Below are 57183 nucleotides of genomic sequence, written 5' to 3' on the forward strand. Positions count from 1 at the left end.
CGCCATATCACAAATCCAAGCATTAAACCGCCAAGATGCAATTATTTTATTGGAGAATGATTTACCTGACACATATAACGAATAAGAAGGTATCGTTTCAGAAGAAAGATATGATATAAGTCAAAAATCTCCTGTTTATTTTAAAAATACAAAATGCATCTTCAGCAAATATAGTATAAATGGAAGTCCCAGATAACTTTAAATACTAATTTGCAAGGTGCATTTACCTGACATTACAAATAGAACGTATCTTTCCGTCTTTACTCGATTTGATATCTTTACACTTCTCCCCCTATTCATATCCGATTTAAAACAAAATAAGATTTCATTCAATGAAAATGATATAATACACATAACAGACTGTTCTTGATGAGGTGTAATATGAAACATTCGAATGATAAAGAATGGGATATTATAGATGAGGATTTGTACGAAGAGTTAGATCCAGAAGAAATGTATGAGCTAGTGCAAGAGGAACGCCAAAAGCTGAAAGAAAACGAGAACAAAGAAGCAGAGCAGAAAAAAAAGCCACTTGTTCCAAAATGGGGGATATGGTTGATTGCAATAGCAATGTTTATTCAAGTCATTGCAATCCTTCCACAAACTTTTTCGATCCCAGCTATTGAGTTTATTCAAACATCTGCACGCTTAATGCAGGACGAAACGGTACAACAATATCGGGAAGCAGTTGTTGTTATTGAGGGAGAGGATAACAAAGGAACTGGTTTTTCGATATCGGATGATGGTTATATCATCACTAACTATCATGTAATAGAGGACCAGCCAAGGATCACTGTCGCTTTTCAGGAAGAAGGTTTGTATAATGGTGAAGTAATAGAAACCTATCCAGAAATAGACCTTGCTCTATTGGACATAGAGGCGGAAAATCTCCCCTACTTGGAACTAAGTGAGCAAAATGGTGAAGATCTGCTGGAAAAGGTTCTATTTATCGGTAATCCGCTACGTTTTAATGGTATTGCCAATGAAGGGGACTTAATAGGAAAGACACAACTGTCTACTTGGGAGAGGCCAGTCTATATGTTAGATGCACCAGTTTATCGGGGGAATAGTGGTAGTCCGGTATTAGATGAGCAAGGGGAAGTCATTGCAGTTGTTTTTGCAACTCAAAAGAATGAGGAACACGGCCGAGTAGGATTAGCCGTTCCAATAGAATATATGAATATTAATCAATAATTCGTTTAGACTCTCAGTTTTACTGGGAGTTTGTTTATTATAGGACAAACCCCACGGAAAGAGAAGTGGGCATTCGGAGTGATGGTCAAGCAGTTGAAATAATTTCATAATGGCTGTCAGAGGAATCATAAATCTTTAGCAGTTAGTGATAAAAACGGAACGGTTTTTTCTCACCTTGGAAAAAAGATATTGATCCCCGCTATTTTAAAGAGATAGGTTCAAATGGACTAGTTAATGTGATGAAATTTCTGTGTATATTTTATCATAATAAGTAAATGTATCTATTTTTTGAAAATAAAATTTAATGAATTGTAATTGAATCATGGTAGATAGAAACAAAATTTTCTTTTATTCTGGATAAAGTGACAAAATAAACTGGTGAAAATATACTTAATTTTTATAGATAACAGACAAAAAATCATAAATACAATACGAATTTATAAAGGACTGGTGGTGCCGAATATGATAGAAAGCCAGTTAATCGATAAAGAATATAGATTAGAAGACCAAATTGAATTAATACAGCGAGGTGATGAGCATTTACGAAATGATATAATCGAAGCATATCAACCGTTTATTGCAAAATGCGTTTCCGATGTATGCAAAAGATATATCAAAAAACAAAATGATGAGTTTAGTGTCGGGATGATTGCTTTTAATGAAGCAATAGAAATGTATTCAAGGGAGAAAGGTTCTTCATTTCTTGCATTTGCTCAAGTGATTATTAAACGCAAAGTAATTGACTATATCCGGAAAGAACAGCGACAATATATGTATCCGGCATTAAATATGAATGACGAAGATGAATTGGAAGAAAGTCCGTTACAAATATCTGAAGCCAAAAAAATATTTGAACTGGAAGAAGAATCCTGGAATCGCAAGCAAGAAATTCTCGAATTATCAGAACATCTAAAGAAGTATAAAATTTCGTTCAAAGAACTTACCGAAATATCACCGAAACACCAAGATGCGCGTGAATCGGCAGTGTATGCTGCGAAACAATTAATAAATGACCAAGATTTAAAAGAATATGTACTTCGTAAAAAAAGAGTACCGATTAAACAATTATTAAAGCTTGTACCTGTCAGCAAAAAAACATTGGAGAGAAATCGAAAGTATATATTAACGGTCTTTATTATCCTTACAGGTGATTATGTTTATTTAAGAGAATACCTTGAGGGGGTAGATCTGTGAAAAAAGGAATAATTGTGGAACATAAATCACGGTATACAATCGTGATGGACAAAGATGGTGTGTTCCACAAAGCAATACCAATGAAGGAAAAAGATATTGGTATGGAAACCTTGTATCAACAAAAACAATCCATCTGGCAATCATTTTTTCTGTTTTTTAAAGGACCAATAAAGTGGCAACTTGTTCCTATGGTGTTAATATGTTTACTGTTGATAAGCCCATTGTACATATGGGTAGCAGATGAAAAGGCTTATGCAGTAGTTAGTATTGATATCAATCCAAGCATGAATATTACGATTGACGAAAATTATCATGTGTTGGACGTTGAACCGATGAATGAGGATGCTGAGCAATTGATGGATAATTTGGAGGTAAAAAATCGTACCATAACATCTTTAACAGATGAAATTCTTAACATAATAACAATGGACAGAGAAGAGCCAGAGGCTGATCGTCCGGTTTTAATGGCCGTAAGCTATATTGATGAAGAAAAACAGGACCATCATTTTGAAGATGAATTAGGTAGTTATTATCAACATCTAGGATACCAAGTAGCCATTTATGAAGTTTCAGAAGAACTTAGAACACAATCTGAACTAGAACATGTATCAATGAACGAATTAACAGCACAGTCGTTAGAGGTAAGTGGAGGATCAGATGTCAAGCAAGTAGCAACTGAAAATGATACGCCTAAAACTTCCTTAAATACTGAGGAAAGAGAACTAATTGAAAATTTTTATAATCATAATAAGCAAGACCAAGAGGAAGAGGCTACTCAAGAAGAGATCGAAATTGATGAAACGGAACATGAAGAGAATGAAGAAGACATAGAGGAAACTAATGAAGGCGAATCGAAAAAAGAGACAAACGATCCTGTGATTTTACCTGCTAATGCAAGTGAACGTGCTAAAGAACAAATCTCAACGAATAATGGCAAAAAGAAAGATAATAACGGTAAAAAAGTGAGTGAAAAAAACAAAGCAAAGAAAAACGATAATGGTAAAGGGCAAAAGTCTAAATCAAAGTCAAAAGGAAAAAAGCAGAATCATAATAAACAGCATGACAAAAGTCATAGAGATAAAAAATCAAAAGGCAAACAGGATAACAGATTGAATAAATCAAAAATTAATCATAACAACAAATCAAATAAAAAAGATAAATCGCATCCTGGTAAAGGCCATAACAAATAAGCTTGAACTGTCATCGTTATTAGAGGTGACAGTTTTTATATTGGTTTAACTTCCACCTACTTGTAAACAAGAAGGCTTGTCACCATTAAAACTTGGCGACAAGCCTTTTTACATAATCGAACAAGCTCCGCGAATTAGGAGTGTCTCTTGGTTCGACGATTTTCTACTGTGAAGTAAGGCTCATTTGGCTGACTAATGCATGGTCAATATATTGCATTAGTTGTTCATGAGAAGTGATCAGGTATTCCTGTGAGCTTGGGTAGTGATAAGCATGTAAAAATTGTTCAATTTTTTTTGACAGCAAGTCATCATTAGTACGGACCATTAACACAAGCAAATCATCCCATTGCCCCCATAACGTATAATATAATGCTTTATCGTAGTCGATATTCAACAGATAATCCCCCTTTTTTTATATTGGTTGTATTCATTTTAGTTGGGGAATCATTAATTAGTGTGTGCGGTTTACAATGAAAAAGTCTAAAGAACTGTTGGTGTCGTTACCAAATATTAATTAACATAAGTCATTTTGTTTCTATCCATACTATTGATGATCATAAAAAAGGAGGGAAACAGATGAAGTTATCAAAGCCTGCTTTAGCGCTGACTTTCGCTACAACCTTAACAACTCTTGTAGCATGCGGCGGAAATGAATATGGCCAAGAAAATGGAGAATATAATGGTAATCCAGCACAACCGATAGGATACAACCAAACATCTAATGATCCAGCTAATGATCGAGCTAATAATAGAAATCAAACGACAGATCCAGCCCGCGGTCAAGATAATATTAACCGTAATACACGTGCAAATGAGAACAACCAATTCATGTTTGATGGCAGAACGAATCGAGATGCCGACAATATGACTAACTCCAGACGTGATGGTACTAACTATGATATAGCAGATGAAGCTGCAGAAAAAATTCAGTCTCAGGTTCAGGAAATTGACCGTGTTTATGTATTAACAACAGATAATAATGCCTATGTAGCGGCATCTTGGGATAAACGAACAAATAATGATAATCCTAACCGAAAGAATGACGAATTAACGGAAGAAACAAGAGAAGATATTACAAAAGCAGTAAAATCTGTTAACAATGATATTGACAATGTCTATATTTCAACGAACCCAGATTTCTTTGACTTAGCAGATGAGTATGCTAATGATGTAAACAGAGGCGAGCCAGTAGAAGGATTTTTCAGACGTATTGGAAATATGATCGAAAGAGTTTTCCCGAATAATGAAGAATAATTAAGGATGAGCAAGTATCTGCGGATACTTGCTCTTTTTTTCTTGTAAAGAAAGTATAAAATTTGCCCAGATGTCTAACTCCGAACGCCCGAAAACTAGTCGACTTCACGAACCGCCCTACGATAAGTCATCATCGGTTCGTAAACTTACTGTGATTCCTTTATCTCAGTTGATTCGCTCCAGTCGAAACGGTCGCCTTCGCTATTCTTTTTCTACAACGAATAACAGAAAAAGGATATTGGGTTTTATAAAACTTATTAGTAATTTCCTATGCCATACCTTGCACTTTCACAGGGATGACAACTCAAACTGCCAGATCTGACAAATGTTGTAGCACATGTATAAAGCGAAGGCCGCCCCCTTCCACTCCTGTGGGAATCGTTTGACCTGAAGATCCACTTTTTTGAGCGGTTTTGGCTTGAAAAAGTTAGCTGAAGGGCAAACCCCACAGAAAGAGAAGGGGCAGCCGGAGCGGTGATCAAGCTGTTCAAATATTTCCTCACTCATTACTACTAAATTAATAAAGGACCGGCGGGGTTAGCCGGTTTCATCCGTGTCGTATTTTTGCATATTAAGGCTATTTATGCTATATTAGTGTCAATTCCGATAAAACAGAGTAAAATAGTATGGATTAACATAGATGGAGGAGTTTACCATGGGGAGAGAGTTTTTGGAAGTGTTTGAAGAGTGGGCTTCTACGTATGATGAGGCAGTTACGGGTCACGACCCTCAGTATAGAGATGTATTCGAAGGATATGATACAATATTAAAGGAAGTTGCTCAGCTAGCAGAAGGAACGGTAATGGAATTCGGTGTTGGCACGGGTAATTTAACAGAAAAAGTGTTAGCGAAAGGATTACCTGTGATTGGTGTTGAACCATCTGATCCGATGAGGGAGTTAGCGAAAGAAAAATTACCTCAATTAGATTTATACGAAGGTGATTTTCTTGAGTTTCCATTACCAAGTAAGCCGGTGAATACGATTATTAGTACGTATGCTTTTCACCATTTAACGAAAGCTGAGAAGAACAAGGCGGTTGCTAAATTTTATTCCTTGCTAGCTAATGGTGGGCGCGTTGTATTTGCTGACACGGTTTATGAAAATGAACAGGCAGAACAACAAATTAAACAAGAAGCACATGAGTTAGGCTATCACGATTTACTGGAGGATTTAAACAGAGAATACTATCCTCAATTAGAGGAAATTCGAGAGCTGTTTGAACAAAATGGATTTCATTTTGAAGCGAAACAACGAAATAAGTTTGTCTGGTTATTTGTAGCTGAAAAATTCGAAGAGGAGTGATGGAAAGATGACTAAAAAAATGAATGTTGAAAGTTTTAATTTAGATCATACGAAAGTAAAAGCACCATATGTACGCCTTGTAGGGGTTACTACAGGACAAAATGGAGATAAAGTGTACAAATATGATATTCGCTTTTGTCAGCCAAATAAGGACCATATGGATATGGCAGGATTGCACTCAATTGAACACTTAATGGCAGAAAATATTCGCAACCATATGGACAATGTGTTGGATATCAGTCCAATGGGCTGCCAAACTGGTTTTTATCTCGCTATTCTAAACAATGACAGTTTTGAGGATGTTGTAGAAGCGTTAGAGAAAACATTGCAAGATGTATTAGAAGCAACAGAAGTACCAGCATGTAATGAAGTCCAATGTGGCTGGGCAGCTAACCACAGCTTAGAAGGGGCAAAAGACATTGCTAAGAACATGTTAGCTGGAAAAGATGAATGGCACATCGTGTTTGCTGAATAAAAGAGGGATTAAGATTGGCACTTTATAAAAATATACAACAATTGATCGGCGGTACACCGTTAATGGAGTTATCGAATTTCGAACTCCCAGACGGTGTACGACTTTTTGCGAAGTTAGAATTCTTTAATCCTGGCGGCAGTATTAAAGATCGCTTAGGAATCAATTTGATCGAAACAGCATTGGAATCTGGTGAGTTGCAACCAGGTGGAACGATTATCGAACCTACTGCTGGTAATACAGGGATCGGAATTGCTTTAGCTGCAGTTAATAGAGGATTTCGCGTTATTTTTGTTGTTCCTGAACACTTTAGTCAGGAAAAGCAAGTATTAATGCAAGCTTTAGGAGCAGAAATTATCCACACACCTAAAGATGAGGGGATGCGTGGAGCAATCGAGAAAACAAAACAGCTGCTTTCAGAAATCCCGAACAGTTATGCCGCGCAACAATTTGAAAATCCAGCAAATCCTGAAACGTATTACAAGACAATAGCACCTGAAATTGAACAAGACTTAAATGGTGAGGTTTCAATTTTTGTTGCAGGTGCAGGAACAGGTGGCACCTTTATGGGAGCTGCTCGATATTTTAAAGATCAAAATCCAGAAACAAAAACAGTAATTGTGGAACCTGAAGGATCGATTATTGCTGGAGGCGAAGCAGGAGCACATCGAACGGAAGGAATCGGTATGGAATTTTTACCAGACTATATGGATCGTGCATTATTCGATGCAATCCATACCATTGATGATGCTGATGCGTTTGATATGGTAAAGCAACTGGCAGAAAAAGAAGGCTTGCTAGTAGGGAGCTCATCAGGAGCAGCAATGGTTGCCGCCTTACGAGAAGCGAAAAAAGCAGAACCTGGCAGCAACATTGTTACCATTTTTCCTGATAGTAGTGAGCGATATTTAAGTAAAGATATTTATCAATGATGATAGCCGTCCGAAGTTTTTCAAAGAAGAAGGATAACGGACGCTGACACCCGAATCCGCTTGGACGTATCACAATTATATGTTTGATTCGTAGGAGGTATAGTGATGAAACGTAAAACAAAAATGGTACATGGTGGTATCACAGGAGATGAAAGAACTGGTGCTGTATCTGTACCGATTTATCAAGTAAGTACGTATAGACAACCTGAAGCTGGAAAACACACTGGTTATGAATATTCCAGAACAGGTAATCCGACACGACATGCATTAGAAACAGTTACTGCAGAGCTAGAGAATGGTCATGCAGGCTTTGCTTTTGCATCAGGAATGGCAGCAATTACAACTGTGATGATGTTACTAAAAGCTGGTGATCATGTCGTATTAACAGACGATGTATATGGTGGAACCTATCGTTTAACAACAAAAGTGTTGAATCGTATTGAATTGGGACACACTTTTGTTGATACAAGTGATATCGAAGCGGTAGAAGCAGCGATTAAGCCCAATACTAAAATGCTATATATTGAAACACCAACTAACCCGCTGTTGAAAGTAACCGACCTGAAAAAAATGAAAGAACTTGCTGATAAGTATAACCTTTTATTAGTGGTTGATAATACATTCGCGACACCTTATTTGCAAAATCCATTAGACTTCGGTGCAGATATTGTCTTACACAGTGCAACGAAATATATCGGTGGACACAGTGATGTGGTTTCAGGGCTTGTTGCTGTAAAGGACGAACAACTAGCAGAAGAAATTCACTTTGTTCAAAACTCTGTTGGTGCTGTTTTAGGTCCACAGGATTCATGGTTATTAATGCGCGGTATCAAAACATTAGGATTGCGAATGGAAGCAATCGAGAAAAATGCAAACAAAATTGCTGCTTATCTTGACCAACATCCAAATGTCGAGAAAGTATATTACCCTGGTTTAGCATCACATGCAGGGCATGATGTTGCTAAACAACAGGCAGAAGGATTCGGAGGTATGATCGCATTTGATGTTGGAAGTGGCGAAAAAGCGGATCAAGTATTGAGTAGAGCTGATTATTTCACCTTAGCGGAAAGTCTTGGTGCAGTAGAAAGTTTAATTTCGATTCCAGCACGCATGACACATGCTTCAATTCCAAAAGATCGTCGTGAACAATTAGGCATTACTGACGGATTAATTCGGCTATCCATCGGAATTGAGGATGTCGATGATTTAATAGAAGACTTAGCAAAAGGTTTAGACTAACAATAAAAACACTTATCTCTTGTTTCAAGAGATAAGTGTTTTTATAAATTGCTTCATAACGAGGACTCCCAAGTTAATCTTGGCTGAGCGCGGACATTTGTTCCACTATTTGTGACAAAAAGACCATTTTTAAGGTGGTCGCGGACATCTATTCCGCTATTCATCGGAAATAGTGCTAATAGAAGCCAAAATGAAGCAAATAAGGGATTCAATGTCCGCAACCATGGAAAAATAGGTGATTTTCAGTCAAATAACGAACTAAATGTCCGCTCAATCACAGTATGTATCTAATGCTATTCTGTTATAATCTCATATCCTTGTTGTTGCAACATTTGCACCGATCTTTGCAGGCTAATAAAATCGCTAGCTCCATCTTCCATCATTGCTCCTGTTAATTCCGCAATGTCATCAGGATTAGCTGTTTCAAAGTCTACTTTTGTCGTCTCGACGATTTGCTCCTCTTGATAATCAATGCTATGTGATAAACCTTCTATGTCTTGATACTGAGCCACACCTTCTTCGAACATAGCCTCCGCTTCCTCTTTATCAGCTATTTCTAATAGATCATAAGGAATAATACTATCTGCAGTTTGTTCGATAACTCGGTCCCCTTCAGCTTTATAAGCAATTTTAGAGACCATGCCTTCTTGTTCAAGTTGCAGCGTTACATTGTTTTCACCATCGGGATCAATATCTAAATCAAAAGAAGCTGTATCATTATCAGTTTCTATATTATCTTCATTTAAGTCCTCGATATCCGCTTCTTCCTCTGTAGCAGTATCCTCTTCAACTACTTCCTCATCAGTGTTTTCAGTTGTTTCAGTACTGTCATTCTCGGTACCCTCTTCGTTACTATCAACATCATCAGAATTACAAGCAACTAGCGTAATGCTGATAAGTAATGTAAGACAAAACATCATCCATTTTTTCAATCCATATCTTCCTTTCTTTTGAAATTTAGTAAAATGTTAGGTGCATAAACACAATGATAAATTAATTATCCTTTTTTAGCAACAATTACCATATTAATCCTCTCTCTTTTTTTTTACGTTAAACTTTTTTAATGAATGATTCCCCAATTCCATGTTAAACTATGGAAAGGTAGAAGGGAAAGGAATGTGATCAATATGAAAGAAGTAATGGAGTATCTTGAGAAATATAAGGAGCAACATTTAGAAGAGCTTCAACATTTTTTACATATACCAAGTGTCAGCACAGATTCAACTCATAAAGAAGATGTCAAAACAGCAGCCAAGTTTGTAGCCGACTATTTAAAGAACGCAGGCTTTGAAACCGTCGAAGTTCAAGAAACAAAAGGTCATCCACTTGTATATGCTGAATGGATGAATGCTGGAGAGGACGCACCAACTGTTTTATTTTATGGTCATTATGATGTGCAGCCACCAGATCCACTTGATCAGTGGGAAAGTGATCCTTTTGAGCCTGAAGTTAGAGATGGAAGGATCTATGCTCGTGGTGCCAGTGATGACAAAGGGCAAGTGTTTATGCACCTTGTAGTCTTGAAAGCATTTCTAGAAACGAAAGGCTCATTGCCAATCAATGTCAAAGTTTGTGTAGAGGGAGAAGAAGAGATCGGAAGTGCCAATCTTTATGATATTCTACATGAACAAAAAGAAAAATTTCAAGCTGATTTCGCGGTCATTTCTGATTCAGGAATGGTTGCTAAGGATCAACCAACCATTCTATATGGATTAAAAGGTTTCACTGGATTGGAATTTACTTTGAAAGGACCTGACAATGATCTGCATTCAGGTCTATACGGTGGTGCGGTAAAAAATCCCGCAATAGCAATGGCGCAGTTGTTAGCTACGATGAAAAATGAAGAAGAAGTTGTCCAAGTTGCTCATTTTTATGATCAGGTTGAACCTTTATCCGATGAGGAACGTACGTTAATTAAAGATGCCCCAAGTGAGGATTACGAAGAGTCTACTGGAGTGAAAGAAACTGTTTCGGAAAAAGGCTATACGGCAAAAGAGCACACGATGGCCAGACCGACTTTAGAAATCAATGGTTTATATAGTGGCTATCAAGGAGAGGGAACCAAAACGATTATTCCGTCAACTGCTACCGCTAAACTAACATGTCGTTTAGTACCGGGACAGGATCCGAAAGAAATTCAGGATTTATTAGTAAAGCATTTGGAGCAACATGTCCCAAAAGGTGTAGAGTTAACCATTAAACGGGAACCATTATCAGCAAAAGCATATAAAGTGGATCCTGGACATCCGCTAATTACGAAAGCAGCGGAAAGCTTTAAAGAAACTTTTGAAAAAGAAGCAGTATATGTTAGAATGGGTGGCTCTATCCCAGTTGTAGAATGGATTGACTCGATTTATCAAATTCCTGTCGTATTACTGGGATTCGGAACGCCGGATGATCGCTTACATTCACCAAATGAAAGCTTTCCAGTTGCCCATTTCGATAAAGGAATGAAGACGATTGTCCATTATTGGGAGAAAGTTAAATATCTTAAACAATAAAGTGAGACTATGATCAGTGATGGTCTTACAGTGATAAACTATGGTGTTTGTGAATCTTTCATCATAGGTAATGGAGGATAACTTAACATGTCAATCTTGTGGATTGTTTTATTACTGATCATCGTTATGGTGAGCCATCAATTCTATACACGTTATGTACCGATTAAAGGGATACCGTGTGTGGAGATAGATAAGAAGCGAAATCGGGAGAAATTAATGGTAGATATTCGTGACTATCAAGAGGCAGACAATGATAAAGTAGCAGAAGCGGTTGTAATTCCAATTCCATACCTAAGAAGACATTTTCACGAAATTCCTTCTAGGTCAGTTCATATTGTTGCTTCCAACCATGTCGAAAAGAATTTAGCAATTCGTTTTTTGAAACAAAAAGGGTTTGAAATAACAGGATATACTCTTACGAAATGTAGATGTAAGAAAAAGATAGGGAAACTAGCATAATTAGGAAAATAAACTTTACTTATTGTTTGAAAATAAGTAAGGTTTATTTTTTTGTCTAAAAGCCGTGTTCGATATATGATACAATAGTCTTGAATACATCGTTGGAACAGGGAGAGGAGATATAATGTTGAATCGGGCTAGTATATTAGTCGTGGATGATGACGCTGATATCCGACATTTGATTGGGATATATTTACAAGAAGCGGGGATGCAGTATAAAGAAGCAAAGAGTGGAACAGAAGCTTTAATCTTACTAGAAAATGAATCATTCGATTTGATCATTCTTGATTTTATGATGGATGATGCAGATGGATTACATGTATTGAACTTTCTTCATGCACACCAAATAGAGACACCTATTATTGTATTAAGTGCTCTTACAGAAATTAAAGGAAAAATAGAAAACTTAGGATTAGTTGCAGATGATTACGTTGCTAAGCCATTTATTCCGAATAAGCTTATCGCTCGTGTTATCGCAATCCTTCGAGGATCACAAAATCCTTCAACCATTGTATCGTTGAACCGTATTGAATGTGGACCGATTATTTTAAATGAGCGTTCACGATCCGTTGAGAAACATAAAATAAAATATAGCTTATCTCAAACGGAATGTGATTTACTATCTATGTTTATGCGCCATCCTGGACAAATTTTTACGAAAGATGAAATGTATACTTTGGTATGGAAGCATGACATTTTTGATACAAATAAGCTAGATACTCATATTCAATCTTTACGAAATAAAATAGAAGATGATCCAAAATCGCCTCAGCATATTAAAACAATTCGCGGGATTGGTTATCGTTTTGAAGGTGAATAGCTAATGAAACTGTCTTCCAAGCTATGGATTTATTTTATTATTAGTAGTATTACAGCAGTGATACTATTTATCAGTGTTAGTCTTCTTATAGGTAAAGTTAGTCGAACAGGATACACCAATGAAACATTAGAGACACTTGCAAATCAAGTAATTAGCGAAATCACACTTGCCGACAGGATTACTCCATCTTCTCTTGTTAAAACAATGGACGAATATCATTCTGATCATCCTTCAGTCCAATTTGAGTGGCTTAACACAGAGGGAATGATCCTATACTCCTCCAGCGATCGAACACAGCCTTATAGTTTTTCTGCATACAGTGATCTATTTATTAATGAACCATTCAACCTATGGATTCCAGAACATGATGTTAATTTGATTTATCGAACACAAATAAATGATCTTTCCTATTATTTGCATTTACAAGTCCCAAGTGAAGCAATGAATGATAAAGCTGTTTATTTTTATGTCCGTGAATGGTCTGCTTTTTTCACTCTTATTGTCCCATTTCTTGCTTTCATCATAACGCCTTATTTTTTTACTTATTTTTTCTTTTTTAAATTACGCAAGCGCTTAAAAAAATTGAATGAGGGATTATCTAAAACGACTCTTGACCAACAGATAGAAATTGATGATCAATCGATGGATGAAATTGGACAATTGAGTCAACATTTCAATATAATGTCCAGACGGATTCATGAGCAAGTCACTAAGATTCAAGAGCAAGAAGAAAAACGAAAAGCGTTAATTTCAAATCTATCTCATGATCTACGAACACCTTTGACGAATATACTTGGTTATGCTGATTCCATTCAAAACGGACTGTACAAAGATGAAAATGAGCTTAAGGGACATGCTAAGGTAATTGTTCGTCGCTCGCAATACATGGAGAAATTGATTAATACATTATTTGAAGTTTCTCAATCCGATTTGCATGGTATTCTACCACAGAAAGAATCTTGCAATGTACCAAGTATGTTACGAAAAATTTTGACTGAATATCTACCAGTTCTTGAAGCGAAACATATCCATATGGACATTGAAATTCCCGACGGTTCAAATAGCATTATGATAGATCCTCATTTAATTGAAAGAGTAATACGTAATTTGTTAGATAATGCGATTAAGCATGGTGAGAGCGGCAATTATATCAGAGTAAATTATATGGAGGATGATAATCAAGTAAAGGTTGCTATCATAGATCATGGAAAAGGAATTCCTCCTGAACAAATCCCTTTTTTATTTGACCGTTTCTATCAAGGTAGCCAAAACAGAAACAAAGAAAGCTTTGGATTGGGATTATCTATTGCCAAGGAATTTACAGATGCACATAACGGTGATATTACCGTTCATAGTATTCCCAATAGAGAAACATGTTTTACATTAATTTTGCCTAAATGAACAAATAAAAGCTTCCACAAATTAGAAAATAAACCTTACTTAAGTATGGATGGTAACAGATATTGCTGGGCAAACGAATTTACTTGCATTAAATGCCGCAATTGAGGCTGCCCGTGCTAAAGAAAATGACGAATAACAGATAGCGCACCAAATCTCATAATGGGTGTCCTATTTTCGCACACCTCTCATATATTATAGTGGAGGTGTTTTGTTTGAAAGCAGAAGAGAAAAAGAAATTGGAAAAAGCAATTCACGAAATCACCGAGATTGCAGAAGGATTTGGCTTAGATTTTTTTCCGATGCGCTATGAGATTTGTCCACCAGAAATACTATATACATTTGGTGCGTATGGAATGCCAACCAGATTTTCGCACTGGAGTTTCGGGAAACAATTTCACCGGATGAAACTGCAATACGATCTTGGATTAAGTAGAATATACGAATTGGTGATCAATTCGAACCCATGTTATGCTTTTTTATTGCATTCCAATAGTTTGATTCAAAATAAATTGATTGTTGCTCATGTATTAGCACATTGTGACTTTTTTAAAAATAATGTACGGTTTCAAAATACGAAGCGTGATATGGTAGAAAGTATGGCTGCTACTGCTGAACGTGTGGCAAAATACGAGAAACAATATGGGATTAAGGAAGTCGAAAAATTTCTTGATGCAGTACTCTCGATTCAGGAGCATATCGATCCTACCTTGTTAAAAGCACAATTAGATTGGCAAAAAAATGAGGAAGAAGAAATACCAAAGCCTAGAAGAACAGAGTATGATGATTTATGGAATCTAGACCAGTCTTCTTCAAATTCGGGGCAGGCAACTAAAAAGAAAAAGGCTTTCCCGCCTCACCCGGAAAAAGATATTTTATTATTTATTGAAGAGCATAGTAGAGAATTAGAAGATTGGCAGCGTGATATTCTAACCATGATGCGGGAGGAAATGCTATATTTTTGGCCGCAATTAGAGACGAAAATTATGAATGAGGGCTGGGCGACATACTGGCATCAACGAATTGTAAGAGAGTTAGATTTAACAAGTGATGAAACAGTGGAGTTTGCCTCTCTCAATGCCGGTGTTGTTCAACCATCAACAACACAGATTAATCCTTATTACCTCGGCGTAAAAATGTTTGAAGATATCGAAGAACGGTACAACAACCCTTCTGAAGAAATGAAACAGTTTGGCGTAGAACCCGGTTCAGGAAGGGAGAAAATATTTGAAGTGCGCGAAATCGAATCAGATATCTCGTTTATGCGCAATTATTTAACAAAAGATCTGGTGGAGAAGGAAGATCTATATCTTTTTCAAAAACAAGGACCAGAATATAAAATAGTTGATAAAAATTGGGAAGAAGTACGCGATCAGTTGATTTCTACTAGGTTAAACGGAGGATTTCCTTATTTGACAGTTGTTGATGGTGATTATATGCGAAACGGAGAATTATATATTCGCCATCATTATGAAGGTGTAGAGCTTGATGTCCGTTACTTAGAGAAAACATTACCATATATTTATCAATTATGGGGAAGAGACGTCCATCTTGAAACCATAATGGAAGATAAAGAATGTTTATTTTCTTGTAATGGTACAAAGGTGATGAAAAAATTCATCTCATAAAAGCAGGAATTAAAAGAGGTCATGTAGAAATATAGAATCAGTATTAATACTGGTTCTTTTTTTGCTTTTAAGAAAAAAGTATATAAACATTGGTATCACAACTCAAGTTTTAAGAAGCAAGAATAGCTATATATATGGAGTTGCCATTTTGAAAGCTAGCTATAGTGCAAGGCAACCGCAGCGGTTGTTACGCCTTTTATTCATGTCACAATAACTACTTTGAACAGGACCAGGTGGGCTTTCAAGGTTTTTCTTATCATATAAGGAAGAGGTGAGGAAAAATGAATATTGTGGAAAAAGATGCAATGTCAGTTATAGGGATTACTGTTGCTCGAGATTGGCAAGGGTTGATCCGTGATATGCCGGTAAAGTGGGAAGAATTTAAAAGTAGATTAACGGAAATAAAGCAAAGAAAAACGGACATCATGATGGATGTAAGTCTGGAGAAACTTGAACAGACCTATACTCAATGTATCTGTGTAGAAGTAGAACAAGGTGCTGAAGTACCTGAAGGAATGGAGAAAATGGTGATTCCTTCAGCTAGTTATTTACATCACAAGCACGAGGGCAGTTTAGTTTCGATCGCACAGACCTTTGGTGACATGTATCAATATGGTAAAGAACATGAATTAGCCTTAGAAGAGATGAAAATAGATATTGGTTATACCATTCAAGGTACAGAAACATCACATGATTTGTATATTAAAATAAATGGAATCGCCTAATTTTAATATGGACAAATTACCTAACCTCGTGTCTAACATATAGTGTTAGTGATAGGAGGTTAAACATTATGGAACAATATTATCCATCTCATTCATATATGTATGACCAATATGGGAATGTGTATGCAGACTATGGTCAGTATCCTCAACGAGGCTATCCTGGTACAGGACAAGGAGAAGGTCCTTCTGCTCCACCACCATTTGCCCCACCAAATATTGGACAGGGGCCACAAGGTATGCCACCAACAGGACCACCACCGGCACAAATACCACAGCAAACACAACAACTAGGTGACGGACCACAATTGTATGCAGTTGATCCCGGTTCAATGAGAGGCTGTCTATATCGATATACGTATGTTTGGCTGAGTCGCTATAACTCATTCTGGTTTTATCCAACGTATATCGGCAGACGTTCAGTTGCTGGTTACCGCTGGACAGGATTTAACTGGATATACTTCGGAATTGATACAGAAAGAATTCAATCCTTTACATGTGTGTAAATACAACACAATTAACACATGCGTTTCAAGCGCATGTGTTATTGCCTTTTTTAATGATGGGTCGCATGATCAATGGATTGCTGCAATATTTTCATCACATGTTCATCGTCCTGAGAATAATAAATGGTCTTACCATCACGTCTGTATTTTACTAGACGTAAATTTTTTAAAAAACGTAATTGATGGGAGACATTTGATTGATTAAGGTCTAGTTGTTGTGCAATACTCGAGACCGACAATTCCTGATTAAATAACAAATGTAAGATACGGATTCTAGTCGGATCAGCCAGTGCTTTAAAAGTTTGTGATACTAAAAAAAGTGTTTCTTCATCTAATGATTGATAGTTTTCATCTGACATACATAATCCCTCCTGTAATCAATTGCAATTGTTTTCATCATGCTCCATTTCTGCATGCCGACCTTCTATTTGGATGGTTGTATGATGAATCTTAAAGTGATCATGTAATACTTGGGCAGCTTTTTTTAATAGCAGATCTCGATCGATATTTTCCTCTACCACCATATGACAGCTTAACGCAGGAAAATCTGATGTGATCGTCCAGACGTGTAAATCATGTATATTAATGACGCCGTCTAATTGGACTAACTTATTTTCAATTTCCTCATAAGATAGATAATTAGGGGTACCTTCCATTAAAATATGAAAAGAATCACGAGTTATCCGAAAGCCACTAATTAATATTAGAGCAGCAACAATTATACTTGCAATCGGATCTGCCATATTCCAATTAAAAAACATAATCAAGAGTCCGGCAATAATCGCTCCAACAGACCCTAGTAAATCGCCGAATACATGTAACAATGCACTGCGCATATTTAAGTTATCCTTCGTATCACCACCAGTCATTAATATAAAGGCAACACTAATATTAACGATTAGACCTATTATCGCAATCCAAAGCATCATCGGACTTACATTAGGCGGTTCGAGAAAACGGTGATATGCTTCATAAAAAATGTAAATAGAAATCGCTAGAAGTGTGACACCATTAATAAATGCTGCCAAAATTTCAAATCGTTTATAACCGTATGTTTTCTGAGCATTAGCAGCTTTTTCGCTTAACTTAAATGCAAATAAACTCAATCCTAATGCAAAAGCATCGCTTAACATATGTCCAGCGTCAGACAATAATGCTAGGCTATTGGTTAAAAAACCACCGATTACTTCGACTACCATAAATGTCGTAATAAATATAAAACTGATCAATAATGCCTTTTTGTTATTAGTATGATGATGATGATGACCATGACCATGTCCGTGATGATGTCCCATACAATATCCTCCTCAATATAATACATGAACATATATTCATATTATAAATTGTATCAAGAAAATGTGCAAGAAAACCTCAAGTGTCCAGAAAAAAAGTGACCGGAATAATCCGATCACTAAAAAGGTAAATATAGTAATAGGGTGCCACCAATTAAGCAAATTATAACTACTACCCTGGTAACTTCCAAAATGCAAATAAACTAAAAAGGATGGCAGAAAGATAGCAGCTGTTGCAAGTGTTCACCTAGAATTCCACCGATGACTGTACAAAGGTAAAGAGTGGACCAGGTCAGTACAGAAATATATCGACAAGAATGAATTTGTAAAGTTATTGTTAAAGAGTGAAACGCTAAAAAAGCAAGGGATTGTTAAAATTGAATAATAATGATCATCACAGCTAAGATAATAATAACACTGCTGATAAATATAAGAGCGTAGGTTTTCGATGTATGGGCAACTTGAATTTCGCTCCAATTTACCGGTTCAATGCCACTCGTCCAAAAAACAACGATAGCTGAGAAAAGAATAGCACTTATATTGACCATTAAGAGAATCAATGGAGTTAATGCTTGTTGAAATTCTAGGGCTCCCAGCATCATACCTAATACGACAGCAGGTGGTAATAACGCAACAGATACCATTACTCCAACAAGTGCTTCTGATACCCTTTTTGCAAATGACATCGCACCTGCAGTACCTGCGGCAAGCGCTACAACAATATCCATTAATTCAATGTTTGTCCTCGCCAAAAATTCATCACTATTAACTGGCAAAGGAAATATTAATCCGAAAACAATTGCAATTCCAACTGGAATCGCTAAACCGTATAAACAAGTTAGAATCGATTTTTTCATTAAATTATAGTCACCTAAAGTTGCAGCAAAAGCAAGTGCGGTAAACGGACCAATTAATGGTGCGATTACCATGGCTCCAATAACAATAGCCGGACTATCCTTTACAATCCCAGCTGTAGCAACCACTGAAGATAATAGCAGCATCCACAGATAATTGATACTAGATGTACTGGATGATTGCACGACATTGTATAATTCATGGCGACTGGCACGGGTAATTTCTTTTTGCTTTTCTTCAGGATCTTCTGTTTCGTCTTCTTCCTCGTCAATCTCAATTCTTGGTACATAAGTCGAAATATTATAGAGTAGTGCTCGTATATTTTCTTGGCCACGGTCATTTACTTCAAGGAAATCTAAAATCTCTTCTGCATATTTTTTCTCGATTAATATTTTGACTAACTGTTCTTCTTCTGATATTTTCGTATACCATTTTTCGATGACATGGTATTCCTCGACTTCTTCTAGAAATCGTTCAAATCGATGGGCAGGGATATAGACTTCGATCAGTTGAAGTTCCATGATGCTCGTCCTTTCCATTATGAGTGTGTAAACCAATCTTAAGGCATGAGGCGGACATTTGGTACGTTAAAGGGTAAAATAATGTCCATTTTCTGATATCCATCTCTATTAACCAAGCCTCATTCTATCTTCTACTTGATTAATCATTTCGTATTTCTCCTTTTGGAAAACGTAAGGTGATCGTTGTTCCTTTATTTAATTCACTATCTACATGAATGTCTCCATCATGCATTTCGACGAGGTTTTTTACGATGGCTAATCCTAATCCGGTTCCGCCATTTGCTCGGGAGCGGGATTTATCTACACGGTAAAAGCGCTCAAACAGATAAGGTATGTCCTCTTCTTTAATCCCAATACCTGTATCTTTCACCTGCATGATGACGTCATTACGTTCCTCTGTTACTGCTAATGTAATATTACCTTTTTCTGTGTAGCGAACGGCATTTTCGACTAAATTGGTTAACACTTGATCAAGTCTATTTTTATCTGCGAATAAAAAGATGGTACTATCGGGAATGTCAAGATGTAAGGATAGTCCCTTTTCAGAAGCTCTGAATTGTGAGCGTCTTATCATTTCTTCTGCTAATTTATTCATATTGATATCTTCTTTATTTAAATCAATTTTTCCTTCTTCAATTTTGGATAAGTCTGTGAGGTCGTCCATTAAATTACTAATATGATCCGTTTCATTTTCGATAATTTCGAGGAATTCATCCCGTTCTTCTTTACTTTGATACATCTCGTTGCGAACGGCGTTAGCATATCCTTTTACATAAGTTAACGGTGTCTTCAATTCATGTGTAATATTCGAGAAAAATTCATTGCGATTTGTCTGATAGCGCTCCAATGTTTCGGATAAATGGTTGATGGCATGTGCCAAAGACCCAATTTCGTCATTCGCTTTATAATCTACACGTAAAGAGAAATTCTTTTTTTCTGCTATTTGTTTGGCGACTTTCTCCATTGCGATTAATGGTGCACCTAACTTTTTCGAAATAAAGAAGGTGAATCCGATTGCTAAGACAACTGCTCCGAGACTTGCCAATATCACAAAAAAGATAATATTATGAATTGAATTACTAATAAGTCCGAATGAAGAGAATAAAACGACACTCCCTTGGATATTATCCTGGTTCGTGATCGGCTGGGCTACTTTTAAATAAGTTGTACTGTTAAACGTGTAATCTTCTACAATAGTTTCCCCGGCCTTTAGCTGTTTAATTTGTGGATTTGCGAGTACTTCATCGGTAATATCATCGTGCCAGTTAGTTTGCAAAACTGTTTCTCCATTTTGGTCGAGAATCACCGCACTTGTATCGGTCATATCAGCGAGGTGTTCCAATAGTTGAAGATTTTCTGGATCATCGATACTGTTTACTTGTGTGGCATATTTTTCTGACAGCTGTACAAGCTGTTGTTCGGTCTCATTCATCGAGTAGTTTAAAATAAGTTGTAAAATAATATACCCAAGTGGAATTAAAATAATAAGTTGTAAAAATAAGATGGTCGCTCCAAGCTTGAAAACAACACTATTAAGTTTCATCGTGATCCTCCCGGTTAAATTTGTAACCAACACCCCAAACCGTTTCTATCGGTTGATCGGAAATGCCAGCTTTCTTCAATTTATCTCTAACATAACGTACATGTGAATCGACTGTTCGAATATCGACAACCTCATCTAATCCCCAGATCAAATCCAATAGTTGTTCCCGGGTGTATACCCGATTGGGATGAGCTGCCATTAAATAAAGCAAATCAAATTCCTTAGGGCTATATTTAACATCTTTCCCATTAACCGTAACAGTGTGGGAAACAGGATCTATCTTTAATTCTTTGAAATGGATAATTTTTGTCTGTACTTCTTCTTTTTGAAAATGCCTGAGTTGCACATGAATCCTCGCTAACAACTCTTCCGGTTCGAAAGGCTTAACTACATAATCGTCTGCTCCAATTGTTAGACCTTCTACTTTTTGAGAGGTTTCATTTAATGCGGTAAGTAAGATGATTGGTACATCTGATTTAAGTTTTTTCATTTGTTTACATGCTTCTATACCGTCTAATTCAGGCATCATAATATCTAACAAGACAAGGTCAACCTCATTATGTTTTAACGTATCGATTGCCTCATTGCCATTTTTCGCTTCTATCAGTTTAAAATTTTTTCTTAAATATAAGGTTAACATCGATCTCATTTGTTGTTCATCATCGACAATTAATATCGTCTTCATAGTTATCCCTCTCAAATTTCAATTTTGTCTCTATTCAAATAGTATAGAAAAATTCGCTATTAGTAAACTGGATGATGCTATCACGGTGCTCATCGTCTCACTTTATTTTGAACAAATTATGACATTTATAGCTTCATCATACTTTCATCACATTTAGCTGTCAAAATGTAAAACAGATGTAATTTTACTTATCAAACAAAAGGGTATGTAAAGTAATAGAAATGTTTTTTAGACGAAAGGAGAAACACCATGAATGCAATGAAGAAGCTCATATATGCTCTCACTTTATTGTTAATTCCTGTTTTGCTTGCAGGCTGTGACTCAAAACTAATCGTATTTGATCCTAAAGGGCCGATTGCAAGAAGCTTAACAGATTTAATTGTGTATTCGATTATCTTAATGTTAGTCATAGTAGTCGTTGTTTTTGTGTTATTTGGCTACATTGTCTGGAAATACCGAGCTCGCAAAGACGATGGTGATTTCGAACCAGAAGAAGAAAAAGGAAACCATCTTCTTGAAATAACCTGGTTTACGATCCCAGTACTAATCGTTATAGCCTTAATGATCCCAACAACGAAGACCATCTATGAGGTTGAGGATGTTCCGCAAGGCTATGAAGAGGAAGAGCCGCTTGTTATCCATGTAACATCAGCGGATTGGAAATGGATATTCAGTTATCCAGATCAAGATATCGAGACAGTAAACTACATTAATATTCCGGAAGATCATCCTGTTCAATTTAAAATGACTTCAGCCGGTACCATGCAATCGTTCTGGGTTCCAGAGCTTGCAGGTCAAAAGTACACAATGGCTAATATGCAAACAAAACTTTACATGGTAGCAGATCAGCCAGGTTCTTATTACGGTAGAAATACTAACTTTAATGGTAGAGGTTATGCCCATATGGAATTTGAAGTTCAAGCACAAACTAGAGAAGACTTTAATAAATGGGTAAATGATGTAAAAAATACAGCAAATGAATTAACAGAGGATACCTATAGTCAAATATTAGAGCCTGGTCTACTAGGACGAATGACTTTCAATGGTACTCACTTAGATTGGATTGATCATGCACATGGTGGTTCTGAACAATATATTGATCCGGAAAAATATCAGATTCCACATGGGGAACATGATGATATTTATCAAGAAATAGACGAGAATCGAGAAGGCGATAGCACGGAGCAAGATACAGAAGATCATGAACACAATCACGAAGAATTGGAAGACAGTGAGTCTGAAACAACAGATCACTCACATCATTAATAAGAGGTGGTGAACGACATGTCATTAGATGAATTTTTTGTTACTGGTGATCCTTTAATTTTGGCATCACAAATCGCAATTGGTCTGACAATGGTTGGTCTAATTGCTTTAATTACGTATTTAAAAAGATGGAAATGGTTGTGGAACGAATGGTTTACAACCGTTGATCATAAAAAAATCGGGATTATGTATATTTTAGCTGGAGTGCTCATGTTCTTCAGAGGTGGTGTGGATGGTCTTTTAATGAAGGCACAAACATCTAGACCAGAGTTAGATATATTGAATGCACAGCATTATGATGAAATATTTACAACACATGGTGTCATCATGATTCTGTTTATGGCGATGCCAATGTTGATTGGTATTATGAACGTCGTTGTTCCGTTACAAATTGGAGCACGCGATGTGGCATTTCCGAAACTAAATGCATTCAGTTTTTGGACTTTCTTTGCAGGTGCGATGTTATTTAACCTTTCATTTGTTATTGGTGGTTCACCTGATGCAGGCTGGACATCTTACTTCCCATTAGCAGGGAAAGAATTCACACCTGGCGTTGGAAATAACTATTATGCCGTTTCCTTGCAAATTGCCGGTATTGGTACATTAGCAACAGGTATTAACTTTATTGTAACGATAATGAAAATGCGTGCACCAGGTTTGTCATGGATGAAGCTACCAATATTTACGTGGTCTACGTTTATCACGTCGATTATTATTGTGGCAGCATTCCCAATCCTAACAATTGCATTACTGTTCATGACATTAGATCGATTATTTGGTACACACTTTTTTACAGTTGCAGCTGGCGGAGATCCGATGTTATGGTTGAACCTGTTCTGGCTATGGGGACATCCGGAGGTATATATCGTGGTATTACCAGCATTTGGTATGTTCTCAGAAGTCATTGCAACTTTCTCAAGAAAGAATTTGTATGGATATAAATCTATGGTTTATGCCGTAGCAGGTATTGCTTTCCTAAGTATGCTAGTGTGGGTACACCACTTCTATACAATGGGGAACAGTCCCGCGGTAAACTCAATCTTCTCACTTACAACGATGATGATTGCGATACCTACGGGTGTGAAGATATTTAACTGGTTATTTACAATGAGGAAAGGTCGAATTGAATTTTCTACTGCCATGTTATGGTCATTAGCATTTATTCCATGTTTCACTATTGGTGGGGTAACTGGCGTTATGCTAGCTATGGCAGCAGCGGATTACCAATATCATAATACGATGTTCTTAGTGGCACACTTCCACTATGTATTGATTCCAGGAGTAGTATTCGCGGTATTTGCGGCACTATACTACTGGTGGCCAAAAATGTTCGGCTTCAAGCTTAACGAAAAAATCGGTAAATGGCATTTCTGGTTATTTGTAATTGGCTTCAATATGACATTTATGCCAATGTTCTTTGTCGGACTAGACGGTATGTCTCGCCGTATGTACACTTATGCAGAAAGTACTGGTTGGGGCGCATGGCTAGGTTTCTCAGCGGTTGGTTCACTAGTGATGGCAGCAGGATTTGCCGCATTATGCTACAACATCTACTGGAGTTTCCGCTATGCTTCCAGAGATGTAGGAAACGATCCATGGAATGCTCGTACACTAGAGTGGGCAACAGCTTCTCCAGCACCACATTATAATTTTGCAGTTGTTCCACAAGTAGAACAATTAGATGACTTCTGGTACAAGAAGAAAAAAGGTGACACAGGTTTGAAGAAAGCAGACTTAAAACCTGTTCATATGCCAAGTAATTCATGGACACCAATCGTTTTAGCGGCAGCATTTGGTGTAGTTGGATTTTTCCTAGTCTTTGAATGGTTTACGTTGGCAATTGTCGCTTCGATTGGTATTGTGATTGGTTTGATTGCTAATAGCTTCGATTATGATGATGGATATCATATACCAGTTGAAGAGCTAGAAGAGGAAGAAAGAGAGTGGAGAGGTGATTTACAATGACATCCCATACAACACCGTTAGAATATCAATCAGAACAAACTCAAATGAATATTTTAGGTTTTTGGGTCTTCCTTGGTGCTGAAATTGTCCTTTTCTCCACATTGTTTGCTTCTTATTTCGTATTGGAGCATAACACAGCTGGCGGACCAGCGGGTCAAGACATCTTTATACTGAAAGATGTCTTGATCGAAACCTTTATTTTGTTAACAAGTAGTTTCACAAGTGGATTAGCAATTCATTCGATGCGTAATCATGATAAAAAAGGATTACTAATTTGGATGATCGTAACTTTACTACTTGGAGCAGGCTTCCTATACATGGAGATTAATGAGTTTATTCATTATGTTCATGAAGGTGCAACGATTCAAACAAGCGGATTTACTGCTGCGTTTTTCACATTATTAGGTACTCACGGGGCACACGTAACCTTCGGGATTATTTGGATTAGTTTATTACTAGTACAGCTTGTTCGTCGAGGCATTACAGTAAAAACATCCAGTAAGTTATTTATTGCAAGTTTATACTGGCACTTTTTAGACGTTGTGTGGATCTTCATTTTCACATTTGTCTACTTGAAAGGAATGGTGATGTAAATGAGTGCAAAAAATCATGGGTTTCCATGGAATCTGTTAGTTGGTTTCATTCTGTCGATTGCACTAACATTACTAGCCGTTTTTGTAGCATTTTACACCGATTTCTCCAGCCATGTGATTTTATGGGTTATCGGAGTAATGGCGCTATTTCAGGCGATCATTCAACTCTTTATGTTTATGCACGTGACAGAAGGGAAAGAAGGGATCATTAATGTCGTCAATATGGTAAACAGTATCATCTTGGCATTAATTATCGTTTTTGGTTCTATTTGGGTGTTAACATCCGGACACGCATCCTTACATTAAACAATAATCAGGGCTGCCTAAACCACTACGGTTCAGTGCAGCCCTTTTTTAGTAAGAGTTGATAGTAAATCGCAAAAGTTGATAATAAACTCCTTGAAGTTGATAGTAAATTATCAGGGACAACTATAAACTTATCAAACGTTATCTAAAGATGAGATGATCGACTTTTCCAATCCATTCATTGCTTGGATCAGCATGAATCGTTTGCCAACCCAATTCAACGGCAGGGCTCAAGTTTTCTTTTTTATTATCAACAAAAACAATCTGTCGATCGGGGTCTAATTGGTCATTGCAAATATTATAGATTCCAGGGTTTGGCTTAGCTACACCAACATCTGCAGAAACAGTGATACTAGTTAAAAAAGGATGAAGCCGATCTATAACAGGTTGGAGCCATTCTGAACGGTGATTACTTAAAATATGTATATCGCTTACAGTACTCCATTTGTCGACATGCTGAATCCCTTCTAGTTCGACTAGGCTTTTCTGCATAACTATTTGCAAATATTCCAGGTTGATTTTGGGAAAAGTATAGCTGAGCCATTGCCAAAAATCACGCTCGGAAATTTCACCTTGCCATAGCTTTTCACGAATTTCTGTTTTATAAATGGCTCGGATTTTATCATAAGGAAGACCTGCCTGATTAACGAGTTCCTCCCAAAAGAGATCCAAATCGGTAGCAAGGACACCGCCAACATCTAATACAAGTTGAAATTTATTCAAGATGATATCTTTTCCTTTCTTTCATATGATGTGATAAGCATAAGACATTCTATTTATTAGGGAAAAAAGAACTTTTATAGCACTTTTACTAGCAACACCTATTATTACTTTTGCCCATGTAAAATGGTTTGCGGAAGTCGAGGCGGGAAAAGTTCCGTTTGAGCAAATAGCAGTTACTTGAACTATTTTATCACAAGTAATGGATCTTTTTTGAAAATATCGTATGCAAAAGCTAGAAGATTTTCCTAATGGTATTCGCAAATATTCTGAGATATGGTACAGCAATTGCATTCATTATTCAATTAGTATAAGGAATAATGTCTGCTCCCGAGTTTGAAATAACAGCTTTCTGGTAAATAATAATAATGAGGATTATCATTGTCTCCGTGTTAATCCCTCTTCGTATCAGTACGAAAGTGCCGCCTTTAGCACTGTTTATTATGGTATGACAGAAATTATCGGTCATGCCATGATTCACATTGTATTGATTATCTTTACTATTGAAGGAGTCTCATTTTATGATCCACCGATTCGTATACATAAGACAATAGTAGATCAATTTGTTTTTGTGTAGTTAAACTTTATTTTTGTGGTGTTAGCTACTTTTATCTTAATTTATTACTGTTTTGCGTAATTTGTCGATTTACTTGACTACTGATATCAAGTAAAATAGACGCTAATACGATTGCACACATTGTGCAGGAAAAGGGGCGAGTGTCTTGAAGAAAATAGCATGGATTACGGACAGCTCATGTGGTTTAGATAGAGAATATGCGGAACAACATGATATTTTTATTATTCCTTTAAATGTAATCATCAACGGTAAAACATATAAAGAAGAAGTGGATTTAACGAAAGAAGAGTTTTATCAAATGTTAAAAGAGCACGGTGATGATGCAAAAACTAGTCAACCAGCCTATGGTGATTTCATTACCTTATATGAACGATTAAAAGAGGAGTATGATTTTGGTATTGCAATTCATGCTTCTAGTCAACTTACTGGGACATATCAAAGCTCAATTTCTGCATCAGAAATGGTCGGCTTTGATGTGGAAGTAATTGATTCGAAAATTGGCGATTTTGCGTTAGGCAAAATGATTGAAAATGGTGTGCAAATGGAAAGGGATGGTTATAGTGTAACTGAAATTGTCCAACAATTGAGATCATACCCAGCGTTTGCCCAGATGTACCTAATGCCACAAAGCTTTGACCAACTAAGGAAAAGTGGTAGAGTAAGTGCGGCACAATCCATCTTTGCGTCATTATTAAACATTCACTTAATACTTGGTTTCGATGATGGAAAAGTTGTTGTCAAAGATAAAGTACGGATCAAAAAGCGAGCGAAACGCAAAATGTTTCAACTATTGGATGATGCAATGGAAAAATATCATTTAAAAGAAATTTGTATACTACACGCAGGTGTCAAAGACCAAGCGCATAAATGGAAAGATGAAATCGAAAAGCTACATGCAGAACTAAAAGTTAACATTCAAACCCTCGTTCCAGTAGCAGGTGTCCACACCGGTCACGGTACCATGTGTTTGGCATGGCTAAGGGATTAAACTATGAGCGTTAAATAGCTGCAGTTTATCCATAAACTGCGAAGTAATGTAGAGGCATCTGTTCCGGGGAAAAACGACTATATCCCCGGAACAGCAAAGGATATCCACGGAAGCGCTGATCTGTTCCAAGGAAAAAGCTTTCCCTTCCAAGGAAAAGGTCTTCTCTTCCGGGGATAAACGATTATATCCTTGGAAGAGGAGAAGATATCCCCGGAACAGCAAAGGATATCCACGGAAGCGTCATTCTTTTCCCCGGAACAGAAGTCCTGCCGATCTTGCAACTATGCTAGTTCGCAGTTTGTATCTACTCTGTATTAAGCAAGGTGGAAAGATCAGGTTTTTCTTATTGGAAAAACTTGATTTTTGCGTTAAAGTAGTATTATTAGAAAAAAGTCAGAATGTTTAGATAGAGAGGACGAGCAACAATGGGACAAGGATTTGATACGGAATCTGTGCACGTAACAATGAAAAGAAAAGAAAGTGTACCAACAAAAGTAACACCCATTCATCAAACATCAGCTTTCACCTTTGAAAACTTAGAAGATATTGAAAATTTCTATAAGGGTGAACGAGAATATCTGTATACGAGAGTAGGAAACCCCAATACAGATGAACTAGGTCATGCTGTAGCAAAACTGGAGGCAGCACCAGCAGGGATCGCTTCTTCTTCAGGACTGTCAGCAATCATGGTTGGAATTCTTTCAATTGCAAAAGCAGGAGATCATATTTTAGCGTCAGAAGACTTATATGGTGGTACGTATGAATTGTTAGCGAATGAACTAACCGCATTTGGTATTGAAGTAAGTTTTGTCTCCTTCGAAAATGATCTAGAACAGGATATTCGAGAAAATACAGTATTACTATATACCGAATCGATCACCAATCCGCTGTTACGAGTTGAAAATATAGAAAAGGTAGTCGAAACTGCTAAGAAGCATAACTTGAAGACAATGATAGATAACACATTTGCCACTCCTTATTTAGTACAACCATATCCATTGGGAGTTAATCTTGTCGTACATAGTGCAACCAAATATCTAGGTGGACATAGTGATATTACAGCGGGTGTGTTAGCTGGTGACGAAGATTTGATTGCAAAAGCCAAAACAAAAATGGTCAATTTAGGCTCGAATTTAAGTCCTTTTGAAGCATGGTTAACAGTTAGAGGCCTCAAAACATTAAGTGTTCGTATGGAGCGTCATGTAAAAAATGCAGCCAAATTAGCAGAAGCATTAGCTGAACATCCCGCTGTAGATAAAGTCTATTACCCGGAATATGTCTCTGAAAAAGGTAATGGAGCTATTGTGACGATTGATATTACGAACAATGCGGATATTGCAGCCTTTTTTGAGTCATTAGATTGGATCAAAATTGTGGCTACATTAGCGGGGGTAGAAACAACGGTATCCTATCCGATCGGTACTTCTCACCGTAACTTGCCAGAGTCATCTCAACAAGCACTAGGAATAACAAAGGGCTTAATCAGAATTTCGGTTGGAATTGAAGATGCAGCAGATATTATTTCTACAATGAAACAAGCTTTAGATCAATCAAAAAAATGAGGTGATCCCATGAAATATGCCGTTATAACAGGTACGTCAAAAGGTCTTGGTGCATCGGTAGCAAAACAGTTGATGGAGGCTTCTGTTCATGTAATTGGACTTGCCAGAGGAAAAAATCAAGAATTGGAGAATGCTGATTTGCCAGGCAGCTATAAGCATTATCAAGTCGACTTATCTGATATCGAACAAACAGAAGCAACGTTTCAAAACATCATTTCCTTTTTGAAGGGGCAGTTAGTGGAATCATTGCAATTAGTGCAGAATGCAGCATTAGTCTCGCCGATTGAACAAGCAGGGAAACAAGACATTGCACAGTTAACTGCCCATGTCCATGTCAATTTATTAGCGCCAATGGTAGTGACTAATTTATGGTTGGATGCCTGGCGTGACACAGACTTATCATTGGTTATAGCTAATGTAACTTCAGGGGCAGCCAATCGATCTGTATACGGCTGGAACGCGTATGGAAGCACAAAAGCAGGATTAGATCGTTACACGAATACAGTAGCATTGGAGCAAGAAATGTTAGGTACTGGTCATAAAGTTTTTTTATTTGATCCAAGTATTATGGACACTGATATGCAAGGTGAAATCCGCTCTGCAGATCCAAGCCAGTTTGTAGATGTTGATCAATTTAAAAATTATAAAGCAGAAAATAAACTCCGTGATACAGATGTAGTTGCAAAAGTATTAGTCGACCGATTATTAAATGAAGCATCGATACAAAACGGGGAGTATTACAGTGTAAAAAATATTTTTAAGTAGGTTATCACCCATTTTCCGTCATAACACTGACCATTTTCTTTCCTCTTACATAGTTTATAAGTGTAAGTATTATAAGGAGGGATATAGATGGGTGCACAACAATATGGTTATGGCTCAGGTTTTGCGCTAATCGTCGTGTTGTTTATTCTCTTAATCATCATTGGTGCTTCTTGGGGATACGGCGCGTACTAATTTAACAAGAGAATAGGCTTTCTCAACAGCTAGCCTGACAAAACATGACCCGTTTCATTACAAGAATGAAGCGGGTTTTAAATATGTTGTAAGCTTGTCTATCATTAAATTACTGAGTATTTTCTTACACAACTTTTCAGCAAAATATGATAAACTTTATAGAGACGAAATTTGGCAAAGGGATTTAGAAAGGAAGTTTTAAATGATCACTAGAAAAAGTAAACGTGAAATAGAAATGATGCACGAAGCTGGTAAATTACTGGCACGTTGTCATAAAGAAATTGCAAAGCGAATTAAACCAGGTGTAACAACGAAAGACATCGATGCATTTGTAGACTCCTTTTTGGCTGAACATGGCGCAACTCCAGAACAAAAAGGATACAATGGTTATCCATATGCAACTTGTGCTTCTATAAATGATGAAATTTGCCATGGCTTTCCACGTGATGAAAAGCTAGTCAATGGTGATATTGTGACGATCGATATGGTTGTCAACCTCAATGGTGGTTTGGCAGATTCTGCATGGACATATGTAGTTGGTGAACCAGATGAAAAAACAAAGAATTTATTAGAAGTAACCAAAACTTCCCTATATAAAGGTATTGAACAAGCAATGCCAGGAAATCGAATCGGTGATATTGGTCATGCTATTCAACAATATGCGGAAGCAGAAGGCTATTCAGTAGTTCGTGAGTTTACAGGGCATGGAATTGGACCGACGATTCATGAAGATCCACAAATTCCGCATTTTGGTTTGGCTGGCAAAGGACCGCGTCTTAAAGAAGGTATGGTTATTACTATCGAGCCAATGATTAATGAAGGTGTATGGCAAAGTAAAATGGATGATAACAATTGGACTGCACGTACGGTCGATGGGGAACGTTCCGCACAGTTTGAACACACATTAGTAATTGCTAAGGAAGGGCCAATTATTTTAACAGATCAAGACAATATCGAAGAATAAGCTAAAGGGGAAATAGTTGTAATGGGCCTAGGGGAGAAACAGGTAATTAAGATGCAGATAAGAGATGGGTTCATTGCCGGATCACCAATTGTTGTAGGCTATTTACCGATAGCAATTGCTTACGGTGTTTTAGCGAAGCAGGCTGGGATGACATTAATGGAGCTTACTGGTATGAGTCTCCTTGTATATGCTGGTGCAGCTCAGTTTATGGGCGCAGGTATGATAGGTCTTGGTGTCAGTGCTCTGGAGATTATCATTGCGACGTTCGTTTTAAACTTCCGTCATTTTGTCATGAGCCTATCTTTTATTAATCAAATTAAGCAGTATGCAATGAAGTGGAAATTTGGTTTATCATTGGGCTTAACCGATGAAACCTTTTCCGTTTCATCTATTTATAAAAAACAGGGAAATCAGGCATATGGATACTTTTTCTATGGAACGATTATGCTGACTTCCTATCTATCTTGGGTTTTGGGCTCGTTCCTTGGTGGCGTGCTCGGGGACATCATTCCTCAAAACTTAAGTCAGAGTATGGGTGTTGCGCTATATGCAATGTTTATTGGATTACTGATTCCTTCGATACGAAAATATAAACGGATTGCAGTTATAAGTATTGCTGCAATGTTAATCAACTATATAGTAAGCCCATACATAGGAGATGGCTGGGGGATTGTAGTTGGTACTGTCCTAGGTGCAAGTATCGGTATTTTCTTATTAGAGGAGGAGAAATTATGATGATTTGGGTCATTATTATTGGAATGGCGCTTGTCACAGTGATTCCCCGAATAATCCCAGCTTTTATCGTTGATTTCATTCAATTTCCCGATTGGGTGAATAAGTGGTTACAAGCCATTCCATATGCAGCATTAGGTGCACTGATATTTCCGGGAATTATGACAGTCGTGCCAGACCAGCCATTTATTGGTGTCGTTGCAGGAATAGTGGCAATTTTGCTAGCTTGGCTCCGAATTCATGTTATTTTAGTTGTATTAAGTGCGATTTTAACAGTGTTTCTTTTAACCATTTAAATGTTAGGGTGTTAACACATGTATCAAATTAGAAAAGCACGTATCGAAGACGCGCAAGCTATTGGGGAGGTTCATGTACATAGTTGGAAAGCAACTTATCAGAATTTGATTAATGAACAAGATTTATCCAATACAACAGTTGAACATCGACAAATCTATTGGGAAACCATACTGAAGTTGCCGCGACAGCAACAACCAGTGACAGTGATTGAGGAAGAGGGAGAAATTGTCGGGTTTATTTCAGGAGGCAAGGAAAGAACTGATCGTTTTGGTTATGATGGGGAAATTTTTGCAATTTATTTATTACCATCCCATCAAAGAAAAGGTCTAGGAAAACGTTTGTTAAAAGCTTTCTCGGAAGAAATGAAAGAATTAGGTTACCAGTCATTATTAATTTGGGTATTAACAAACAATCCTACTCATCAGTTCTACTTACAATTTGGAGCGGAGAAAATCGAGCAAGAGCAAACAACGATTGGTCATGGCACATATCAGGAAACAGCATACGGTTTTGTGAATATTGACTCTCTCTTAGATAAATTAATTGCAAAAGGACTGTAACCTAATTTGGATACAGTCCTTTTGGTTGTCTAGGGAATTATAAAATTTGATCATGTGGATAAAGTTGCGTTCACTGACCCACGTCCACGACGCCCCCCAGAAATCAGGCGACTTCATGCGTGCTCTAACAGAAATAGCATAATAACCCTTATAAGTGATGTCTTAAGTCATTATTGTTCGTCTTCGTATGGTTCAATATGAATGTGGGCATGTGGTACGTCATGCTTTTCTTTTAATTTTTCCTCGATATGATCTGTGATATCGTGACTTTCTTCCACGGTCATATGTGGATCTACATAAATAGTTGCTTCAATCAGGGCTTGGTTACCATGCAATCTTCCTTTAACATCTTTAATCTCTAATACATCAGGATGGTCATGGATACTTTTTTTGATTTGATCTAATTCTTTTGGTTGAAACCCATCTGTTAGTGTGTGTGTAGCTTCTCTAAAAATATCCCAGGCTGTTTTACAAATAATCAAACCTACAATTGCTCCGGCCAACGGGTCAAGCCAGTATATTTGAAATTGTGCCCCGATAATCCCTACAAATGCCCCAATACTTACAAGTGCGTCGGATTTGTTATCTTGAGCAGCTGCTTGAAGTGCGCTGCTGTTAATTTTTTTTCCTAAGCGTAAATTATATAGATATACTATAAACATAACAATTGCTGCCCCTAAAGCCGTCCAAGCGGTTAACATATCTGGTTGTGAAAAATCGCCAGCAATAATGGATTGAACTGTATCAAATAGTACTTGGATACCAACCATCATCATAATGAAGGCAGCTATGAGTGAGGCAATCATTTCTGCGCGGAAGTGGCCGTAGTGATGGTCTTCATCTGGTGGTTTCCGAGAAATTTTCAAACCGATTAATACTGCTATGGATGCCACAACGTCAGTGGCGTTATTTAAACCATCAGCACGCAAAGCGGAGGAATTACCAATTGTGGCTATGACTAATTTAACAGTGGCTAGCAGAATATATGTGATAATACTAAGCCATGCCCCTTTTTCTCCTTCTTTATATTTATGATATTGATCCATAAGCGTCCTCCGATGTTTCTAATAGTAAGATAAGCTTATCAAATGAAAGTGTTTTACGTCTACTTTTAGTGTTTCCTAATCACTAAAAATTTTGCTAAAAAGGGATTACCATACGTTTAAGATAACCATTTTCAGGGAATATGTTTAATAACCATTAACAAAATGATTTTTTCGTCATAAAATGGTATACAAGTAGAGCTTAGAAAGGGAGGCGTGCTTCATGAAAAAACATAAGGTGAGTTATCAATTGAAAGTGTTCCATATGAACTCTAAATCGGTACTTAGAGCTAGAAGAGAGATTCCGTATGAAATTCGTTTAGCGTCACAGCTTGTATTGGACGATCTTTGTTTTACTTGGAATAAGGCACGCTTAGAAGAAGAAATAAACCAATCTATTGATGATAACAATAAAGAAACATTCAAAAAATTGAGTGAAACATATAACAGTTATATCTGGGAATCATAAGCATTTACCTCGTTCGTTAAATCGACGAGGTTTTTATTTTAATATAGGAAAGTATAAATTTTGCGCAGATGTCTAGCTCCGAGCACCCAGAAACTAGGCGACTTCACGAATTGCCCTACGATAAGTCATCATCGGTTCGTAAACTCACCGTGATTCCTTTATCTCAGTTAATTCTGAAGTCGCTACGTTTCTAATCGGGCGCTCTGCACTTTTCTTATACATAATTTATATACTGCGTTGCATTGCTGACAAACCGTATCAACAGAATACTTTGTTGGGAACAAGTGCACCATCTATTCAAACAAAAAATTACTTTCTTAGTGTTTTCTAAGCCGTTGTTCAAACCCCGCGGGGAGATATCCCCGGAAGCGCCGCCTTCCCTTCCGAGGATATAGGCAAATATCCAGGGAAGAGAAGCAATGCGCCGTTTCTGTTCCGAGGATCATTCAAACAGAGCTTTCATTACTATCTACTACATCTTTTAACAGGATGTTAATTCTTTCCTACTATATGGATTCTGTATAAAATATGTTATAGTAATAAGAGTGTAGATTGTTTAGTTGTCACATGGAAAGGGTTATAAAAATGAAAAAAGCAGCAATTTTTATCTTGCTAATAACTTTCTTGATTGGATGTCAACAAGAAAACTTTTTAGCACAACAGATAGAAAAAAGAGATACTCAACAAGATTATAAGGAAGAACCGGAATCTTTTGTCCAAGTGGAAGAAGAAGATAAAGAACAAGCAGAACAAGTAAATGAAGAAGAGCAGGAAAATGAGCAGACCGAAGAAAAAAAAGATGATACACTGACAGTTGTCGATAATCCTGACAGTGTATCACTTGTTGTCAATAAACAGCGGAAATTGCCAGACGGTTACGAACCGGATGACTTAGTGGAGGCGAATGTTCCTTACTATGCAGCAGAAGGAGATCCGAAGCGTTTAATCCGACAAGTAGCAGCAGGTGCACTGGAGGATCTTTTTGCAGCCGCAAAGGAAGATGGCTTAGAACTAGTAGCTGTATCCGGCTATCGCTCCTATGACCGCCAGAAACAAATATATGAAAATAATGTTGAAACAAAAGGTCAAGATCATGCAGATAAATTCTCAGCGAAACCTGGAACTAGCGAGCATCAGACCGGTTTGGCAATGGATGTTGCCTCAGCAGCATTAGTGGCTGTTCTGGAACAAAGTTTTATTGAAACAGAGGAAGGGCAATGGCTGGAAGATCATGCCCATGAACATGGTTTTATCATTCGCTATCCAGAAGGAAAAGAAGCAATTACTGGATACAGTTACGAACCATGGCATTTACGTTACGTAGGAAAAGAAACTGCGACAGAAATTTATCAAGCACAAGTAACATTAGAAGAATTCTTTGGACTTTATCCTTAAACCAAGAAGCTAAAGCTTCTTGGTTTTTATCGTATTATTTTGAAGATATTCTTTATGAAGCAGTAATAAAAGAACACTTTCTTGTTTGGCAAGAAGTGAAGTAGCCAGTCGAACTTGTGCTTTTTTTCATAGGACAAGAAAGTATAAAATTTGCGGAGATGTCTAGCTCCGAGCGCCCAGAAACTAGGCGACTTCACGAATCGCCCTACGATAAGTCATCATCGGTTCGTAAACTCACCGTGATTCCTTTATCTCAGTTGATGCGCTCCAGTCGCTCCAGTCGCTACGTTTCTAAACGGGCGCTCTGCGCTTTTCTTAGAAAGTCGACGCAAGCACAGAAAATTAGGCAATTTCACGAATCGCTCAATCATCGCTTATTGCGGTCCCTAAAATATCGGGAAAACTTCTTATTCTACTTGTTAGATTTCCCTCTAATTTCATTTTTACCGGGAAATCCTTTAATTTTAAAAGGGTGATTTCCTGGTGAATGTAGCTTTACCGGGAAAACTTACAGTTACATGCAACGGTTTTCCTAGTATTAGATACGTTAACATAAAAATGCAGATATAGGCTAAAAACAGACTGGGTGATTTCATCTTATTCACCAAAAATACTAACCTCACATAACCTATAGTAGCAAGCTCATTATGGGGTGATTTGGTGAAGCTGATGACAGGAATGCTTGTGACACGATATTCTTATAAACATGATATCGTTTTTCGTATCAAAAATATAAATGATGATAAGGTATTACTACACGGAGAAGATTTACGTCTAGAAGCAGATGCACCTGTTGATGATCTTCGTATTTTACCAGAAGAAGATATTAGAAAAAGACAGGATGAAATAAAAGAAAAAGAAGAGTATTCATATCGTCTTTTTCGTCAAGATTATCAGCTAATGAAAGAAAAAAAAGATTATGAGCATAAAAAAATAGAGCCACGTAATATTCAACGATTTCAATTACCAGTAAAAGTACTACACATTGATGGTGATCGACTTTATTTAAAGAAATGCATTGAATTATATCAGCGACTAGGATTGCAAGTGCATGGTGTGTATGTGCAAGAAAAAGAATTACCCATTGAAATGGAAGACCTAGTTAAAAAAGTGCAGCCAGATATTATCGTTATTACCGGACATGATGCTTATTCAGAATCAAAGGGCAGTAAAAAAGATATGTCCGCATACCGCAACACACGATTTTTTGTTGAAGCTGTACGTCAAGCGAGAGAATGGTCTCCCAATTTGGATCAATTGATTATTTTTGCAGGGGCATGTCAATCACACTTTGAATCGCTTATTCGCGCAGGGGCTAATTTTGCAAGCTCACCAGATCGCGTCAATATTCATGCGTTAGATCCCGTCTATGTTGTAGCAAAAGTAGCCTACACACCTTTTATGGATAAAGTGAATGTTTATGATGTGTTAAAAAACACACTTACTGGTGAAAGAGGTCTAGGGGGAATGGAAACAAGGGGGCTTTATCGTACCGGTATACCTTATGTAGAGACAAAATAGTTTTGTCTCTATTTTTTTCGCATTTTTTGATACAATATAAAGGGAAACTTGTCAGGGTGTTAAGGAAGGTGATCTCCTAACTTAGAACTCTCTCGAAATTTGAATTGAGGGGATTTACCGACACTTAGCTCCGTGATAAATGAAGATTACATAAGGGGGAGAATGTATAATGGATTATCGTATTGAACGTGACACTATCGGTGAAATGAAGGTTGCGAATGATAAGTATTGGGGGGCGCAAACACAGCGTAGTAAAGAAAATTTCCCAATTGGTAATGAGACAATGCCAACTGAAATAATTGAAGGCTTTGCCATTTTAAAACGTAGTGCTGCCATTGTAAATAGCGAACTAGGTTTAATGGAACAATTGAAAGCGGATGCGATAAAACATGCTGCAGACCGCATTTTAGCAGGTGAATTATATGAGCACTTCCCATTAGTAGTATGGCAAACAGGTAGTGGTACACAATCCAATATGAACGTTAATGAAGTGATTGCTTATGTAGGAAATCTGTGGTTAAAGGAACAAAATAGTGATGTTACCTTACATCCAAATGATGATGTCAATAAATCACAAAGTTCCAACGACACCTATCCAACTGCTTTACATATTGCTGCTGTCCGTAAATTAGAGGACGTTGTTTTACCTGCATTAGCAACTTTAAAAGCAACGATAAAAGAAAAGATGGAAGCGTTTGACGATATCGTGAAAATCGGACGGACACACCTCCAAGATGCTACCCCATTAACGTTAGGACAAGAGATTAGTGGCTGGCATCGGATGCTGGAAAAAACAGAATCGATGATCAAAGACAGTATTCCCTATGTGAAAGAATTGGCTATTGGTGGTACTGCTGTTGGTACTGGATTAAATGCTCATCCGGAATTTTCAGAGCGTGTAACAGCAAAAATTAGTGAATATACCGGAAAAGATTTTGTTTCTGCACCAAATAAATTCCATGCATTGACAAGCCATGATGAGTTAGTCTATGCACACGGAGCTTTAAAAGGATTAGCTGCAGACTTAATGAAGATAGGTAACGATGTGCGTTGGTTAGCTAGTGGACCTCGTTGCGGAATTGGGGAAATTACAATTCCAGCCAATGAACCAGGAAGCTCGATTATGCCTGGTAAGGTTAATCCGACGCAAAGTGAAGCAATTACCATGGTAGCGACACAAGTAATGGGCAATGATGCAGCAATTGGTATCGCTGCAAGTCAAGGTAATTTTGAATTAAATGTCTTTAAACCAGTTATTGCTTATAACTTCTTGCAATCTGCACAACTATTAGCAGACAGTATGCTATCATTTAATGATCGTTGTGTTGTCGGAATAGAGCCAAATCATGAACAAATTGAGAAAAACTTAAATGATTCACTTATGCTAGTAACAGCACTTAATCCGCATATTGGATATGAGAATGCCGCAAAGATTGCCAAAAAAGCGTTTGCTGATAATACAACATTAAAAGAAGCTGCAGTTGAATCAGGCTTATTAACAGCTGAGCAATTTGATGAATGGATCAAGCCAGAAGAAATGACTTATCCAAAATAAACACGTTGGAATTGTTGCTAGAAATTGCTAGTGAAATAAAAGCATATTGATCTCCTTTTTGTTCACAATATGGGGTACAGGAGGTGATCAAAGATGGCAACTAACAATTCAAATCAATTAGTTGTTCCTGGAGTAGAGCAAGCACTAGATCAAATGAAATATGAGATTGCACAAGAATTTGGTGTAAACTTAGGTGCAGACTCTACTTCTCGTGCTAACGGTTCTGTTGGTGGAGAAATCACAAAACGCTTAGTAACAATGGCTGAACAACAATTTGGTGGAAACCAACAACAATAATTGAATAATAAGAAGAAGGAGACGCTTATTTAAGTGTCTCCTTTTTACAGATTAAGAAAATATAAAAGAAGTTGTAAAGCAATGAAAAAAGTACAATATATAAGTGAAATGAAGGAATGTAATATTCATTGCGGAGGATAAATATGTATATTTGTTATCTATGTAATGGTCTAGAAAAAATGGAGCATAGATGTCCGGTATGTGATGCACATATGTTAGATGGAGGTAAGGTTGTCGATTACTATGATGATTATGCGCCTTATATTGAAATAAATGATGCGCAATTGATCGATGGAATTCCTAATTCCAGTTCCTTACATCAATGCGTACACGTTGGAGTTTGTTCAGCTTGTAATTATTCTGAAGAAGTTGTTATCCATGAGCATGAATTAACATGATAGTTTGAGCGAAGGTCATTTATTGAAAAGGTATGAATCATATCAAAAGAATAAACCAATACGAAAAATAGAAAAACCCGTTTCGAGCTAACGAAACGGGTTTGATTACATTATTTATTTAATGCGTTGTTCATTGTCTTTATCGAAGAAGTGGCATTTATGCATATCGAATGCCAAGTCGATTTTTTCACCACCGTGGATATCTGTACGAGAATCAACACGTGCAACGAATTCTTGACCATTTACTTCAGAGTATAGATAAGACTCAGAACCCATTAATTCGGATACATCGATCGTAGCGGTAATTTTCTTACCTGGATTCGCATCTAAGAAGACAGGCTCATCATGGATATCTTCTGGACGTACACCTAGTACTACTTCTTTACCAACATATCCTTGCTCACGAAGTACTTTCATTTTTCCTTCAGGTACTTCAACTTTTGTATCACCAAGTGCAATTTTTCCTTCTTCTAATGTACCGTTAAAGAAGTTCATAGCTGGTGAACCGATGAAACCACCAACGAAGATGTTGTTTGGCTTATCATATACTTCTTTAGGAGCACCAACTTGCTGGATAACACCATCTTTTAATACAACAAGGCGAGTTGCCATTGTCATCGCTTCTGTTTGGTCGTGTGTAACGTAAATAGTAGTTGTTTGTAGGCGGTGGTGAAGCTTTTGAATTTCCGCACGCATTTGTACACGAAGTTTCGCATCCAAGTTTGATAACGGCTCATCCATTAAGAATACTTTTGCATCACGGACGATTGCACGACCTAGTGCAACACGCTGACGCTGACCACCTGAAAGTGCCTTCGGTTTACGGTCTAAGTAAGCTTCCAAACCTAGAATACGAGCTGCTTCTTTTACACGACGCTCGATTTCGTCTTTTTTGAATTTACGAAGTTTAAGACCAAATGCCATATTGTCATAAACATTCATGTGTGGATATAGTGCGTAGTTTTGGAATACCATCGCAATATCACGGTCTTTAGGAGCGACTTCATTCATCAATTTGTCATCGATGTAGAACTCTCCACTAGAAATTTCTTCAAGACCTGCAATCATACGAAGTGTAGTTGATTTACCGCAACCAGATGGACCTACGAATACGATAAATTCTTTGTCTTTAATTTCAAGGTTGAAGTTGTCAACTGCTTTGTCTTCACCTTTTGTATAAATTTTGTCAATGTTTCTTAATGTTAATTCTGCCATTGTATTCCCCTCCTAATTTGTTGAAAGCGTTTCATCTATGTCTATAAGTTTACTAATAAAATGTCCAAAGGTAAATAGAAAGCGTGCACAAAAAAAGTCACCCTATTTGTGCACGGTTACAAAAGCATGTCCCTTAAGTGATGTATTGTCTCATTTTACCATTTTGTGCGCATAAGCAGACATAAATAAACGGCAATGGCTCCATCGAATTGTTTCACATCTATCCCCGTTTTCTCAATGAACTTGTCCACACGATACTGTAAACTATTACGGTGCATGTACATTTTTTTTGCCGCTAAGGTTGTATTGGAATTGGACTCCAAAAAGACTTGAACTGTCTTTAATAATTCTTCGTCACTTTTTACCTCATTAAGGATTGAATCCGTAATCATCTGTTGTTCTTTATCACTTATATCATGTAAAAATAGATACGGAATCGCTTTAATATAATCCAAAACAGCATGATTATGGCGTCTGGTTAAGTAGTAACATTTTTTGATCCATTCATAGAAATCTGGTGCTTGTTGAATATGATGTAATGTTGGACCGACAAAAAGCTTTATATTGATATAAAAATCTGTCGTTAGTACCTCGATAATCTCGGAATAGGATACAAAGTCCTCGATTGTTTGGACTTCTTCTTGAATGATCACTCCTTCATGGTTGTTTTCCCACAGGATGGAGGTCTTTTGCGGGAACAAACCATGGATCGCTTCTCTAAATGATTCAGGATCAATCGACTCATCTGATAGGGAAAAATAGACAAAATGGAAGGCGGACATGCTATCTTCCATCATTTTTTTAGGAATTTCATGTTGAAATAAAATATCCATCCATAATTTTTCGCGTTCAGTAGTCGGTGGTTGACTAGCTTTATATGGCGCAAGTAATATTTCTAAAATTTTCGATTCTCTCTCCGTTAATTCATCTTTAGGTACTCCGATAATGTCATTTTCATTTGTGACATACCATTTATACGAAATCGTATCCATTTTTGTCTCATTTGAATGTGTAACTAAATTAGGGAACATTTGTTGAAGTTGTTCTAACATGTTTAAGCCTCTTTCATTGAAATATCATTTACATCTATTATAACAAAGAATATATGTTATGAGCGTTAACTCCATAAAAATACACACACTTTTTAAAAGAGTGTGTGTATTTTTACTCCCCGTCTGTTTCGGCGGGAAAGGCTTCTTTTTCTTTTGGCAATTTTCTTGCTTGTTCGATTTGCATTCGACCATGTACCGAATGTGCTGTACCACCAGCCATTCCTTCATTAATCATACGATCAACATCTACTTCATATTTTTCGCGAGAATCTGTCTGCTTTTTGGATGAAGGTTTTGCCATAATACTCCCTCCTCTAAGCATAGCTTGAACCAAAAGGTGAAAATCATTCAACATTTAAGGAGAACTCAAATAAAGAAGTGAAATACGCTTGTGTTTTAGCTGCAAGAGCAGGATGATAAAATACTTGCCAACTAGGTTTTGCTTGAACTTCTATTAACCAAAGTCTTCTTTCCTTATCGATACCGATCTCAAATCCCAACTCTCCAATCGTACCAGATAACATATTTTCCAATAGCTTGCTTAAAACGATGGCTAATTCTTTTACTTTTTTGATGGTGTTTCTTCCTAAGTTCAGTGTGTCTAAATCAAATATTTCATTCCCAGTATTTTTTCTTCCATATAATAAGGTCACTTGCCATTGCTTTGTTTTGTTTGTATGCACTCTTAGGTAAAAGGAATCACCCTGATGTTGGATCAAATCTATTGCGTCCTGTAATACATATTGCCGGAAGCCATTAGGAAATAACGCTTGTTTAAACTGTTCAAGGTCTTGATAATATTGTCGACTGTTATGATTGTGCGTTACAAATAGAAGGTCTCCCACTTCTTCTATATAGAAATGATTGCTATCATCATCTTTCAATGGCATTAGTGTAACTGGATGCTGGGAAAGCTTATGTTGAATGGTCTGAATCGAAGGATGGAAAGTGGTACCAGGTAGAAGATAATTGATTCGTTCATGATTCATAATATTATCATATACTTGCCATTTGTTAAAAAAGTCGGGATTAAATATAATAGAGTTTGTGGTCAAATACTGTTTTATTTTTTGTACCTTTTTATGTGATTCGATTTTTCGATTAGGTAGACGATTGTATATAACGGGTGGTATATCTGTTTCAATCGTTTTCCACTCCTGCTCTTGCCAAACAATTCCTGTTAAGCTATTTGTTTGGAAATGAACGTCATGATAGGAGAAAAAAATCGTTTCAAATCCAAGAGAATGCCCGACTCTAGCCATTTCTTGATATAATCTTTGATAGGATGATTGCTGTGGAGAGCAATGACTGAATACACCAAAGAGATAGTTTATGTGGCAGGTATTTGTATCGGTATTCAAAATGATTGGTGCATGATTGATTAAATGAAATTGCTTCATGATCGAAGAAGAAAGATAAATCGTGTTTGTTCTGTTATGATGGCTTAAGATATCACACGGAATGTGTTGTAAGCCATGCTGTAGCATAGACATCTGTTTTAAATGATAGTAAGCCTCGGTAGGGACAATCATTCTATTTTTGTCATTAGGATAGGCTATTATTCGGAATGTCTGTCGCATGTTGACACCTGCTTTCTTCATGTAGGCTAATTCATTATATGCAGCAGGAAGGTGTACTATACTTTACAAAGAGGAAAGGTGGAAAGAAGGGTGGAAAACCTTATTATAATACTTTTCTTGGTGGTCATTGGCAGTTTTATTGGTGGATTAACCAACTCTGTGGCTATTAAGATGCTGTTTCGGCCTTATCAGGCAATATATATTGGTAAATGGAAGGTACCATTCACGCCGGGTGTTATCCCGAAAAGGCGTGATCAATTAGCGAAACAACTTGGACAATTGGTTGTCAATCATTTACTAACGATCGATAGTATTCAATTAAAATTGCAGGACCAAGGATTAAAACAACAAGTACAACAAAAGATAAACAAAGAGTGGCAGCTTTTCCTGGCCAAATCGATCACGATTAGCCAACTATCAGACAAGTTTCAACTAAACATCAATTCTGATCATGTGAAAAGATTGATTGCGGATAAAGTAATCGACCAAGTTCATAACTTTCTGCAAAAAAATCAACAAAAACCGTTTAAGCTTTGGCTTGGTCAAATGATATCAGAAAAAGAACTAGAAAAGACATCCATTTTTTTACGTGATAAAGGAATTGATTTATTAAATAATGAAGAAACGCATCACAAGATAGAAGCAGTCATTAAACAATATGCTGAATCCAAAGGTTTTCTAGGAAATATGGTGTTATCGATGTTCAGTAGCGATGAATTAGCGTTGAAAATCCAGCGATTAGTAACGGATTATTTACGTTCTGAAGAGGGGAGCAGGTGGATTCTGCAAGCAGTCCAAAATGAGTGGCAAAACCTTTTACACCAGGAAGTTCAACTTATCGAACCATTGTTTGCCAAAAAAGAAACACAACAGTTACTGCGCGAATTGATTCATGAAAATGTCCCAGCAGAGGAATGGTTAGACAAGCCCATTCAGGAGATAGTAACCCCTTTTGCCAATCAAATAGAGGAAAAGGTACTACCATTACTAGTCGAGCAGTTATTTAGCAAATTGTCAGATAGTGTGCCGAATATGTTGCAACATTTAGAAGTGGAGAAAATGGTCGAAAATCAAGTAGCATCCTTTCCAACTTCGCGGATAGAGGAAATCATTTTATCGATTTCTCGAAAAGAATTTAAACTGATTACTTATTTAGGTGCTTTATTAGGTGGATTTATTGGGTTAATTCAGGCGATTCTCTTTATCGTCGTTTAAATCTTTGTTATAGTGGTAAAGTACATGTAGGAACATATACATGAAGGTATAGCGACCTATGAATGACGTAACTATTTTAGGAGGATTTTATTTTATGTCTAACGTTTATGACAGTGCAAATGAGCTTGAAAAAGCAATTCAGGAAAGCGACGAATTCAAGGATTTGAAAGCTGCTTATGATAAAGTAATGGAAGATCCGAATTCTAAGCAAATGTTCGACAATTTCCGTAACACGCAGTTAGAATTACAACAGAAACAAATGCAAGGTGAGGAAATTACCGAAGAGGAAGTTGAAAAGGCAAAACAAGTTGTGGAGCTTGTCCAACAGCATGAAGACATTTCCAAACTAATGGAGCAAGAACAACGTGTCAATGTTTTGATTAATGATATTAGCCGTATTATCACAAAACCATTAGAAGAATTATATGGTGCACAACAACAATAACAACACATCATGAGTTACAGTATTTTGCTGTAGCTCATTTTTATTTGAAACTTTTTGCTTGTTACTACCGTAATACTAATTGGAAGGAGTGAAAGAATGTGACGTTAAAATTAGAGAATGTTACGAAAAGATTTGGATCATTTACCGCTGTTGATGATTTATCGATTGAGATACCTGAAAAGAATATATTCGGTTTTCTTGGTGCAAATGGTGCAGGAAAAACAACGACATTTCGAATGATCCTCAATTTATTAGATCAAACATCTGGATCTATTACTTGGAATGGAGAAACAATCGATTACAGTAAAAGTGATCAAATTGGCTATTTACCAGAGGAGAGAGGTTTGTATCCTAAATTAAAGGTTCGTGATCAATTAATTTATCTAGGAAAATTACGAGGGATGCAAAAGAAAGAAGTATTAGATGAATTGACTAGCTGGTTGGATTATTTAAAAGTTCCACAGTATATGGACAAAAAAGTAGAAGAATTATCGAAAGGGAATCAGCAAAAAATCCAATTTATATCGGCTGTGATACATAAACCAAAGCTGCTTATTTTGGATGAACCTTTCTCCGGTTTGGATCCCGTTAATGTCGAATTGTTAAAAAAGGCGGTAATTGAATTAAAAAACACTGGAACGTCGATCGTCTTTTCCTCACACCGGATGGAGCATGTAGAAGAATTATGTCAGCATTTATGCATGATGCAGCATGGTAAACCGATTTTACATGGCGATCTTCGTGAAATTAAACGATCATTCGGTAAGAAGAATTTATCAATACAAGCGGATTTTGACCTATCCTTTTTAGAAAATGTTGCTGGCGTTGTTAAAGTGAAATACTTTAGCGATGGTGTTCTTTGTCAAATCGAAAATGAAAATGTCTCCCAAAGCGTATTAGAAGAAATATCAGGCAAAGGTTTTATCCGTAAATTTGAATTGGACGAACCAAGTCTGAATGACATTTTTATTGAGAAAGCTGGTGAGTCATATGAATAAATTTTGGATTGTCTTTTCTCATACTTATTTATCAAAAATAAAGTCAAAATCATTTATTATCACCACTGCTATCATTCTAGCGTTAATTGTTTTAATGTCGAATGTTCAATCATTTATAGAAATGTTTGATTCAGATGAGGTAGATCAAGTTGCAGTTGTAACAGAACAAGCGGAAGTTTACTCACAATTGGAAGCACGGACGGAAGCCGATTTTGAATTAGAGCAATTTTACGGGACACTAGAAGAGGCCAAGGATGCAGTAGGAGAAGAAAGATTTATTGCTGTATTGGATATCAGCGAATCGGAAGAAGGATTACCTGAAGCTACTTACTATAGTAGAGATTATACTAATCAAACTGCACAAAATATATTAGAAAGCCAATTACAACAAATAAAAGTGGAGATGGCAACCAATCAATCAGGTATTGATCCTGCTGTTATTGCTTCGATCTATGAACCAATTTCTTTTGAGAATGAATTAATTGCTACAGGTAACGGTGACGCTAGTGATGTCAAAACAGAAGAAGAGTTAAGCGGAGCGCGAGGCCTAGTATATGCGATCTTATTTTTACTATATATGGCGGTCATTTTGTATGGAAATATGATTGCGATGGACATAGCCAACGAGAAAACATCAAGAGTAATGGAAATTTTAATTTCAAGTTCCTCCCCAGTCAGTCAAATGTTTGCTAAAATTTTCGGAATTGGCTTAGTAGGTCTAACCCAAATGGTTGTTCTATTAGGGACAGGTTACTTCGTTATTATGCAGAAGCAAGATGAACTGATTGGTGATTTCTTTGAGTTTTTCGGACTATCTGATGTAAGTCTTTCTACATTTGTATACGCGATCGTTTTCTTCTTGTTAGGGTATTTCTTATATGCGACATTAGCAGCAATGTTAGGGTCATTAGTAAGTAGAACGGAAGATGTCCAGCAATTGATGACTCCTGTTACATTTTTAATTATAGCTGCCTTTATGATTTCCATGATCGGATTAGGTATGCCGGAATCAACATTTGTCGTTATTTCATCGTATATCCCATTCTTCTCGCCAATGGCAATGTTCCTGCGGGTCGGCTTACTGGATATCGCATTCTGGGAAGTGGGATTAAGTATTCTCATATTAATTGCAACGATTGTAGTATTTGCCATTTTAGGAGCCAAAATATATCGAGGCGGCGTACTCATGTACGGCACATCCACCTCATTAAAAGACTTCAAAAAAGCATTACAACTATCGAAAAAAGAATAAAAAAAGAGGAAGCTATTTCGCAACGAGCGAAATAGCTTTTTACAAATTTGTTAGTTGTCCAAGTTGCCAGAAAACCGGTCGAAGTTGCCAGAAAAGTCGAGAGAGTTGCCAGTAAACCGGTCGAAGTTGCCAGAAAGGTCGAGAGAGTTGCCAGTAAACCAACCAAAGTTGCCAGAAAACTCATAGAAGTGTCACTTTAATTTAATAGTATAGTTAAGTCATATTTCCGATCTCGATAACTCCCGACAAATGGACAGTTTAATTGTCTTAATAATCTTTTCGTCAGGTCTATTGATATGCCGTCTAAAAACCATCTGGCCTGTTTATTAGTTATTACTGGACCGAAGATCAATGCCCACTCTTTAAGCGCATGGACATGCATCATTTTGTCTTTAATACCACATTTAGGACATTGCCAAGTTCCATAAATCCTTATTGCCTTTACATTCTGACATGATGGACAAAATACACCTCGTACTATTTTTCGAAGATCTATCTTAAATTTTTCATGTATGTTTACTTTTCGTTCTTGATGATGGGCTGAAATGAAATTAATGAGGTGTCTGTACTCAGTATAGTTATATTCGTTGTTAGCTGTTGGTTCTTGGAGGAAAAGTTTGATTCTGAGAGGCAATTGCTGAACAGGTATTATATCAGGATGCTTAAAGTTAAGGTTGGCATTCGGGTGAGTAAAAACAACGATTGGATGAATCGGGGGAAAAGAGAAGCCGTGTAAAGTAAGTAGCGCTTCTAATTTTTCTTGTTGGAATTTAGCTTGTAAAAGTGGATGATCATAAATTTCGATTTTTCCATCTTCATGTTCTTGGACTAATTGATCTGCTTCATTAATGAATAGCTTGCCTTTTAGGTGTTCGACTTCACAAATGAAGATTTTCTTTAGGAAAAAGGATAGGTTGTCCATTTGGAAATAATGTTTTTGCCAAGGTAACCGGATACCGTACAAGAGCATTTTTTCCTTTTGCACCATATGCAAATGATAAGGTAATTGCTTTTCACCGGTATAACCCGATAATTCTCTGCCATATGCATTTTCCAAATCTTGAGGAATATCATGAGGTGAGAGTCGGATGATAAGTGCTTCTAACTGTCTCAAATAAAGAGATTTTCTTACAGAATCATGGGTCAAGTAATCGACCTCCCTTATTATTTTTTTACCATAATATCATACCAGACCAAAATCGGAAATATTCTGAATATTATAATTCAAATCATCCTACCATTGTTTACATTGGCTTACATATGATAAAATGACTTTTTTTGAATATATAGTAAAGCAATACAGACACTATATATACATAATCAACATAGGTGGTGATCTTGATGGGACAGGAAACAATCAATGTAGCAACGTGGGGGTGGTTATTAGTCCCAATGTTATCCGTTGTTCTCTTATCGTTAATCACCTTTTTTACAGAAAGAGGAGAGTAAATAATGGATAGTGTTACGTTAATCACGTTTATCGTTTATTTAGTCGGAATGTTAGTTATTGGAATTATCGCCTTTCGCTTAACAAACAACCTTTCCGACTATGTTTTAGGTGGCCGAAATTTAGGTGGAAGTGTAGCAGCCCTAAGTGCTGGAGCTTCTGATATGAGTAGTTGGCTTTTGCTTGGTTTGCCAGGCGCCATGTATGCAGGTGGTATGAATCAAATCTGGCTTGCGATTGGTTTAGCAGTAGGGGCATACTTGAATTGGCAATTTGTAGCGAAACGGTTAAGGACTTATACCGAAGTTGCCAAAGACTCCATTACTATTCCAGACTTTCTAGAAAATCGTTTTCGAGACAAATCACGGATTCTACGTGTTATTTCTGCTCTGGTTATTTTGATATTCTTTACATTTTATACGTCAGCAGGACTGGTCGGCGGAGCTATTTTATTTGAACAGTCCTTTGGAATAGAATATCAATCTGCGTTATGGATTGGAGCCATTGTCATTATATCTTATACATTTTTAGGCGGATTTCTAGCAGTAAGCTGGACAGACTTTTTCCAGGGTATCCTAATGTTTTTAGCATTAATTATTGTACCAATTGTAGCCATTAACGCTGCAGGTGGCTGGGATGAGGTCGTTAGTCAAGTGGGGAGCATAGATCCGGGATATCTGAACGCATTTACAGATACCACGGCCATTGGTATTATTTCGTTATTAGCTTGGGGGCTAGGTTATTTTGGACAGCCACATATCATAACAAGGTTTATGGCCGTAAAATCGACTAAAGAAATCCCAAAGGCCAGATTTATAGGAATGTCATGGATGGTATTTGCTTTATATGGTTCGATTTTTACCGGTTTTGCTGGGATTGCCTATTTTGCCGACACACCGTTAGATAATGCGGAAACAGTCTTTATAGCTTTCACACAAGAGCTGTTTAACCCATGGGTTGCAGGTATTTTATTAGCTGCGATTTTATCTGCGATTATGAGTACAATTGATTCACAATTATTAGTATCCTCTAGTGCGGTTGCAGAGGACTTCTATAAGGGAATTATAAGAAAAAATGCCAGTCAAAAAGAATTAGTATGGATAGGGAGAATTGCAGTCATTATCATCGCGATTATTGCGATCCTGATCGCTCAAGATCCTGAAAGCCAAGTTCTTGATTTAGTCGAATATGCATGGGCAGGATTTGGAGCAGCGTTTGGTCCGATTATCATATTGAGTTTGTTTTGGAAAAGGACAACGGTAGGTGGAGCGATTGCCGGAATGGTGGTAGGCGCTTTAACGGTAATTGTTTGGGAGCAGCTTGAAGGAGGAATATTTGATTTATATGAAATTGTACCAGGGTTTGCATTGGGTACAGTTGCAATCATTATTGTCAGCCTTATTTTTGGAACCCCAACAAACCCATCAAAAGTTGTGAGAGAAGAATTTAATGAAGCTATCGAAAATGAATCGTGAGATTTAAAAAAATATGATTGTTGCAAGGAGTCCGAAAATAGAAAGGACTCCTTGTTCATGTTTCAATCCAAAATCTTTTCACTACATTACCGTCATCTTCCATATAATCTGCATCTTCTATTCCGCCATTTTTTAAAATAGCTTTCAGAGAACCGATATTGTCAGCATCACAAGTAACAAGTGCTCTAGTAATCCCTATCTTTTTAGCTTCAAGTAACGCCAATTCCAAAATTTTGGTCGCGTAACCTTTCTTTCGCTCACTCGGACGTATACCATAACCGATATGACCTCCAATGGAAAGAAGTATTTCTGATAATTGATGTCTAATATTGACAACGCCAATAATCGTTTTCTCTCTAACTAACCAAAAAGTAGAATCAGGAACCCATCCATCAGGTAAGTTCACTCCTTGTTCGTGATCATTAATAAATTGCAGGAAACGATCCATATCATCAGGATGTTTTTCGATGACCCAAGGTATCATTTTCTCACCGCTTTTTTTCCACTCTAAGTAAAAATCCTGATATTCTCTCGTTAACATTTTCATTGGCTTCACTAATTTAACAGACATACCACCACGTCACCCCCATATTTAAAGTTTAACATAAAATTCCATAAAAATGACAAATCGAACGTGCATTCTTATTTATGCTCTGCTACAATAGAGGGAGGAAGAAGGTGAAGGATGATGAAAAAAGAAATTTCTTTCATTCATTGTGCGGATTTGCATTTAGACAGTCCATTTAAAGGCTTGAAAGACATTCCATCTGAACTATTAAGAGATATTAGACAAAGTACATTTCAAGCCTTAGAAAATCTCACCGAACAAGCCATCAAACATCAAGTAGATTTTGTCCTTTTAGTAGGAGATATTTTTGACCAGGAAGAACAAAGCATGCAAGCGCATATGGCATTACAGAAAGCTTTTCAAAGATTACAAGAACAACAGATTAAGGTATACCTCTCTTACGGTAACCATGATTATTTGAACAGTCAGTCCTTTCCGCGTAACTACCCGGACAATGTACATGTTTTTGATAAAGAAGAGGTTACATCCTTCCCATTTATCAAAGATGGACAAGTTCAAGCGAGAATCTATGGCTTTAGTTATGAAAATAGAGCAGTAGTGGAAAACAAAACGAAAGAGTACGAGAAAACAGTCGATCATTGTTTTCATATCGCTACGTTACACGGAAGTATTGGAAATGAACTCAACCAGGATCATGCAAGTTATGCTCCTTTTCAACTGACAGAACTGAAAGAAGCTGGATTTAATTATTGGGCACTAGGGCATATACATAAGCGCGAAATAGTAGCGGAAAGTCCGCCAGTTGTCTATCCAGGGAATATCCAAGGTAGGTCAACGAAAGAAACAGGGGAAAAGGGTTGCTACCTTGTCACCTTATCTGAAAATAATGCAAAGCTTGAATTTCTACCTCTATCTCCTATTAGCTTTGAAAAAGTACCAGTAGATGCCAGTGGTTGGACAGATCTTCCGAGTGTGACGGAACAGCTAATAGAAATCTCCAATCAATGGAAAACAGGAAAAACATTAATCCAGTTCATTTTTTCGCAAGTAGCGGAAGACAAGGAAGTCTGGTTCACTAATGGCCAGATAACAGAAATGATTACCTATTTGAATCAGGAATTAAAGCATAGCTATATTATCGGTTATAAATGGAACATGGCAGCTAAACGTTCTGAATGGCAACATGGCGGTCGTTTTTTGGAAGAGTTAGCAACTGCTTTTCAAGAAACAAATCTGGAGCAGACAATCAGCCCGTTATGGCAGCATGGAGAAGGAAGAAAATGGCTGCGAGAATTAGATGGTGATGATCAAACGGAAATCCTGCACGAAGCAGAATATCTTTTAGATCAATTACTGCATGAAAAGGAGGGATAAGTCTTGCGGATAGAAAGCATACATATATATGGTTTTGGAAAATGGATTGATCAGCATTTTTCTCTCGAGCAAGACGGTCCTATTGAAATTGCAGGGGATAATGAATCGGGCAAATCAACTTTGAGACAATTTATTTTATACATTTTGTTTGGCTTGAAATCGAAACAGATAGAACGTTTCACACCGAAACAAGGATCAACTGTAGGTGGGAGGCTTACTGTTTCCGGGCTTGCGAACCAAACTGTCACGATAGAACGAGTACAAGGCAAGCATAAAAATCAGGCGATCATATATGGTGAGAGCGGAACACAGATGGATGAAGAATGGTTAAAATCTGCTTTGCAAGGGATCGATCGTAAGGAATTCCAATCAATCTATACATTTGATGCCCATGACCTCAAGCAAATTCAAGATCTTGACAATCAATCTCTGCATGAAGTCTTATTAGCGGTAGGTATGACAGGGTCAGATCGGATCTATTATGCAGAAAAAAATTTGGAAAAAACGTTGGCAGACCTGTTTAAACCGTATGGAAAAAAGCCGGAGATTAATCAACTTTTTCAAGAGCTAGCAGATCTCAAGAAGAAATTAACCGAAGCGAAAGAGAAGGAAAGTCAGTATCAGCAACAATTAACAGAAATAGAAGAGTTAGACGAGCAATTAATCCAACTACAACAAGCTAAAAGTAACACCATCCAAAGGCAGGAACAAGCTGAAAAACGGTTAACACACTATGCTTTAATCGAGGATTACTATTTCACCACTGCTCAATTAAAAAGACAAGATGCAACTATTACGTTTCCGGTTGAAGGATTAAAGCGTCTGAATGAATGGAAGGACTCGCTCTTACCATTAAAAAGTGAAGAGCAGGTGCTGCGTAATAATCTAAACGAAGTGGAGCAGCAGATAAGCCAGTTGGCGCTGATGCCTGATCAAAAATTTAAGACGGTCGAACGTGGGTTAAAGATACAATATGAAATGAACCAAATTGAGGCAGATATCCAACAAATCGGAAAACGCATCAAAGAAATCGAAAATGAAATGATCAGCAAGTTAGAAAATATGCAGATTAACCTGACTATTGAACAATTACGGGAGACAGAACTTCCTTTTTATCTAGAAGAAGCATGGGCTGATTTAGCGAATCAGCGTGAGAAATTATCCTTGGAAAAACAGTATGTCGAAAACGACAAATCCTCTACGGGCAGAATAAAACAGGAATTGCTGAAGGAAAAAGAACAACTGCAAAAAGCATTGCTGAGTCAGGATAAGATCAAACAATATCAAGAGGAGATTGCACAAGCAAATCGAGCAGAACAACAAGAACAATATCGTAAATGGCAGCAAACATTTCAACAACAATTGAAAGTATCTAATCTCGTTATCCTTATCGGGTTCCTACTAGCAGTAGGGCTTTTCTTGGTAACTGATTTACTATGGGTGGTTGTCACTCTTATTCTGGCTGTAGGTCAAAATGTCGCAATTAGGCTATATGGAAAGGCAGTTAAACAATGGTTACAGCCTGATCTGAAAGAGGTCGTTGTATTATCTCAAGCTGAAATTAAGGAGCGGGAGCGGATTATCGAGCAACAAACAGAGCTCCAGCAATCATTATCCGAAATGGATAAAGATGTACAAAAATATCAAAATGAACAGTTAAAACAAGCAGAACGATTTTCGTTTTTAACAGAACGCATCGAGCAAATCGAACAAAAAATTTCCGATCAAAAGCAGCAGTATCCTTTCTTAACTAATGTAGAATTGACTTATTGGCCAAGGCTTTATCAACAGGTGATCACGCAAAAAGAAAAGCTCTTGGAGATACAACGATTAGAAACAGAAATAAGTGATCTTCACGAGCAGTTAAAGGAAAAACAACGAGCTATTGATATCCTAGAAATAGATACGGATGATTTAGAATCAAATATGGAGAAGGAGCAGACAAAAAGAACAAAGCATCAGCAGCTCCAAACGAGAAGAGCAGAATGGCAATCACAGCTGGATACTGTTCTAGAGAAGCAAAAACCGTACCAAGAGGAAATTAATCTGTTATTGCACAAGGCAGAAGTGGATACAGAGGAAGCCTTTATCGAAAAAGGAGAACGGAAAGAAGAACTTGATCGCCTGCAGCAGAAACATACTCAGTTATATGATAGCTTAGCTGTCCTTTTTTCAGAAGAGGAAATCAAGCGAATAGCTGAGGGAGATTTTGATGAGGAAAAGACGTTACAGGTTTTATTAGAAGAGTGTAAACAAGTAATCAACGAAACTACTGAGCAAATAAAAGAAAAGCAAGCGTTATTAAGTGACAAAAAGGCAACGATTGCGATGCTGGAGGCAAATGAGGATACCTCGATTCTCAAGCATCAACTGGCCATCAAACAAGAAGAATTACAAGAAATAGCAAAACAATGGGCTGTTTATCATGTGGCATTATCAAACTTAACGGAAGCAAAATCAACTTATTCACAAAAATATATGCCTCAAGTGTTTGAGCAAGCTAGTGAGTATTTTAGCAAATTGACATTAGGTAGGTATCAGCACATATATATAGAAGATAATGAAACGGTGATTGTAGAAGACAGAGGCGGTTTTGTTTTTGAAGTTATCGAATTATCACAGGCAACTAAAGATCAATTATATATTGCCCTTCGTTTTGCATTAAGTCATGTCATGGCAAACCGATTAGCACTACCTTTTTTAATTGATGATGGGTTCGTACATTTTGATGCTAATCGAAAAGAAAAAGTGTTAGAGATGATCGAAGAATTAAGTAACGATCATCAAGTCCTCTATTTCACTGCTAATGCGACAACAAAAGCAAGTATTACATTATAATGGGAGAGTGTGCTATGAATCATATTATGTATAAAAGTGATGTAACAATAACGCCGAGAGATTTATCGGAAGTGTTTCAAGCTTCAGGCATAAAAAGACCTTATGATGACCTTGATCGTCTACAACAAATGCTTGATCATGCTAATGTATTAGTCACTGCCTGGGATCAGGAAAAAATAGTAGGGGTGGCAAGAGGCTTGACTGATTTCAGCTATTGCTGCTATTTGTCCGATTTAGCTGTAGATGAAGCTTATCAGCATCAAGGAATTGGTAAAGAACTGATAGAACAGGTTAAAGCAGAACTAAATGAGCAAGTTGCTTTGATTCTGTTATCAGCACCAGCTGCAATGGATTATTATCCAAAAGTGGGCTTCGATAAAATAGATAATGGTTATATCATTAAAAGGAAAAACTAAGAGAGGAAGGGATTTGAACAATGGCTGCCTTATTCGAATTCCTTTCAAGTACGTGTTATATATTAAGTTGGTTTCTCTTTGTGGTTAGCCTGTATTTTTTATATTGGATGGTGGTTTTACCTGGTTGATTTGTTATACCATTTTTGATATCTATAAGTTTATGGTTGATACTACGTTTATTATCGAAGAAATTACTGCCGAATTAAGCTATATAAAGCCATCCTCCATAGAGTAAGGATGGCTTTATTTCATCTTCTTTTCCGTAATAAACGAATAATAAAAAATAAAGCACCAAGGAAAATAAGCAAATAGAAAAGGTTAGCATAAATATCAAAATAATAGACAATATCTTCCCATGATTCCCCGACATATGCCCCCAATAAAACTAAGATAGTATTCCAGATCAGGGTTCCTAAGGCGGTAAAGATTAAAAATAGCGTCACATTCATTTTAGCCATCCCGGCTGGAATAGAAATAAGACTGCGAATTAGAGGGATAAATCGACAAAAGAAGATCGTCCAATAGCCATATTTATCAAACCAAGCATCAGCCTTGTAGATGTCTTCCTTTTTGATACGGAGAAGGTGTCCCCATTTTTCGACGATCTTTTCCAAGCGTTGAACGTTCAGTAGCATACCTATCAAGTATAATACAATTGCGCCTAGAACAGAACCTGCAGTTGAGGAAAGGATGACACCAACTATATGTAAGGAAGATATCGTAGTGAAAAAACCACCGAAAGTTAACACGACTTCCGAGGGAATAGGCGGAAAAATATTCTCCAATGCTATTAAAAACATAATACCGAGATATCCAAACTCATCCATTACAGTAAAAAACCATTCCTGCATCTTTACTGTTCTTCCTTTACCATTCTTCGTACCATACATGGCCGCTCTGTAAAGTTAAAAGTCTCATAAAATCGGTGAGCATCCTTAGTAGCTAAAGCAAATTTCGTATTTTTAAGCAGGGGATGTTCTAGTATGCATTGCATCAAAAAAGAACCAATCCCGCGTCCTTGATATTCCGAGTCGATCACAACATCTAATATCCAGGAGAAAACGGCTTGGTCAGATACAACTCGAGCAAAGCCAATTTGTTTATCTTTTTCGTAAATCCCAAATGAAAATGAATTCTCTATGCTGTGCGCGATCGTTTCTTTGCTTCGCTCATTTGCCCAATATGTTGGTTGCAAAAGTGTAAAAATGGTATCCAGATCGAGTAATTCTTTATCATCACTTACCACATAGTTATTGTGATACCATTCCATATGAATTCCCCATTTCGTCTATTTGTTATCGTTCTCTTCTAACAATCTAATGATCTCCTGATTTTGTTTCATGATCCGTTTTTGTTGATTTCGGATTTTATCGACAACGAATAATAGAATAAAAAGCATAATAATAGAAATGATAGCAAACAATTATACCCCTCCATTTTATCAGCAATAGGCGAGAAGACTCCCACCTCAAGG

The 57183-nt window shown here is 37.1% G+C and carries 60 protein-coding genes and 1 pseudogene; 43 read left to right on the plus strand and 18 right to left on the minus strand.

Annotated features, from left to right (window positions below):
* Nucleotides 1-381 precede the first annotated feature (381 nt).
* From GH715_RS13395 to GH715_RS13405, 3 genes are all read left to right on the plus strand, one after another.
* On the plus strand, nucleotides 382-1194 hold the full coding sequence (locus GH715_RS13395; RefSeq protein ID WP_153835780.1) for a S1C family serine protease: 813 nt from the start codon (nucleotides 382-384) through the stop codon (nucleotides 1192-1194).
* A 462-nt stretch (nucleotides 1195-1656) separates the two neighbouring features.
* Nucleotides 1657-2388, plus strand: a complete 732-nt coding sequence (gene sigI / locus GH715_RS13400; protein WP_018934595.1) for an RNA polymerase sigma-I factor — start codon at nucleotides 1657-1659, stop codon at nucleotides 2386-2388.
* A complete protein-coding gene (locus GH715_RS13405) occupies nucleotides 2385-3578 on the plus strand; it encodes an anti-sigma-I factor RsgI family protein (protein WP_153835779.1) in 1194 nt (397 codons plus the stop codon). The genes sigI and GH715_RS13405 overlap by 4 nt, the downstream gene beginning before the upstream one ends.
* Before the next feature lie 163 nt (nucleotides 3579-3741).
* Here the strand turns inward: GH715_RS13405 and GH715_RS13410 are convergent, their stop codons facing one another.
* Nucleotides 3742-3975 carry a YhdB family protein gene (locus GH715_RS13410; protein WP_026287437.1) on the minus strand — a complete coding sequence of 78 codons (234 nt, stop codon included), beginning with the start codon at nucleotides 3973-3975 and terminating at the stop codon, nucleotides 3742-3744.
* Nucleotides 3976-4154: 179 nt separating this feature from the next.
* On the opposite strand from GH715_RS13410, the gene GH715_RS13415 reads away from it, so the two are divergent.
* The 5 genes from GH715_RS13415 (at nucleotide 4155) to GH715_RS13435 (ending at nucleotide 8778) form a co-directional block, all read left to right on the plus strand.
* Nucleotides 4155-4832, plus strand: coding sequence for a YhcN/YlaJ family sporulation lipoprotein (locus tag GH715_RS13415; RefSeq protein WP_153835778.1), 678 nt, complete (start codon nucleotides 4155-4157; stop codon nucleotides 4830-4832).
* Nucleotides 4833-5487: 655 nt separating this feature from the next.
* A complete protein-coding gene (locus GH715_RS13420) occupies nucleotides 5488-6135 on the plus strand; it encodes a class I SAM-dependent DNA methyltransferase (protein ID WP_153835777.1) in 648 nt (215 codons plus the stop codon).
* A gap of 7 nt (nucleotides 6136-6142) precedes the next feature.
* The gene (locus GH715_RS13425) at nucleotides 6143-6610 is read left to right on the plus strand and encodes an S-ribosylhomocysteine lyase (RefSeq protein ID WP_153835776.1); all 468 of its coding nucleotides are present in this window, start codon (nucleotides 6143-6145) and stop codon (nucleotides 6608-6610) included.
* A gap of 14 nt (nucleotides 6611-6624) precedes the next feature.
* Nucleotides 6625-7539, plus strand: a complete 915-nt coding sequence (locus GH715_RS13430) for a PLP-dependent cysteine synthase family protein (protein ID WP_153835775.1) — start codon at nucleotides 6625-6627, stop codon at nucleotides 7537-7539.
* A 105-nt stretch (nucleotides 7540-7644) separates the two neighbouring features.
* The gene (locus GH715_RS13435) at nucleotides 7645-8778 is read left to right on the plus strand and encodes a bifunctional cystathionine gamma-lyase/homocysteine desulfhydrase (RefSeq protein ID WP_153835774.1); all 1134 of its coding nucleotides are present in this window, start codon (nucleotides 7645-7647) and stop codon (nucleotides 8776-8778) included.
* 293 nt (nucleotides 8779-9071) lie between these two features.
* Here GH715_RS13435 and GH715_RS13440 read toward each other — a convergent pair whose 3' ends face one another.
* On the minus strand, nucleotides 9072-9710 hold the full coding sequence (locus GH715_RS13440; protein WP_153835773.1) for a DUF1307 domain-containing protein: 639 nt from the start codon (nucleotides 9708-9710) through the stop codon (nucleotides 9072-9074).
* Between the two features lie 195 nt (nucleotides 9711-9905).
* On the opposite strand from GH715_RS13440, the gene GH715_RS13445 reads away from it, so the two are divergent.
* The 8 genes and pseudogenes from GH715_RS13445 to GH715_RS13480 all read left to right on the plus strand — a co-directional run bounded on the left by GH715_RS13445 (nucleotide 9906) and on the right by GH715_RS13480 (nucleotide 16812).
* On the plus strand, nucleotides 9906-11279 hold the full coding sequence (locus tag GH715_RS13445) for a dipeptidase (protein ID WP_153835772.1): 1374 nt from the start codon (nucleotides 9906-9908) through the stop codon (nucleotides 11277-11279).
* A gap of 87 nt (nucleotides 11280-11366) precedes the next feature.
* Nucleotides 11367-11738: a rhodanese-like domain-containing protein gene (locus GH715_RS13450; RefSeq protein WP_153835771.1), complete on the plus strand. Its 372-nt coding sequence runs from the start codon at nucleotides 11367-11369 to the stop codon at nucleotides 11736-11738.
* 124 nt (nucleotides 11739-11862) lie between these two features.
* Complete coding sequence (locus tag GH715_RS13455; RefSeq protein WP_153835770.1) at nucleotides 11863-12558, plus strand: response regulator transcription factor; 696 nt, start codon at nucleotides 11863-11865, stop codon at nucleotides 12556-12558.
* A gap of 3 nt (nucleotides 12559-12561) precedes the next feature.
* Nucleotides 12562-13959 carry a HAMP domain-containing sensor histidine kinase gene (locus GH715_RS13460; protein ID WP_153835769.1) on the plus strand — a complete coding sequence of 466 codons (1398 nt, stop codon included), beginning with the start codon at nucleotides 12562-12564 and terminating at the stop codon, nucleotides 13957-13959.
* A 49-nt stretch (nucleotides 13960-14008) separates the two neighbouring features.
* Nucleotides 14009-14083 (plus strand): annotated as a pseudogene (locus GH715_RS21950) (methyl-accepting chemotaxis protein); the annotation flags it as partial.
* 88 nt (nucleotides 14084-14171) lie between these two features.
* The gene (locus tag GH715_RS13470) at nucleotides 14172-15584 is read left to right on the plus strand and encodes a SpoVR family protein (protein ID WP_153835768.1); all 1413 of its coding nucleotides are present in this window, start codon (nucleotides 14172-14174) and stop codon (nucleotides 15582-15584) included.
* A 281-nt stretch (nucleotides 15585-15865) separates the two neighbouring features.
* Nucleotides 15866-16309 carry a GyrI-like domain-containing protein gene (locus GH715_RS13475; RefSeq protein WP_153835767.1) on the plus strand — a complete coding sequence of 148 codons (444 nt, stop codon included), beginning with the start codon at nucleotides 15866-15868 and terminating at the stop codon, nucleotides 16307-16309.
* A gap of 68 nt (nucleotides 16310-16377) precedes the next feature.
* A complete protein-coding gene (locus GH715_RS13480) occupies nucleotides 16378-16812 on the plus strand; it encodes a hypothetical protein (RefSeq protein WP_153835766.1) in 435 nt (144 codons plus the stop codon).
* A gap of 50 nt (nucleotides 16813-16862) precedes the next feature.
* Here the strand turns inward: GH715_RS13480 and GH715_RS13485 are convergent, their stop codons facing one another.
* The 5 genes from GH715_RS13485 to GH715_RS13505 all read right to left on the minus strand — a co-directional run bounded on the left by GH715_RS13485 (nucleotide 16863) and on the right by GH715_RS13505 (nucleotide 21708).
* Nucleotides 16863-17171, minus strand: a complete 309-nt coding sequence (locus tag GH715_RS13485; RefSeq protein WP_153835765.1) for an ArsR/SmtB family transcription factor — start codon at nucleotides 17169-17171, stop codon at nucleotides 16863-16865.
* Nucleotides 17172-17189: 18 nt separating this feature from the next.
* Nucleotides 17190-18107, minus strand: a complete 918-nt coding sequence (locus GH715_RS13490; protein ID WP_153835764.1) for a cation diffusion facilitator family transporter — start codon at nucleotides 18105-18107, stop codon at nucleotides 17190-17192.
* Between the two features lie 368 nt (nucleotides 18108-18475).
* Nucleotides 18476-19480, minus strand: coding sequence for a TIGR00341 family protein (locus GH715_RS13495; protein WP_153835763.1), 1005 nt, complete (start codon nucleotides 19478-19480; stop codon nucleotides 18476-18478).
* Between the two features lie 139 nt (nucleotides 19481-19619).
* Entirely contained in the window at nucleotides 19620-21023 is a 1404-nt protein-coding gene (locus GH715_RS13500) for a sensor histidine kinase (protein ID WP_153835762.1), read from the minus strand.
* Nucleotides 21013-21708 (minus strand): response regulator transcription factor, encoded by a 696-nt coding sequence (locus GH715_RS13505; protein WP_153835761.1) that lies wholly within the window; start codon nucleotides 21706-21708, stop codon nucleotides 21013-21015. The genes GH715_RS13500 and GH715_RS13505 overlap by 11 nt, the downstream gene beginning before the upstream one ends.
* A 258-nt stretch (nucleotides 21709-21966) precedes the next feature.
* Here GH715_RS13505 and qoxA point away from each other — a divergent pair, with 258 nt between their 5' ends.
* The 4 genes from qoxA to qoxD are packed head-to-tail and all read left to right on the plus strand — an operon-like array spanning nucleotide 21967 to nucleotide 25838.
* A complete protein-coding gene (qoxA, locus tag GH715_RS13510) occupies nucleotides 21967-22974 on the plus strand; it encodes a cytochrome aa3 quinol oxidase subunit II (RefSeq protein ID WP_240469394.1) in 1008 nt (335 codons plus the stop codon).
* An 18-nt stretch (nucleotides 22975-22992) separates the two neighbouring features.
* Complete coding sequence (gene qoxB / locus GH715_RS13515) at nucleotides 22993-24939, plus strand: cytochrome aa3 quinol oxidase subunit I (RefSeq protein WP_153835759.1); 1947 nt, start codon at nucleotides 22993-22995, stop codon at nucleotides 24937-24939.
* Entirely contained in the window at nucleotides 24936-25532 is a 597-nt protein-coding gene (gene qoxC, locus GH715_RS13520; RefSeq protein WP_018933644.1) for a cytochrome aa3 quinol oxidase subunit III, read from the plus strand. Before qoxB ends, qoxC begins: the two co-directional genes overlap by 4 nt.
* Nucleotides 25533-25838, plus strand: a complete 306-nt coding sequence (qoxD, locus tag GH715_RS13525; protein WP_018933645.1) for a cytochrome aa3 quinol oxidase subunit IV — start codon at nucleotides 25533-25535, stop codon at nucleotides 25836-25838.
* Between the two features lie 141 nt (nucleotides 25839-25979).
* On the opposite strand, the gene GH715_RS13530 is transcribed toward qoxD, so the two are convergent.
* Nucleotides 25980-26561 (minus strand): HAD-IA family hydrolase, encoded by a 582-nt coding sequence (locus GH715_RS13530; RefSeq protein WP_153835758.1) that lies wholly within the window; start codon nucleotides 26559-26561, stop codon nucleotides 25980-25982.
* Between the two features lie 445 nt (nucleotides 26562-27006).
* On the opposite strand from GH715_RS13530, the gene GH715_RS21790 reads away from it, so the two are divergent.
* The 9 genes from GH715_RS21790 to GH715_RS13575 all read left to right on the plus strand — a co-directional run bounded on the left by GH715_RS21790 (nucleotide 27007) and on the right by GH715_RS13575 (nucleotide 33195).
* Nucleotides 27007-27135: a hypothetical protein gene (locus tag GH715_RS21790; protein ID WP_276208113.1), complete on the plus strand. Its 129-nt coding sequence runs from the start codon at nucleotides 27007-27009 to the stop codon at nucleotides 27133-27135.
* A gap of 145 nt (nucleotides 27136-27280) precedes the next feature.
* A complete protein-coding gene (locus GH715_RS13540) occupies nucleotides 27281-28123 on the plus strand; it encodes a DegV family protein (RefSeq protein WP_153835757.1) in 843 nt (280 codons plus the stop codon).
* A 425-nt stretch (nucleotides 28124-28548) separates the two neighbouring features.
* A complete protein-coding gene (locus GH715_RS13545; RefSeq protein ID WP_153835756.1) occupies nucleotides 28549-29685 on the plus strand; it encodes a trans-sulfuration enzyme family protein in 1137 nt (378 codons plus the stop codon).
* A 9-nt stretch (nucleotides 29686-29694) separates the two neighbouring features.
* Nucleotides 29695-30450, plus strand: coding sequence for an SDR family NAD(P)-dependent oxidoreductase (locus GH715_RS13550; protein ID WP_153835755.1), 756 nt, complete (start codon nucleotides 29695-29697; stop codon nucleotides 30448-30450).
* 87 nt (nucleotides 30451-30537) lie between these two features.
* Complete coding sequence (locus GH715_RS13555) at nucleotides 30538-30642, plus strand: YjcZ family sporulation protein (RefSeq protein WP_018933651.1); 105 nt, start codon at nucleotides 30538-30540, stop codon at nucleotides 30640-30642.
* 202 nt (nucleotides 30643-30844) lie between these two features.
* Nucleotides 30845-31606 (plus strand): type I methionyl aminopeptidase, encoded by a 762-nt coding sequence (gene map / locus GH715_RS13560; protein WP_153835754.1) that lies wholly within the window; start codon nucleotides 30845-30847, stop codon nucleotides 31604-31606.
* A gap of 21 nt (nucleotides 31607-31627) precedes the next feature.
* Nucleotides 31628-32341, plus strand: a complete 714-nt coding sequence (locus GH715_RS13565) for an AzlC family ABC transporter permease (protein WP_153835753.1) — start codon at nucleotides 31628-31630, stop codon at nucleotides 32339-32341.
* Entirely contained in the window at nucleotides 32341-32634 is a 294-nt protein-coding gene (locus GH715_RS13570; RefSeq protein ID WP_163578662.1) for an AzlD domain-containing protein, read from the plus strand. Before GH715_RS13565 ends, GH715_RS13570 begins: the two co-directional genes overlap by 1 nt.
* 18 nt (nucleotides 32635-32652) lie before the next feature.
* On the plus strand, nucleotides 32653-33195 hold the full coding sequence (locus GH715_RS13575) for a GNAT family N-acetyltransferase (protein WP_153835751.1): 543 nt from the start codon (nucleotides 32653-32655) through the stop codon (nucleotides 33193-33195).
* 170 nt (nucleotides 33196-33365) lie between these two features.
* Here GH715_RS13575 and GH715_RS13580 read toward each other — a convergent pair whose 3' ends face one another.
* Nucleotides 33366-34241 carry a cation diffusion facilitator family transporter gene (locus GH715_RS13580; RefSeq protein ID WP_153835750.1) on the minus strand — a complete coding sequence of 292 codons (876 nt, stop codon included), beginning with the start codon at nucleotides 34239-34241 and terminating at the stop codon, nucleotides 33366-33368.
* A 220-nt stretch (nucleotides 34242-34461) separates the two neighbouring features.
* On the opposite strand from GH715_RS13580, the gene GH715_RS13585 reads away from it, so the two are divergent.
* From GH715_RS13585 to GH715_RS13610, 6 genes are all read left to right on the plus strand, one after another.
* On the plus strand, nucleotides 34462-34707 hold the full coding sequence (locus GH715_RS13585; RefSeq protein WP_018933657.1) for an IDEAL domain-containing protein: 246 nt from the start codon (nucleotides 34462-34464) through the stop codon (nucleotides 34705-34707).
* Nucleotides 34708-35292: 585 nt separating this feature from the next.
* Complete coding sequence (locus tag GH715_RS13590; protein ID WP_153835749.1) at nucleotides 35293-36102, plus strand: M15 family metallopeptidase; 810 nt, start codon at nucleotides 35293-35295, stop codon at nucleotides 36100-36102.
* Between the two features lie 660 nt (nucleotides 36103-36762).
* The gene (gene yabG, locus GH715_RS13595) at nucleotides 36763-37623 is read left to right on the plus strand and encodes a sporulation peptidase YabG (protein WP_163578658.1); all 861 of its coding nucleotides are present in this window, start codon (nucleotides 36763-36765) and stop codon (nucleotides 37621-37623) included.
* Nucleotides 37624-37792: 169 nt separating this feature from the next.
* The gene (fumC, locus tag GH715_RS13600; protein ID WP_153835748.1) at nucleotides 37793-39178 is read left to right on the plus strand and encodes a class II fumarate hydratase; all 1386 of its coding nucleotides are present in this window, start codon (nucleotides 37793-37795) and stop codon (nucleotides 39176-39178) included.
* A 93-nt stretch (nucleotides 39179-39271) separates the two neighbouring features.
* Entirely contained in the window at nucleotides 39272-39475 is a 204-nt protein-coding gene (locus tag GH715_RS13605) for an alpha/beta-type small acid-soluble spore protein (protein ID WP_018933661.1), read from the plus strand.
* A 143-nt stretch (nucleotides 39476-39618) separates the two neighbouring features.
* Nucleotides 39619-39873: a hypothetical protein gene (locus GH715_RS13610; RefSeq protein ID WP_194928275.1), complete on the plus strand. Its 255-nt coding sequence runs from the start codon at nucleotides 39619-39621 to the stop codon at nucleotides 39871-39873.
* A 114-nt stretch (nucleotides 39874-39987) separates the two neighbouring features.
* Here the strand turns inward: GH715_RS13610 and GH715_RS13615 are convergent, their stop codons facing one another.
* The 4 genes from GH715_RS13615 to GH715_RS13630 form a co-directional block, all read right to left on the minus strand.
* Nucleotides 39988-41088, minus strand: a complete 1101-nt coding sequence (locus tag GH715_RS13615) for an ABC transporter ATP-binding protein (protein WP_153835747.1) — start codon at nucleotides 41086-41088, stop codon at nucleotides 39988-39990.
* A 155-nt stretch (nucleotides 41089-41243) separates the two neighbouring features.
* The gene (locus tag GH715_RS13620) at nucleotides 41244-42140 is read right to left on the minus strand and encodes a PucR family transcriptional regulator (protein WP_153835746.1); all 897 of its coding nucleotides are present in this window, start codon (nucleotides 42138-42140) and stop codon (nucleotides 41244-41246) included.
* 112 nt (nucleotides 42141-42252) lie between these two features.
* Nucleotides 42253-42441 (minus strand): hypothetical protein, encoded by a 189-nt coding sequence (locus GH715_RS13625; RefSeq protein WP_018933665.1) that lies wholly within the window; start codon nucleotides 42439-42441, stop codon nucleotides 42253-42255.
* A 43-nt stretch (nucleotides 42442-42484) separates the two neighbouring features.
* Nucleotides 42485-43720, minus strand: a complete 1236-nt coding sequence (locus GH715_RS13630) for a YheC/YheD family protein (protein ID WP_163578659.1) — start codon at nucleotides 43718-43720, stop codon at nucleotides 42485-42487.
* A 90-nt stretch (nucleotides 43721-43810) separates the two neighbouring features.
* Between GH715_RS13630 and GH715_RS13635 the strand changes: the two genes are divergently transcribed.
* The 4 genes from GH715_RS13635 (at nucleotide 43811) to GH715_RS13650 (ending at nucleotide 47630) form a co-directional block, all read left to right on the plus strand.
* Entirely contained in the window at nucleotides 43811-44935 is a 1125-nt protein-coding gene (locus GH715_RS13635; RefSeq protein ID WP_153835744.1) for a DUF445 domain-containing protein, read from the plus strand.
* A gap of 94 nt (nucleotides 44936-45029) precedes the next feature.
* Nucleotides 45030-45380 carry a YlbF/YmcA family competence regulator gene (locus GH715_RS13640; RefSeq protein ID WP_018933668.1) on the plus strand — a complete coding sequence of 117 codons (351 nt, stop codon included), beginning with the start codon at nucleotides 45030-45032 and terminating at the stop codon, nucleotides 45378-45380.
* A gap of 98 nt (nucleotides 45381-45478) precedes the next feature.
* A complete protein-coding gene (locus tag GH715_RS13645; RefSeq protein ID WP_163578660.1) occupies nucleotides 45479-46378 on the plus strand; it encodes an ABC transporter ATP-binding protein in 900 nt (299 codons plus the stop codon).
* Complete coding sequence (locus tag GH715_RS13650; RefSeq protein WP_153835743.1) at nucleotides 46371-47630, plus strand: ABC transporter permease; 1260 nt, start codon at nucleotides 46371-46373, stop codon at nucleotides 47628-47630. The genes GH715_RS13645 and GH715_RS13650 overlap by 8 nt, the downstream gene beginning before the upstream one ends.
* 196 nt (nucleotides 47631-47826) lie before the next feature.
* Here the strand turns inward: GH715_RS13650 and GH715_RS13655 are convergent, their stop codons facing one another.
* Nucleotides 47827-48777: an NERD domain-containing protein gene (locus tag GH715_RS13655; protein WP_153835742.1), complete on the minus strand. Its 951-nt coding sequence runs from the start codon at nucleotides 48775-48777 to the stop codon at nucleotides 47827-47829.
* A gap of 305 nt (nucleotides 48778-49082) precedes the next feature.
* Here GH715_RS13655 and putP point away from each other — a divergent pair, with 305 nt between their 5' ends.
* On the plus strand, nucleotides 49083-50552 hold the full coding sequence (gene putP / locus GH715_RS13660; protein WP_153835741.1) for a sodium/proline symporter PutP: 1470 nt from the start codon (nucleotides 49083-49085) through the stop codon (nucleotides 50550-50552).
* Nucleotides 50553-50607: 55 nt separating this feature from the next.
* On the opposite strand, the gene GH715_RS13665 is transcribed toward putP, so the two are convergent.
* Entirely contained in the window at nucleotides 50608-51123 is a 516-nt protein-coding gene (locus tag GH715_RS13665; protein ID WP_153835740.1) for a GNAT family N-acetyltransferase, read from the minus strand.
* A gap of 117 nt (nucleotides 51124-51240) precedes the next feature.
* Here GH715_RS13665 and GH715_RS13670 point away from each other — a divergent pair, with 117 nt between their 5' ends.
* The 3 genes from GH715_RS13670 to GH715_RS13680 are packed head-to-tail and all read left to right on the plus strand — an operon-like array spanning nucleotide 51241 to nucleotide 55709.
* A complete protein-coding gene (locus tag GH715_RS13670; protein ID WP_163578661.1) occupies nucleotides 51241-52455 on the plus strand; it encodes a metallophosphoesterase family protein in 1215 nt (404 codons plus the stop codon).
* A gap of 3 nt (nucleotides 52456-52458) precedes the next feature.
* A complete protein-coding gene (locus tag GH715_RS13675; protein WP_153835738.1) occupies nucleotides 52459-55293 on the plus strand; it encodes an ATP-binding protein in 2835 nt (944 codons plus the stop codon).
* A gap of 14 nt (nucleotides 55294-55307) precedes the next feature.
* On the plus strand, nucleotides 55308-55709 hold the full coding sequence (locus tag GH715_RS13680; RefSeq protein WP_018933676.1) for a GNAT family N-acetyltransferase: 402 nt from the start codon (nucleotides 55308-55310) through the stop codon (nucleotides 55707-55709).
* 248 nt (nucleotides 55710-55957) lie between these two features.
* Here GH715_RS13680 and GH715_RS13685 read toward each other — a convergent pair whose 3' ends face one another.
* Genes GH715_RS13685 through GH715_RS21795 form a run of 3 tightly spaced genes read right to left on the minus strand, consistent with a single transcriptional unit; the run spans nucleotide 55958 to nucleotide 57132 of the window.
* Nucleotides 55958-56560 carry a DedA family protein gene (locus GH715_RS13685; protein ID WP_153835737.1) on the minus strand — a complete coding sequence of 201 codons (603 nt, stop codon included), beginning with the start codon at nucleotides 56558-56560 and terminating at the stop codon, nucleotides 55958-55960.
* 2 nt (nucleotides 56561-56562) lie between these two features.
* Nucleotides 56563-56979, minus strand: coding sequence for a GNAT family N-acetyltransferase (locus tag GH715_RS13690; protein ID WP_153835736.1), 417 nt, complete (start codon nucleotides 56977-56979; stop codon nucleotides 56563-56565).
* Nucleotides 56980-56997: 18 nt separating this feature from the next.
* Nucleotides 56998-57132: a hypothetical protein gene (locus GH715_RS21795; RefSeq protein WP_267463680.1), complete on the minus strand. Its 135-nt coding sequence runs from the start codon at nucleotides 57130-57132 to the stop codon at nucleotides 56998-57000.
* Between the last annotated feature and the right edge of the window lie 51 nt (nucleotides 57133-57183).

This window comes from Gracilibacillus thailandensis (genome assembly GCF_010994055.1).
GTDB lineage: Bacteria > Bacillota > Bacilli > Bacillales > Amphibacillaceae > Gracilibacillus > Gracilibacillus lacisalsi.

Bases quoted from the DNA above. Each gene is read 5' to 3' on its own strand.
- GH715_RS13395 (WP_153835780.1), top strand. From the start codon at position 382: ATGAAACATTCGAATGATAAAGAATGGGATATTATAGATGAGGATTTG.
- sigI (WP_018934595.1), top strand. From the start codon at position 1,657: ATGATAGAAAGCCAGTTAATCGATAAAGAATATAGATTAGAAGACCAA.
- GH715_RS13415 (WP_153835778.1), top strand. From the start codon at position 4,155: ATGAAGTTATCAAAGCCTGCTTTAGCGCTGACTTTCGCTACAACCTTA.
- GH715_RS13420 (WP_153835777.1), top strand. From the start codon at position 5,488: ATGGGGAGAGAGTTTTTGGAAGTGTTTGAAGAGTGGGCTTCTACGTAT.
- GH715_RS13425 (WP_153835776.1), top strand. From the start codon at position 6,143: ATGACTAAAAAAATGAATGTTGAAAGTTTTAATTTAGATCATACGAAA.
- GH715_RS13435 (WP_153835774.1), top strand. From the start codon at position 7,645: ATGAAACGTAAAACAAAAATGGTACATGGTGGTATCACAGGAGATGAA.
- GH715_RS13445 (WP_153835772.1), top strand. From the start codon at position 9,906: ATGAAAGAAGTAATGGAGTATCTTGAGAAATATAAGGAGCAACATTTA.
- GH715_RS13450 (WP_153835771.1), top strand. From the start codon at position 11,367: ATGTCAATCTTGTGGATTGTTTTATTACTGATCATCGTTATGGTGAGC.
- GH715_RS13455 (WP_153835770.1), top strand. From the start codon at position 11,863: ATGTTGAATCGGGCTAGTATATTAGTCGTGGATGATGACGCTGATATC.
- GH715_RS13460 (WP_153835769.1), top strand. From the start codon at position 12,562: ATGAAACTGTCTTCCAAGCTATGGATTTATTTTATTATTAGTAGTATT.
- GH715_RS13475 (WP_153835767.1), top strand. From the start codon at position 15,866: ATGAATATTGTGGAAAAAGATGCAATGTCAGTTATAGGGATTACTGTT.
- GH715_RS13480 (WP_153835766.1), top strand. From the start codon at position 16,378: ATGGAACAATATTATCCATCTCATTCATATATGTATGACCAATATGGG.
- GH715_RS13485 (WP_153835765.1), bottom strand. From the start codon at position 17,171: ATGTCAGATGAAAACTATCAATCATTAGATGAAGAAACACTTTTTTTA.
- GH715_RS13490 (WP_153835764.1), bottom strand. From the start codon at position 18,107: ATGGGACATCATCACGGACATGGTCATGGTCATCATCATCATCATACT.
- GH715_RS13495 (WP_153835763.1), bottom strand. From the start codon at position 19,480: ATGGAACTTCAACTGATCGAAGTCTATATCCCTGCCCATCGATTTGAA.
- GH715_RS13500 (WP_153835762.1), bottom strand. From the start codon at position 21,023: ATGAAACTTAATAGTGTTGTTTTCAAGCTTGGAGCGACCATCTTATTT.
- GH715_RS13505 (WP_153835761.1), bottom strand. From the start codon at position 21,708: ATGAAGACGATATTAATTGTCGATGATGAACAACAAATGAGATCGATG.
- qoxA (WP_240469394.1), top strand. From the start codon at position 21,967: ATGAAGAAGCTCATATATGCTCTCACTTTATTGTTAATTCCTGTTTTG.
- qoxB (WP_153835759.1), top strand. From the start codon at position 22,993: ATGTCATTAGATGAATTTTTTGTTACTGGTGATCCTTTAATTTTGGCA.
- qoxC (WP_018933644.1), top strand. From the start codon at position 24,936: ATGACATCCCATACAACACCGTTAGAATATCAATCAGAACAAACTCAA.
- qoxD (WP_018933645.1), top strand. From the start codon at position 25,533: ATGAGTGCAAAAAATCATGGGTTTCCATGGAATCTGTTAGTTGGTTTC.
- GH715_RS21790 (WP_276208113.1), top strand. From the start codon at position 27,007: ATGACAGAAATTATCGGTCATGCCATGATTCACATTGTATTGATTATC.
- GH715_RS13545 (WP_153835756.1), top strand. From the start codon at position 28,549: ATGGGACAAGGATTTGATACGGAATCTGTGCACGTAACAATGAAAAGA.
- GH715_RS13550 (WP_153835755.1), top strand. From the start codon at position 29,695: ATGAAATATGCCGTTATAACAGGTACGTCAAAAGGTCTTGGTGCATCG.
- GH715_RS13555 (WP_018933651.1), top strand. From the start codon at position 30,538: ATGGGTGCACAACAATATGGTTATGGCTCAGGTTTTGCGCTAATCGTC.
- map (WP_153835754.1), top strand. From the start codon at position 30,845: ATGATCACTAGAAAAAGTAAACGTGAAATAGAAATGATGCACGAAGCT.
- GH715_RS13565 (WP_153835753.1), top strand. From the start codon at position 31,628: ATGGGCCTAGGGGAGAAACAGGTAATTAAGATGCAGATAAGAGATGGG.
- GH715_RS13570 (WP_163578662.1), top strand. From the start codon at position 32,341: ATGATTTGGGTCATTATTATTGGAATGGCGCTTGTCACAGTGATTCCC.
- GH715_RS13575 (WP_153835751.1), top strand. From the start codon at position 32,653: ATGTATCAAATTAGAAAAGCACGTATCGAAGACGCGCAAGCTATTGGG.
- GH715_RS13580 (WP_153835750.1), bottom strand. From the start codon at position 34,241: ATGGATCAATATCATAAATATAAAGAAGGAGAAAAAGGGGCATGGCTT.
- GH715_RS13585 (WP_018933657.1), top strand. From the start codon at position 34,462: ATGAAAAAACATAAGGTGAGTTATCAATTGAAAGTGTTCCATATGAAC.
- GH715_RS13590 (WP_153835749.1), top strand. From the start codon at position 35,293: ATGAAAAAAGCAGCAATTTTTATCTTGCTAATAACTTTCTTGATTGGA.
- fumC (WP_153835748.1), top strand. From the start codon at position 37,793: ATGGATTATCGTATTGAACGTGACACTATCGGTGAAATGAAGGTTGCG.
- GH715_RS13605 (WP_018933661.1), top strand. From the start codon at position 39,272: ATGGCAACTAACAATTCAAATCAATTAGTTGTTCCTGGAGTAGAGCAA.
- GH715_RS13610 (WP_194928275.1), top strand. From the start codon at position 39,619: ATGTATATTTGTTATCTATGTAATGGTCTAGAAAAAATGGAGCATAGA.
- GH715_RS13615 (WP_153835747.1), bottom strand. From the start codon at position 41,088: ATGGCAGAATTAACATTAAGAAACATTGACAAAATTTATACAAAAGGT.
- GH715_RS13620 (WP_153835746.1), bottom strand. From the start codon at position 42,140: ATGTTAGAACAACTTCAACAAATGTTCCCTAATTTAGTTACACATTCA.
- GH715_RS13625 (WP_018933665.1), bottom strand. From the start codon at position 42,441: ATGGCAAAACCTTCATCCAAAAAGCAGACAGATTCTCGCGAAAAATAT.
- GH715_RS13630 (WP_163578659.1), bottom strand. From the start codon at position 43,720: ATGCGACAGACATTCCGAATAATAGCCTATCCTAATGACAAAAATAGA.
- GH715_RS13640 (WP_018933668.1), top strand. From the start codon at position 45,030: ATGTCTAACGTTTATGACAGTGCAAATGAGCTTGAAAAAGCAATTCAG.
- GH715_RS13650 (WP_153835743.1), top strand. From the start codon at position 46,371: ATGAATAAATTTTGGATTGTCTTTTCTCATACTTATTTATCAAAAATA.
- putP (WP_153835741.1), top strand. From the start codon at position 49,083: ATGGATAGTGTTACGTTAATCACGTTTATCGTTTATTTAGTCGGAATG.
- GH715_RS13665 (WP_153835740.1), bottom strand. From the start codon at position 51,123: ATGTCTGTTAAATTAGTGAAGCCAATGAAAATGTTAACGAGAGAATAT.
- GH715_RS13670 (WP_163578661.1), top strand. From the start codon at position 51,241: ATGAAAAAAGAAATTTCTTTCATTCATTGTGCGGATTTGCATTTAGAC.
- GH715_RS13680 (WP_018933676.1), top strand. From the start codon at position 55,308: ATGAATCATATTATGTATAAAAGTGATGTAACAATAACGCCGAGAGAT.
- GH715_RS13685 (WP_153835737.1), bottom strand. From the start codon at position 56,560: ATGCAGGAATGGTTTTTTACTGTAATGGATGAGTTTGGATATCTCGGT.
- GH715_RS13690 (WP_153835736.1), bottom strand. From the start codon at position 56,979: ATGGAATGGTATCACAATAACTATGTGGTAAGTGATGATAAAGAATTA.